The sequence below is a fragment of the Thermocrinis jamiesonii genome (assembly GCF_000702425.1).
Classification (GTDB): Bacteria; Aquificota; Aquificia; order Aquificales; family Aquificaceae; genus Thermocrinis; species Thermocrinis jamiesonii.
In genome coordinates this window covers 222,760-274,547 of sequence record NZ_JNIE01000003.1, presented here as the reverse complement: position 1 = coordinate 274,547, position 51,788 = coordinate 222,760, and the positions used below count along the sequence as shown (strand labels likewise).

Annotated in this window: 67 protein-coding genes and 2 pseudogenes (1 of these 69 running past the window's edge); 34 read left to right on the top strand and 35 right to left on the bottom strand. The window is 41.2% G+C overall.

Annotation, left to right across the window (positions count from 1 at the left end; genetic code table 11):
* Positions 1-114: 114 nt before the first annotated feature.
* A complete protein-coding gene (locus K217_RS0104180; RefSeq protein WP_029551877.1) occupies positions 115-573 on the top strand; it encodes an RsmD family RNA methyltransferase in 459 nt (152 codons plus the stop codon).
* A complete protein-coding gene (gene coaD / locus K217_RS0104175) occupies positions 566-1,048 on the top strand; it encodes a pantetheine-phosphate adenylyltransferase (protein WP_029551876.1) in 483 nt (160 codons plus the stop codon). Before K217_RS0104180 ends, coaD begins: the two co-directional genes overlap by 8 nt.
* Here the strand turns inward: coaD and gcvH are convergent.
* Complete coding sequence (gcvH, locus tag K217_RS0104170; protein ID WP_029551875.1) at positions 1,045-1,485, bottom strand: glycine cleavage system protein H; 441 nt, start codon at positions 1,483-1,485, stop codon at positions 1,045-1,047. The genes coaD and gcvH overlap by 4 nt on opposite strands.
* Before the next feature lie 38 nt (positions 1,486-1,523).
* Between gcvH and K217_RS0104165 the strand changes: the two genes are divergently transcribed.
* From K217_RS0104165 to K217_RS0104150, 4 genes are read left to right on the top strand one after another with little or no spacing between them, the layout of a single operon-like run.
* Complete coding sequence (locus K217_RS0104165; protein ID WP_029551874.1) at positions 1,524-2,153, top strand: phosphoribosyltransferase; 630 nt, start codon at positions 1,524-1,526, stop codon at positions 2,151-2,153.
* 48 nt (positions 2,154-2,201) lie between these two features.
* On the top strand, positions 2,202-3,917 hold the full coding sequence (gene rpoD / locus K217_RS0104160; protein WP_029551873.1) for an RNA polymerase sigma factor RpoD: 1,716 nt from the start codon (positions 2,202-2,204) through the stop codon (positions 3,915-3,917).
* Complete coding sequence (gene miaA / locus K217_RS0104155; RefSeq protein ID WP_029551872.1) at positions 3,904-4,839, top strand: tRNA (adenosine(37)-N6)-dimethylallyltransferase MiaA; 936 nt, start codon at positions 3,904-3,906, stop codon at positions 4,837-4,839. Before rpoD ends, miaA begins: the two co-directional genes overlap by 14 nt.
* Positions 4,840-4,867: 28 nt before the next feature.
* Positions 4,868-6,274 (top strand): hypothetical protein, encoded by a 1,407-nt coding sequence (locus K217_RS0104150; RefSeq protein WP_029551871.1) that lies wholly within the window; start codon positions 4,868-4,870, stop codon positions 6,272-6,274.
* On the opposite strand, the gene metF is transcribed toward K217_RS0104150, so the two are convergent.
* From metF to K217_RS0104135, 3 genes are read right to left on the bottom strand one after another with little or no spacing between them, the layout of a single operon-like run.
* On the bottom strand, positions 6,255-7,142 hold the full coding sequence (metF, locus tag K217_RS0104145) for a methylenetetrahydrofolate reductase [NAD(P)H] (RefSeq protein ID WP_029551870.1): 888 nt from the start codon (positions 7,140-7,142) through the stop codon (positions 6,255-6,257). The genes K217_RS0104150 and metF overlap by 20 nt on opposite strands.
* Complete coding sequence (locus tag K217_RS0104140; RefSeq protein WP_029551869.1) at positions 7,108-7,449, bottom strand: hypothetical protein; 342 nt, start codon at positions 7,447-7,449, stop codon at positions 7,108-7,110. Before K217_RS0104140 ends, metF begins: the two co-directional genes overlap by 35 nt.
* Before the next feature lie 5 nt (positions 7,450-7,454).
* Positions 7,455-7,748 (bottom strand): GYD domain-containing protein, encoded by a 294-nt coding sequence (locus K217_RS0104135; RefSeq protein ID WP_029551868.1) that lies wholly within the window; start codon positions 7,746-7,748, stop codon positions 7,455-7,457.
* A gap of 66 nt (positions 7,749-7,814) precedes the next feature.
* Here K217_RS0104135 and K217_RS0104130 point away from each other — a divergent pair, with 66 nt between their 5' ends.
* The 4 genes from K217_RS0104130 (at position 7,815) to K217_RS0104115 (ending at position 10,722) form a co-directional block, all read left to right on the top strand.
* Positions 7,815-8,537: a uroporphyrinogen-III synthase gene (locus K217_RS0104130; RefSeq protein ID WP_231476992.1), complete on the top strand. Its 723-nt coding sequence runs from the start codon at positions 7,815-7,817 to the stop codon at positions 8,535-8,537.
* Positions 8,538-8,547: 10 nt separating this feature from the next.
* Complete coding sequence (lpxC, locus tag K217_RS0104125) at positions 8,548-9,348, top strand: UDP-3-O-acyl-N-acetylglucosamine deacetylase (RefSeq protein WP_029551866.1); 801 nt, start codon at positions 8,548-8,550, stop codon at positions 9,346-9,348.
* Positions 9,349-9,482: 134 nt separating this feature from the next.
* Positions 9,483-10,415, top strand: coding sequence for a bifunctional heptose 7-phosphate kinase/heptose 1-phosphate adenyltransferase (locus K217_RS0104120; protein ID WP_029551865.1), 933 nt, complete (start codon positions 9,483-9,485; stop codon positions 10,413-10,415).
* A complete protein-coding gene (locus K217_RS0104115; RefSeq protein ID WP_029551864.1) occupies positions 10,402-10,722 on the top strand; it encodes a YraN family protein in 321 nt (106 codons plus the stop codon). Before K217_RS0104120 ends, K217_RS0104115 begins: the two co-directional genes overlap by 14 nt.
* Here the strand turns inward: K217_RS0104115 and K217_RS0104110 are convergent.
* From K217_RS0104110 to purE, 3 genes are read right to left on the bottom strand one after another with little or no spacing between them, the layout of a single operon-like run.
* Entirely contained in the window at positions 10,714-10,953 is a 240-nt protein-coding gene (locus tag K217_RS0104110) for a KH domain-containing protein (RefSeq protein ID WP_029551863.1), read from the bottom strand. The genes K217_RS0104115 and K217_RS0104110 overlap by 9 nt on opposite strands.
* A gap of 15 nt (positions 10,954-10,968) precedes the next feature.
* Positions 10,969-11,208 (bottom strand): 30S ribosomal protein S16, encoded by a 240-nt coding sequence (rpsP, locus tag K217_RS0104105; protein WP_029551862.1) that lies wholly within the window; start codon positions 11,206-11,208, stop codon positions 10,969-10,971.
* Positions 11,209-11,231: 23 nt separating this feature from the next.
* Positions 11,232-11,726: a 5-(carboxyamino)imidazole ribonucleotide mutase gene (purE, locus tag K217_RS0104100; protein ID WP_038028095.1), complete on the bottom strand. Its 495-nt coding sequence runs from the start codon at positions 11,724-11,726 to the stop codon at positions 11,232-11,234.
* 18 nt (positions 11,727-11,744) lie between these two features.
* Between purE and K217_RS0104095 the strand changes: the two genes are divergently transcribed.
* Both K217_RS0104095 and tpiA read left to right on the top strand, forming a co-directional pair.
* Entirely contained in the window at positions 11,745-14,282 is a 2,538-nt protein-coding gene (locus K217_RS0104095; protein WP_029551860.1) for a cation-translocating P-type ATPase, read from the top strand.
* Entirely contained in the window at positions 14,230-14,955 is a 726-nt protein-coding gene (gene tpiA / locus K217_RS0104090) for a triose-phosphate isomerase (RefSeq protein ID WP_029551859.1), read from the top strand. Before K217_RS0104095 ends, tpiA begins: the two co-directional genes overlap by 53 nt.
* On the opposite strand, the gene K217_RS0104085 is transcribed toward tpiA, so the two are convergent.
* The 6 genes from K217_RS0104085 to def are packed head-to-tail and all read right to left on the bottom strand — an operon-like array spanning position 14,917 to position 19,806.
* Entirely contained in the window at positions 14,917-15,966 is a 1,050-nt protein-coding gene (locus tag K217_RS0104085; RefSeq protein WP_029551858.1) for an LptF/LptG family permease, read from the bottom strand. The genes tpiA and K217_RS0104085 overlap by 39 nt on opposite strands.
* Entirely contained in the window at positions 15,967-16,950 is a 984-nt protein-coding gene (hemB, locus tag K217_RS0104080) for a porphobilinogen synthase (protein ID WP_029551857.1), read from the bottom strand. It lies immediately after the preceding gene.
* A gap of 12 nt (positions 16,951-16,962) precedes the next feature.
* Complete coding sequence (locus K217_RS0104075) at positions 16,963-17,424, bottom strand: YqhA family protein (RefSeq protein WP_029551856.1); 462 nt, start codon at positions 17,422-17,424, stop codon at positions 16,963-16,965.
* Complete coding sequence (gene resB / locus K217_RS0104070; RefSeq protein ID WP_029551855.1) at positions 17,396-19,039, bottom strand: cytochrome c biogenesis protein ResB; 1,644 nt, start codon at positions 19,037-19,039, stop codon at positions 17,396-17,398. The genes K217_RS0104075 and resB overlap by 29 nt, the downstream gene beginning before the upstream one ends.
* A complete protein-coding gene (locus K217_RS0104065; RefSeq protein WP_029551854.1) occupies positions 19,032-19,331 on the bottom strand; it encodes a septation protein SpoVG family protein in 300 nt (99 codons plus the stop codon). Before K217_RS0104065 ends, resB begins: the two co-directional genes overlap by 8 nt.
* The gene (gene def, locus K217_RS0104060; protein WP_029551853.1) at positions 19,288-19,806 is read right to left on the bottom strand and encodes a peptide deformylase; all 519 of its coding nucleotides are present in this window, start codon (positions 19,804-19,806) and stop codon (positions 19,288-19,290) included. Before def ends, K217_RS0104065 begins: the two co-directional genes overlap by 44 nt.
* Positions 19,807-19,848: 42 nt before the next feature.
* On the opposite strand from def, the gene glmS reads away from it, so the two are divergent.
* A complete protein-coding gene (glmS, locus tag K217_RS0104055; RefSeq protein WP_029551852.1) occupies positions 19,849-21,627 on the top strand; it encodes a glutamine--fructose-6-phosphate transaminase (isomerizing) in 1,779 nt (592 codons plus the stop codon).
* Here glmS and argF read toward each other — a convergent pair.
* Complete coding sequence (gene argF, locus K217_RS0104050; protein ID WP_029551851.1) at positions 21,614-22,531, bottom strand: ornithine carbamoyltransferase; 918 nt, start codon at positions 22,529-22,531, stop codon at positions 21,614-21,616. The two genes, glmS and argF, sit on opposite strands and share 14 nt — an antisense overlap.
* A 40-nt stretch (positions 22,532-22,571) precedes the next feature.
* Here argF and K217_RS0104045 point away from each other — a divergent pair, with 40 nt between their 5' ends.
* Together K217_RS0104045 and K217_RS0104040 are read left to right on the top strand one after the other, a co-directional pair.
* Positions 22,572-23,153, top strand: coding sequence for a hypothetical protein (locus K217_RS0104045; RefSeq protein ID WP_029551850.1), 582 nt, complete (start codon positions 22,572-22,574; stop codon positions 23,151-23,153).
* A gap of 30 nt (positions 23,154-23,183) precedes the next feature.
* Entirely contained in the window at positions 23,184-23,777 is a 594-nt protein-coding gene (locus K217_RS0104040; protein WP_029551849.1) for a M23 family metallopeptidase, read from the top strand.
* On the opposite strand, the gene K217_RS0104035 is transcribed toward K217_RS0104040, so the two are convergent.
* The 6 genes and pseudogenes from K217_RS0104035 to K217_RS07830 form a co-directional block, all read right to left on the bottom strand.
* Positions 23,774-24,322, bottom strand: a complete 549-nt coding sequence (locus K217_RS0104035) for a DUF507 family protein (protein ID WP_029551848.1) — start codon at positions 24,320-24,322, stop codon at positions 23,774-23,776. The two genes, K217_RS0104040 and K217_RS0104035, sit on opposite strands and share 4 nt — an antisense overlap.
* Positions 24,323-24,337: 15 nt before the next feature.
* Complete coding sequence (locus K217_RS0104030) at positions 24,338-25,048, bottom strand: tRNA1(Val) (adenine(37)-N6)-methyltransferase (protein ID WP_029551847.1); 711 nt, start codon at positions 25,046-25,048, stop codon at positions 24,338-24,340.
* On the bottom strand, positions 25,035-25,436 hold the full coding sequence (atpC, locus tag K217_RS0104025) for an ATP synthase F1 subunit epsilon (protein WP_029551846.1): 402 nt from the start codon (positions 25,434-25,436) through the stop codon (positions 25,035-25,037). Before atpC ends, K217_RS0104030 begins: the two co-directional genes overlap by 14 nt.
* Before the next feature lie 14 nt (positions 25,437-25,450).
* Positions 25,451-26,215, bottom strand: coding sequence for an oxygen-binding di-iron domain-containing protein (locus tag K217_RS0104020; RefSeq protein ID WP_029551845.1), 765 nt, complete (start codon positions 26,213-26,215; stop codon positions 25,451-25,453).
* Positions 26,216-26,295: 80 nt separating this feature from the next.
* Positions 26,296-26,654 (bottom strand): annotated as a pseudogene (locus tag K217_RS07480) (hydrogenase expression/formation protein).
* Positions 26,654-26,827, bottom strand: a complete 174-nt coding sequence (locus K217_RS07830) for a hypothetical protein (protein WP_255326813.1) — start codon at positions 26,825-26,827, stop codon at positions 26,654-26,656. The pseudogene K217_RS07480 and the gene K217_RS07830 overlap by 1 nt, the downstream one beginning before the upstream one ends.
* A 117-nt stretch (positions 26,828-26,944) precedes the next feature.
* On the opposite strand from K217_RS07830, the gene K217_RS0104005 reads away from it, so the two are divergent.
* On the top strand, positions 26,945-27,367 hold the full coding sequence (locus K217_RS0104005) for a hypothetical protein (protein ID WP_231476991.1): 423 nt from the start codon (positions 26,945-26,947) through the stop codon (positions 27,365-27,367).
* Here the strand turns inward: K217_RS0104005 and K217_RS07475 are convergent.
* Positions 27,345-27,720: pseudogene (locus K217_RS07475) on the bottom strand (TetR/AcrR family transcriptional regulator); the annotation flags it as partial. The gene K217_RS0104005 and the pseudogene K217_RS07475 overlap by 23 nt on opposite strands.
* A gap of 163 nt (positions 27,721-27,883) precedes the next feature.
* On the opposite strand from K217_RS07475, the gene K217_RS0103995 reads away from it, so the two are divergent.
* Entirely contained in the window at positions 27,884-28,333 is a 450-nt protein-coding gene (locus K217_RS0103995; RefSeq protein WP_029551843.1) for an RrF2 family transcriptional regulator, read from the top strand.
* A 386-nt stretch (positions 28,334-28,719) separates the two neighbouring features.
* Here K217_RS0103995 and K217_RS0103980 read toward each other — a convergent pair whose 3' ends face one another.
* Positions 28,720-29,202 carry a YceD family protein gene (locus K217_RS0103980; RefSeq protein WP_029551842.1) on the bottom strand — a complete coding sequence of 161 codons (483 nt, stop codon included), beginning with the start codon at positions 29,200-29,202 and terminating at the stop codon, positions 28,720-28,722.
* A gap of 46 nt (positions 29,203-29,248) precedes the next feature.
* Here K217_RS0103980 and K217_RS0103975 point away from each other — a divergent pair, with 46 nt between their 5' ends.
* The 3 genes from K217_RS0103975 to K217_RS0103965 are packed head-to-tail and all read left to right on the top strand — an operon-like array spanning position 29,249 to position 32,365.
* Positions 29,249-30,220 carry a gluconeogenesis factor YvcK family protein gene (locus K217_RS0103975; RefSeq protein WP_029551841.1) on the top strand — a complete coding sequence of 324 codons (972 nt, stop codon included), beginning with the start codon at positions 29,249-29,251 and terminating at the stop codon, positions 30,218-30,220.
* Positions 30,207-31,718, top strand: coding sequence for an L-aspartate oxidase (locus K217_RS0103970; protein WP_029551840.1), 1,512 nt, complete (start codon positions 30,207-30,209; stop codon positions 31,716-31,718). The genes K217_RS0103975 and K217_RS0103970 overlap by 14 nt, the downstream gene beginning before the upstream one ends.
* Positions 31,715-32,365, top strand: coding sequence for a hypothetical protein (locus tag K217_RS0103965; protein WP_029551839.1), 651 nt, complete (start codon positions 31,715-31,717; stop codon positions 32,363-32,365). The genes K217_RS0103970 and K217_RS0103965 overlap by 4 nt, the downstream gene beginning before the upstream one ends.
* On the opposite strand, the gene hisG is transcribed toward K217_RS0103965, so the two are convergent.
* The gene (gene hisG, locus K217_RS0103960) at positions 32,349-32,954 is read right to left on the bottom strand and encodes an ATP phosphoribosyltransferase (protein WP_029551838.1); all 606 of its coding nucleotides are present in this window, start codon (positions 32,952-32,954) and stop codon (positions 32,349-32,351) included. The two genes, K217_RS0103965 and hisG, sit on opposite strands and share 17 nt — an antisense overlap.
* 31 nt (positions 32,955-32,985) lie before the next feature.
* Here hisG and K217_RS0103955 point away from each other — a divergent pair, with 31 nt between their 5' ends.
* The 11 genes from K217_RS0103955 (at position 32,986) to K217_RS0103910 (ending at position 40,326) form a co-directional block, all read left to right on the top strand.
* A complete protein-coding gene (locus K217_RS0103955; protein ID WP_029551837.1) occupies positions 32,986-33,858 on the top strand; it encodes a class I tRNA ligase family protein in 873 nt (290 codons plus the stop codon).
* Positions 33,851-34,039, top strand: a complete 189-nt coding sequence (locus tag K217_RS0103950) for a hypothetical protein (protein ID WP_029551836.1) — start codon at positions 33,851-33,853, stop codon at positions 34,037-34,039. Before K217_RS0103955 ends, K217_RS0103950 begins: the two co-directional genes overlap by 8 nt.
* A 102-nt stretch (positions 34,040-34,141) precedes the next feature.
* Complete coding sequence (locus K217_RS0103945) at positions 34,142-34,849, top strand: carbon monoxide dehydrogenase beta subunit family protein (protein WP_029551835.1); 708 nt, start codon at positions 34,142-34,144, stop codon at positions 34,847-34,849.
* Between the two features lie 16 nt (positions 34,850-34,865).
* Positions 34,866-36,035: a transketolase C-terminal domain-containing protein gene (locus K217_RS0103940; protein WP_029551834.1), complete on the top strand. Its 1,170-nt coding sequence runs from the start codon at positions 34,866-34,868 to the stop codon at positions 36,033-36,035.
* Between the two features lie 23 nt (positions 36,036-36,058).
* A complete protein-coding gene (locus K217_RS0103935) occupies positions 36,059-36,925 on the top strand; it encodes a thiamine pyrophosphate-dependent enzyme (protein WP_029551833.1) in 867 nt (288 codons plus the stop codon).
* The gene (locus tag K217_RS0103930; protein ID WP_029551832.1) at positions 36,922-37,605 is read left to right on the top strand and encodes a 2-oxoacid:ferredoxin oxidoreductase subunit gamma family protein; all 684 of its coding nucleotides are present in this window, start codon (positions 36,922-36,924) and stop codon (positions 37,603-37,605) included. The genes K217_RS0103935 and K217_RS0103930 overlap by 4 nt, the downstream gene beginning before the upstream one ends.
* A gap of 24 nt (positions 37,606-37,629) precedes the next feature.
* Positions 37,630-37,854 carry a ferredoxin oxidoreductase gene (locus K217_RS07625; RefSeq protein ID WP_081820027.1) on the top strand — a complete coding sequence of 75 codons (225 nt, stop codon included), beginning with the start codon at positions 37,630-37,632 and terminating at the stop codon, positions 37,852-37,854.
* A 3-nt stretch (positions 37,855-37,857) separates the two neighbouring features.
* Positions 37,858-38,139 carry a hypothetical protein gene (locus tag K217_RS0103925; RefSeq protein WP_029551831.1) on the top strand — a complete coding sequence of 94 codons (282 nt, stop codon included), beginning with the start codon at positions 37,858-37,860 and terminating at the stop codon, positions 38,137-38,139.
* Positions 38,136-39,050 carry a CobW family GTP-binding protein gene (locus tag K217_RS0103920; RefSeq protein ID WP_338065578.1) on the top strand — a complete coding sequence of 305 codons (915 nt, stop codon included), beginning with the start codon at positions 38,136-38,138 and terminating at the stop codon, positions 39,048-39,050. Before K217_RS0103925 ends, K217_RS0103920 begins: the two co-directional genes overlap by 4 nt.
* Positions 39,051-39,054: 4 nt before the next feature.
* Positions 39,055-40,029, top strand: coding sequence for a sodium-dependent bicarbonate transport family permease (locus K217_RS0103915; RefSeq protein WP_029551829.1), 975 nt, complete (start codon positions 39,055-39,057; stop codon positions 40,027-40,029).
* Between the two features lie 3 nt (positions 40,030-40,032).
* On the top strand, positions 40,033-40,326 hold the full coding sequence (locus K217_RS0103910; RefSeq protein WP_029551828.1) for a P-II family nitrogen regulator: 294 nt from the start codon (positions 40,033-40,035) through the stop codon (positions 40,324-40,326).
* Here the strand turns inward: K217_RS0103910 and K217_RS0103905 are convergent.
* From K217_RS0103905 to K217_RS07470, 3 genes are read right to left on the bottom strand one after another with little or no spacing between them, the layout of a single operon-like run.
* A complete protein-coding gene (locus K217_RS0103905) occupies positions 40,323-40,694 on the bottom strand; it encodes a bactofilin family protein (protein ID WP_052178072.1) in 372 nt (123 codons plus the stop codon). The two genes, K217_RS0103910 and K217_RS0103905, sit on opposite strands and share 4 nt — an antisense overlap.
* Before the next feature lie 17 nt (positions 40,695-40,711).
* Complete coding sequence (locus K217_RS07730) at positions 40,712-40,987, bottom strand: peptidoglycan DD-metalloendopeptidase family protein (RefSeq protein ID WP_155991118.1); 276 nt, start codon at positions 40,985-40,987, stop codon at positions 40,712-40,714.
* Entirely contained in the window at positions 40,974-41,552 is a 579-nt protein-coding gene (locus tag K217_RS07470) for a M23 family metallopeptidase (RefSeq protein ID WP_155991117.1), read from the bottom strand. Before K217_RS07470 ends, K217_RS07730 begins: the two co-directional genes overlap by 14 nt.
* Positions 41,553-41,598: 46 nt before the next feature.
* On the opposite strand from K217_RS07470, the gene thiD reads away from it, so the two are divergent.
* Positions 41,599-42,399: a bifunctional hydroxymethylpyrimidine kinase/phosphomethylpyrimidine kinase gene (thiD, locus tag K217_RS0103895; RefSeq protein ID WP_029551826.1), complete on the top strand. Its 801-nt coding sequence runs from the start codon at positions 41,599-41,601 to the stop codon at positions 42,397-42,399.
* Here thiD and K217_RS0103890 read toward each other — a convergent pair.
* The 8 genes from K217_RS0103890 to K217_RS0103855 are packed head-to-tail and all read right to left on the bottom strand — an operon-like array spanning position 42,384 to position 49,160.
* Positions 42,384-42,770: a RidA family protein gene (locus tag K217_RS0103890; RefSeq protein ID WP_029551825.1), complete on the bottom strand. Its 387-nt coding sequence runs from the start codon at positions 42,768-42,770 to the stop codon at positions 42,384-42,386. The two genes, thiD and K217_RS0103890, sit on opposite strands and share 16 nt — an antisense overlap.
* Positions 42,767-43,609: a glycine--tRNA ligase subunit alpha gene (locus K217_RS0103885; protein ID WP_029551824.1), complete on the bottom strand. Its 843-nt coding sequence runs from the start codon at positions 43,607-43,609 to the stop codon at positions 42,767-42,769. Before K217_RS0103885 ends, K217_RS0103890 begins: the two co-directional genes overlap by 4 nt.
* An 8-nt stretch (positions 43,610-43,617) precedes the next feature.
* Entirely contained in the window at positions 43,618-44,466 is an 849-nt protein-coding gene (locus tag K217_RS0103880; protein ID WP_029551823.1) for a UbiA-like polyprenyltransferase, read from the bottom strand.
* On the bottom strand, positions 44,463-44,879 hold the full coding sequence (locus K217_RS0103875; protein WP_029551822.1) for an archease: 417 nt from the start codon (positions 44,877-44,879) through the stop codon (positions 44,463-44,465). Before K217_RS0103875 ends, K217_RS0103880 begins: the two co-directional genes overlap by 4 nt.
* Positions 44,880-45,680, bottom strand: a complete 801-nt coding sequence (dapB, locus tag K217_RS0103870; RefSeq protein WP_029551821.1) for a 4-hydroxy-tetrahydrodipicolinate reductase — start codon at positions 45,678-45,680, stop codon at positions 44,880-44,882.
* The gene (locus tag K217_RS0103865) at positions 45,677-45,922 is read right to left on the bottom strand and encodes a hypothetical protein (RefSeq protein WP_029551820.1); all 246 of its coding nucleotides are present in this window, start codon (positions 45,920-45,922) and stop codon (positions 45,677-45,679) included. Before K217_RS0103865 ends, dapB begins: the two co-directional genes overlap by 4 nt.
* A gap of 31 nt (positions 45,923-45,953) precedes the next feature.
* Positions 45,954-47,867 (bottom strand): threonine--tRNA ligase, encoded by a 1,914-nt coding sequence (gene thrS / locus K217_RS0103860; protein WP_029551819.1) that lies wholly within the window; start codon positions 47,865-47,867, stop codon positions 45,954-45,956.
* A gap of 9 nt (positions 47,868-47,876) precedes the next feature.
* Complete coding sequence (locus tag K217_RS0103855; protein ID WP_029551818.1) at positions 47,877-49,160, bottom strand: anaerobic glycerol-3-phosphate dehydrogenase subunit C; 1,284 nt, start codon at positions 49,158-49,160, stop codon at positions 47,877-47,879.
* A gap of 118 nt (positions 49,161-49,278) precedes the next feature.
* Between K217_RS0103855 and pdo the strand changes: the two genes are divergently transcribed.
* Together pdo and fsa are read left to right on the top strand one after the other, a co-directional pair.
* Entirely contained in the window at positions 49,279-49,947 is a 669-nt protein-coding gene (gene pdo, locus K217_RS0103850; protein WP_029551817.1) for a protein disulfide oxidoreductase, read from the top strand.
* A gap of 10 nt (positions 49,948-49,957) precedes the next feature.
* Positions 49,958-50,611, top strand: coding sequence for a fructose-6-phosphate aldolase (gene fsa, locus K217_RS0103845; RefSeq protein WP_029551816.1), 654 nt, complete (start codon positions 49,958-49,960; stop codon positions 50,609-50,611).
* On the opposite strand, the gene rseP is transcribed toward fsa, so the two are convergent.
* Positions 50,608-51,788, bottom strand: partial view of an RIP metalloprotease RseP gene (rseP, locus tag K217_RS0103840; protein ID WP_029551815.1) — the 3' portion only. It continues 109 nt past the right edge of the window; the window shows 1,181 of its 1,290 coding nt (coding positions 110-1,290); its start codon lies off the right edge, out of view — the gene reads right to left on this strand; the stop codon is at positions 50,608-50,610. The genes fsa and rseP overlap by 4 nt on opposite strands.

Here is a 51,788-nt window from a genome sequence, read left to right as displayed (position 1 = left end):
GTATAACACTTTTGGCTTACCTTTATGGATATGCTATTGGCTACAGCTTCTTCAGAAAAAGCTATGTGCTTAGTTAATTTCTCACCCGACGTATAACAAATTATAATAACTCTTATGAAAAAATCAAGTAGAAAATCCAAACTTAGACCCACCTCTTCTATGGTTAAACAGGCATTATTCAACATATTGGGAGATATAGAAGAAAAGCTGTTTATAGACCTATTTGCTGGAAGCGGTCAGATAGGTTTTACGGCAATGGAAAGAGGAGCCAAGGTAATTTTTGTGGAAAAAAGCAAAAAGTTAGCCCAATTAATAAAGGAAAAAGGCGGTGATGTAAGAGTTTCTGATGCTATAAAATTTTTAGAGTCCTTTGAAGGCGCACCGGATATAATTTTTGCAGATCCTCCATACGACTATCAAGATTACAAAAAACTGATAGAAATTTCGCTTAGAAAACTGGCTAAAGGAGGTATTTTTATACTTGAACATAGAAAAAATCAAAACTTTGGAGCAGAAAAGGTAAAAACTTATGGAGATACAGTCCTGTCTATTTGGAGGAAGGAATATGATTAGTGTGGTTTATCCGGGCACCTTTGATCCTCCCCATCTGGGACACCTTGACATAGTCAAAAGAAGCTGTGCGCTGTTTGAGAAGGTAGTGGTAGCCATAGCAAAAAATCCAAGAAAGCATATTTTGTTTGACCTTGAAGAAAGGCTGGAAATGTTCAGAGTCATGGTCAAGGAAATGGGTTCAAAGGTAGAGGTCAAGGGTTTTGATTGTCTGCTTGTGGATTTTATGAAAATGGAGGGTATAAACGTAATAGTCAGAGGTGTTAGGCTCTTTACCGATTTTGAATACGAGCTTCAAATAGCCTTAAATAACAACAAGCTTGCAGGCGTAGAAACCATATTTATGATGCCATCCCAGGAATACATACACATAAGTTCAACCATAGTAAGGGAAATAGCCAGTTATTGTGGTAAGTTGGAAGGTTTGGTCCATCCTTACGTTGCAAAAAAATTAAAAGAAAAGTTTGGCTGTCCTTAACCTTTACACTCCACCCCTTCCCTTTCTATGTATTCCTTCATCTTCTCAAAGGCTATATCCCCAGTTACTAAGTCCTTTAGATCCCTTTCAAGGTTAGTGGGTTTTATTATGGCTATCCAACCTTCTCCGTATGGATCCTCGTTTATAAGCTCTGGCTCGTCAAAAAGTCTTTCGTTTCTTTCCACTATTTCCCCTTCTATAACCGCAGGTATAGGGCCTGTCCATTTACCACTTTCCAAAGAGGCAATGGGCTTTCCCTTTGGCACGTGCTTGCCCGGAGGTTTTATCCTTACATTTACCATCTTACCTGCCCTCGTTTGTCCTATGTCCGTTGCCCCAACACGGACTAAACCATTCTCTTCTATCTTATACCACACTTGATTTTCTATATCGTAGTAAAGTTCCTCCGGTATCTTACACCCTTTGTATGTTTTCATGACGGAAATATTTTAACCGCATAAATTAATACAAACATATGATTTTTAGCAATAGGCAGGAGGCAGGTAGGATCCTTGGTGAGTGGTTAAAGAATAAATTGAAAAATGAAGAAAGATGTATGGTCCTTGGCATACCCAGAGGGGGAGTGGTTGTAGCAAAAGAAGTTGCAAGACTTTTGGGCTGTCCCTTAGGAGTTCTAATAGTCAGAAAGCTCGGTGTTCCCGAAAATCCAGAATTAGCCTTTGGTGCTATAGACCCAGACGGGGAAATACACTTGAACAAAAGTACAGTGGAGTACTTTGGGCTAACGCCAAATATTATACAGAAAGTTGCACAAGAAGAGCTGAAAAAGATAAAGGAGAGGGAGAAAAAATTTGAAAAGGGCTTGATATCCCAATTTGAAGGTATGGAGTTTATAGTGGTGGATGATGGTATAGCTACGGGTATGACCGTAGAGGCTGGGGTAAAGTATCTAAGAAGGAAAGGTGCCAAAAGGATAATAGTAGCAGTGCCTGTTTGTCCAAAGGAAACTGAAGAAAGATTGAAAAACTATGCAGATGAGGTCTACTGTTATCGCTCTACCACGCATTCCCCTTTTGCGGTAGGAATGTTTTATAGGGATTTTAGGCAGGTGGAAGATGAGGAGGTTCAAAACATATTGCAATAATGCAGGTCCAGACCTATATTATAAAGTTTTGAGTAAAGGAGGTAAGGAATGATTAACAGAAGTCTTATGAAAAAGCTTATCTCCTTGGGAGAAAAAGGATATGTTACTTACGACGAGTTGAACGAGGCCTTAGGTGATAGCCTGATTGACACAGAACTTTACGAAGAGGTAATGGATTTCCTCCAAGAGAGAGGAATCAAGCTTCTTGAAACCGAAGAAGAGACTAAAGAAATAACAAGGGACGAGGATTTCTTGGTATCTACCGATCACCTTTTGCAGACCTCAAAGGACGGCGATCCCGTAAGGCTATATCTTAGAGAAATGGGAAAAATACCGCTTTTAACAAGGGAAGAGGAGATAAAGTATGCTAAGCAAATAGAGATGGGTAGGAAGATAATGAGAAGGGGGCTTCTGAGAACTTCCTTTTTGGTGGAGAGGGTTTTGAGAGAGTGGGGCAATGTATGCAACGGCAAGCTAAGGGTTCAGGACATCATGGACACCTTTGACGAAAGCAAAACCGTGGAAGAATACGAAGAATCACACGAGCAATTAGAAAGACAGTTTATAGAAAAAGGCTTAGAATTAGCAAAAGCTTACAAAGATGCGCTTTACTGGAGGGATCTTTATCTGTCCTACAAGCTTCCTGAGTATAAGAAGGAATACCTGAAAAGGCACGCTAAAATGAACAGAATACTCAAAGAAATGAAGCTCAAATATTCAAAGTTTGAAAGGATAGCAGACGAGCTTCTAAACCTTTATCAAAAATACGCCAAAAAGATGAAAGAGTATGAACAGAGAAAAATAAAGCTTGAGAAGATCCATCCGGACATAGAGCAGTTAATAAAAGAGTGCGACTATAACGCAGACTTGCAGGCAAAGGCAGAAAGGGCAGGATATAACTTTGCAATGTTGCAGATGTTAAAAAGCGAGTTTTTGGCTATACAGAAAGAGCTTAAAGATTTAGAAAGAGAGCTTGGAATCATACCTGAAGAGATAAAAAGAGTAATACAGATAATAAAAGAAGGTAGGACAAAGGTTATTCAGGCAAAACAGGTAATGGTAAAGTGCAACCTTAGGCTCGTGGTTTCTATAGCTAAAAAGTATGTAAATAGGGGTTTGCCCTTCTTGGACCTTATACAAGAAGGTAATATAGGTCTGATGAAGGCGGTAGATAAATACGACTACAGAAAGGGATACAAGTTTTCCACCTATGCTACTTGGTGGATAAGGCAGGCGGTAACCAGGGCAATAGCAGACCAAGCGAGAACCATAAGAATACCGGTTCACATGATAGAAACAATAAACGACATAACCAAAGCCCACAAGAAGCTATTCCAAGAACTGGGAAGAGAACCGTTGGCAGAGGAAGTTGCCAAATACTTAGGAATACCCGTAGAAAAGACAAGAAAAGTTTTGAGAATATCCCAGGAACCAGTATCCTTAGAAACTCCTATAGGAGATGACGAAGATGCACATCTAAAGGACTTCATAGAGGACAGAAGTGTTCCTTCACCGGAAGAGGAAGCGACCAGAAGAATACTGAGGGAACAGCTGATAAAGGTTCTACAAACATTGAGCGAAAAGGAAAGGGAGATTTTGATGTACAGATACGGGCTTGTGGATGGTACAGAATACACCTTAGAGCAGATAGGTAAAATGTTCAACTTAACCAGAGAGAGAATAAGGCAGATAGAGAATAAAGCCATAAGAAAGCTAAGAGATCCTGCAAGGGCTAAGTATCTAAAGGACTTTGAACCCATATGACCTTTTGCTTATTGGTGGCCCTACGGGAAGCGGTAAGTCTGAGTTAGCGTGTGCCTTAGCTAAGAAGATAGACACAGAAATAGTAAGCGTAGATTCAATGGCGGTTTACAAGCATATGGACATAGGAACCGCTAAACAAAAAAACTGTGGTGTAAAACAGCATCTTGTAGACATCTTGGAGCCAGGAGAATACTTTGACGCTAAGATATTTGAAGAATTAGCCATAAAGGCTATAGAGGATATAAAAAGTAGGGGAAAAGTTCCAATTCTGTGCGGTGGCACTTACTTGTACTTTCAGGTTCTGCTATACGGTCTTGCATACACACCGGACCCAGATTGGAGTTTGAGAAAAAGGTTATACTATGTAGCTGAAAAAAAAGGTAGTGCATACCTTTACCAAAAGCTTAAAACAATTGATCCACTTTATGCAAAAAAAATCCATCCTAAGGATACAAGAAGAATTGTCAGGGCGCTGGAGGTGTTCCTTCAGACGGGCAAACCCTTTTCCTACTTTCACAGATGGCAAAGTCCAAGGTTTAGTTTTCTTGGGTTTTACATAAAGCGTTCTTGGGAAAGCTTAGCTAAAAGAATAGAGCAGAGGGTAAAAAGAATGGTGGAAGAAGGTCTTTTGGATGAAGTTAAGAGCCTTTTGGAGATGGGCTTTGAAAAATTTCTAACATCCCAGCAGGCCATAGGCTACAAAGAGCTTGTGCCATACTTTAAAGGGGAGATAACTTTGGAGAATGCGATAAAAAGGATAATAAAGAACACAAAAGAATACGCAAAGAGACAGATAAGGTGGTTTAGAAAGCAAGGATGGATAGAGGTTGATATGGATCGCATGACTCTCCAAGAAGGGGTAGATTTTATTCTAAAGGTTAGCTCAGAAACTGTTCAAAATCTCAAAGCAGGCTTAAATTAAACATCAAAAGTTTCTGGGGTGTATAGCTATGATTGAGAAACTCTTAGAAAAAACAAGTTTAAACAGAAGGGAAAAGTTGGCCTTTTTCCGCAGTATGCTTAAAAGGGAAATGGATGTGATGAACGAATACTGCAATCACGATCTTCCTGCAGAATATAGGGTAGAGTTTTGTCATCTGGAAAATGTGAAAAAAGTAAACATAGCTCGCCTTCTTCAGATTATAGAGTATTACGACCCGGATTTTATTAAGGTGTTGGCTAGCACAGACCCAAGAGTAAGGACGTTTATAGGATACTACTTTGACTTCCTGCGCAATAATCCTTACGGATACGAGGCGATAGAACACCAAAACCTATTTGGCAACTGGGATTACATAAAATACAAACTTAAGATACTCTTTCCCTCCCTTACTTTGGAGGAGATAGAAAACTTTAAGTTCAAGAGAAAGGAGTTTATAGAATACGTAATGGATAAGGTCGGGGAAAGCAGAGAATCTGTAGAGCTTAAGCTAAACAACGCCACTTGGTACGAATCGGTGCCTTACTTGGAGTTAGAAGAAGAGATGTCCAAAATGTGGCATCCAGAACCGGTTATGACCGACGAAGAGTGGAATTTCATAAAAAGGCACATAAAGGGTCGGAAAAACATATTCATAAGGGAAAACGGCACTGATAAGCTTGTGTATGTGGAAGTAGATATACCGGAGGAAGAGCTGGATAAATACAGAAGGGACAGGGAAGGGCTTAAAAAAATGCTAATGTCCAGATATAACATAGACGAAGATGGTGCAGAACAGATTCTAAGAAAGGCTGGATGGGAGTCAGAAACTTATCATATCATACCTCCTGTCCATACGGATGTGGTACTTGACTATGGAGAGGAAGCTAAGCCAACTCCAACAAAGAAAGAAGAGAAACAGAAAGTTTATTATGGGAATGTGGCAAACTTTATAAGACACATAGGTGGTCTAGAACTTGAAACTCTGAACTATTACGACCTTGTCTATGAAAAATTAGAAGAGGAGGTGCAGACAATACTTGACCGTATAATTCTAACCCACAGGAGAATCTTAGGAAAGCTATTTGGGATCTTTTACACCGCAGATCCTCTGATGGCAGAAACTATTCTAACCATAAGCCCCGAAAGGTTTGAATTTCTGAAAGAGCTAACAACAAAGGTTACCATAAGGGATAAAAAGTTTGACCTATATAGCAACAGCACCGCTTGGAAAATAGTAAAGCAGAGAATAACCTCCAGATTGCCGGAAGTTTCGGAAGAGGAGATAGAAAACTTCAAGGGCAAAAGGGCTGACTTTATAAAGTATGCTTCTCAAAAAACGGGCAAAAGGGAGGAAACCATAGAGATCATTCTTGATGAGTGTGGATGGACAAAGAGCGAAGAGATACCTCCTTTCCTCAGACAGATAGGTCCTTAATAGGTATCTTATGTTTTATGGCTTGGTATATGAGCAAGGTTGCCTTAGACTTGTTTAAAGTGTAAAAGTGCAGACCTGGCACACCGTTACTTAAAAGGTCTTCACACTGCTTTATGGCAAATTCCACTCCCCTTTTTGTAGTTTCCTCCGGATTGTCAGAATAAGGTTCCAAGAGCTCCACCAAGTTCTGTGGTATAGTTGCACCGCACATGATCGCAAACTTTTTTATCTGACTAAAATTGGTTATAGGCATAATGCCCGGTATGATAGGTATGTTTATACCTTCCCTTTGGCACCTTTCCACGAACCTATAATAGTAGGTATTATCAAAGAACATCTGAGTTATGGAAAAGTCAGCACCAGCCAAAACTTTTTCTTTGAAATGCTTAATTTCCCAGTCCATGTTAGGAGATTCTGGATGTTTTTCTGGATAGCTTGCCACACCTATGGAAAACCAATCACCGAAGTTTTCTCGTATAAACCTTACCAATTCTACCGCATATTTGCATCCTTTTGTAGAATCCTTTAAGCCATCCTTTGGAACATCTCCTCTGAGAGCCAAAATGTTTTCTATTCCTATATCTTTGTAATCTTGTAATATCTGCATTATTTCTTCCTTAGAATGCGCTATGCACGTTAGATGAGCCATTACGGTTATATTAGTTTCTGTGTGTATTCTCTTAGCTATGTTTCTTGTTCTATCCCTTGTGCTTCCGCCCGCTCCGTAGGTAACAGATACAAAGGTTGGTCTTATAGTTTCCAATTCTTTTATGGTTCTAAAAAGCTCGGCTTCACCTTCTGCAGACTTAGGAGGAAAAAACTCAAAGGATACACTAAATTCCCTCTTTAATATCTCTCCTATTTTCAAACAAAACCTCCGAAAAGTTTATCAGTCTTATTTTACACGGGATGGGAGATTTTAGGAATATCCCCAAAAGCTGTAGAAGACAGCCTAACTCTTCCGGATGTTCCTTTACAAATGCTTCTAACCTTTCCAAAAAGGGCTCAATTCCTGCGCTAACTTCCTTATTGGCCTTTACACTCTCTAAGGATTGATCTTTTAAAAGCCTTAAAGCCTTTATACACTTACTTATTAACTCGTCCTTACTTCTTCCGAAGGTAAGGTCAGTATAAGCCTGTGCTATGTTCAAAAAGAGCTCAAGGGCATGATACATAAATTTCAGATGCTCTTTAGGTCCTCTATTAGCCTATCAATTTCTATAGCTGGCATTGTCAGTGTTCTTATAGTCCCTCTGGACCCCAACTCTATGGCCATCTTTACTACTGTGTCGTTGTCCGGAGCTTCTATTATGTTTACAAAGTCGTAAGGTCCCATTACCGCATACTGAGCCAAGATCTTAACTCCAAATTTATCCATCACCTCTTTATCCACTTCTTTGATCCTTTCGGGCTTATTCTTCAAAGTTTTCATACCTTCGTCTGTTAGTGTGGTTAACATCACAAATACCGGCATGACTCACCTCCTTAACCTAAATTATAATTCGTAAAACAGGCGCAGTGCAAGAGGGGTTTGAAACCAGTGGATGACAAAAAACTGACTGTACTGCTAACACGGGCTAAGGAAGATATACAGAAGGATAGAGTGATCTTTGAAAAGGAAGGATTTAAAGTAGTTAGTTTGCCGTTAATAGATGAAGAAGCGCTTGAATTTGAGCCTCCCGAAGGTAAGTTTGACTTTGTTATCTTTCAAAGTCAGAAGGCGGTCAAGTATTTTCTCTCAAGATGTGCTTTAAGTGGGAAAGAAAAGATCTTAGCGGTGGGCGAAAAGACAAAGGAGATGGTTGAAAGGTACGGATACACTGTTTGGGCTGTGCCAGCGGAGTACTATGGAGAGGAGTTAATCAAACTTTTGGAAGGACACTCTGGAAGAGTTCTTATCCCAAGGTCTAACATTGGAAGGGAAGAGGTTATAAAAAAGCTAAGACAGATGGGTTTTGAGGTGTTTCCTTTAGATGTTTATCAAATAAAAATGGTGGATTATCCGGCGCAGGAACTGGAGGAAAAGCTCAAGGCGTCTAACTTTTTAGTCTTTGCAAGTCCTTCTGCAGTCAAGTCTTTTTTTGCAAATTTGCAAAAGCTAAACAATAAACCGAGTTTGAAGGATAAAAAAATCATATGTATTGGCAAAACTACAAAAGAGCAGTGGGAAAAACTTTTTAACGCGGAGTGTGAAGTGCCAAAGAAACCAAGCATGTATGAAGTTTTAAACACGATTAAAAGGTTGGCATCTTTTTTGCAATAATATAAGGTTGATGTATCAGGCTACGATAAGGGACGTAGTGGAGTTTGAAGGTATAGGGCTTCACACGGGAGAGTATTCCAAGATCAGGCTACACCCAGACGATAGTTACAAAGGCATTAGGTTTTTTGTCAAGGGCGAGTATATACAAGCTAACTACAAATATGTTGTTAATACGAGACACTCCACAGATCTGGGTAAAGGTGATAGGGTAATAAAGACCGTTGAGCACCTTATGGCTGTTCTTTACATGCTTGGTATTGATAACCTTGTAATTGAAGTTTTAGAAGGCTGGGAAATTCCAGCAATGGACGGCAGTGGTTATTTTTTCTATAAAAAACTGAAAAAGCTTGTTCATAAATTGGAAAAAGAAAAGGAGGTGTTGGAAATAAAAACCCCTGTAAGTGTTAGAAACTGCACTGCAAGAATTGAAGCTTTACCGTTTGATCAGTTTGTGGCTGAATACGTGGGGAGCGTGGAAGGTCTATTCAAAGACCGTAGGGTAAGGTTCAAAGGAAACATAAAAGAACTGATCTTTGCCAGAACCTTCTGTTATGATCATCAAGTGGAAGCTCTCAGAAAAGCGGGACTTGCAAAGGGCGGAAGTTTGAAAAATGCGGTAGTTTTTGGAAAAGGCGGAAAAGTGTATAACTCTGAAGGTTTAAGATCCAAAGACGAGCCCATAAGACACAAACTTTTGGACCTAATAGGGGATCTTTCTTTGTTAGGAAAATACATAAAGGGAAGGATCGTATCTTATTACGGGGGTCACTCCTTAAATTACGATTTAGTAAAATCCCTTGCTGATTTATAAGTTTGTCTAATTATTCATCCAGTATCTATGGAGTAGGGATAAGGTTTGGGGCTATGTGGAGGGCAGGACTACAAAAAATTTTGGACAAAACCAATCATTAGTTAAAATTTTAATTGAACTCAGAAGCGCTAGAAGTGAAGGAAAGATTTAAAAAGGTTGTTGAAAAATTAAAGGACCTTAGAATTTTAGTGGTGGGAGATCTGATATTGGACAGATATATATTTGGAGTTGTTGAGAGGATTTCGCCTGAGGCACCTGTGCCAGTGGTGGAAGTGGAAAGAGAAGAATTTAGACTTGGTGGTGCAGCCAATGTGGCAAATAACCTTGCTTCTTTGGGTGTGAAAACCTACTTGCTGGGAGTTACTGGTTCAGATTATGGAAAACATATAATGAAAGGTTTAATAAGGTCCGCCTCCATAGAAGACCTTACGGTAGAGGACAGTCAAAGGCCAACAACCGAAAAGGCAAGAGTAGTTTCCCTTTCCCAACAGCTTCTAAGAATAGATTGGGAAGATAAAAGACCTGTTTCTGGAAAAACACTGGACAAACTACTTGAAAGGCTTGATGTGGATGTGGACGGGGTTATTCTTTCCGATTATGCAAAAGGTGTAGTTTGTGAGCCTTTGGTAAAAAGACTTAAAGAAAAAAGAGTTTTTCTTTCGGTAGATCCAAAACCTGTGAACAAACATCTTTACTACGGTGTAGATCTGATGACTCCAAACGAAAAGGAAGCAAAGCAAATGGGTCAAGGAGGACCATTGGAAAGCTTAGGCTGGACGCTAAAAAAAGAGCTTGGACTAAAAACCTTGGTAATAACCCTTGGTTCCAAAGGTATGGCACTTTTTGACAAGGAATATGCTCATTTTCCAGCAAAGGCAAAGCAGGTTTATGATGTTTCCGGTGCTGGAGATACTGTGGTAGCGGTGTTGACTGCTTCCTATATTGCCAGTGGAGATTGGCACTTAGCATGCGAGTTGGCTAATCTGTGCGCCGGTATAGTGGTAGGTAAGCTGGGCACAGCACCCATAACTTTGCAGGAAGTTCTAAGCGCCATTGAAGAAAGGTAAGTACTTTGAAGATTTGGCTTGCCAATACCTTTTAAGCTTAGGATACGAAATTCTTATTAGAAACCTCCACTGTAGATACGGAGAAATAGACATAGTTGCACTTGACGGTGAGGTGTTGGTATTTGTGGAGGTAAAGGGAACCCATACAGACTTTAACCCCGCAGAAAGAATAGATAGCAGAAAGTTAAGAAAAATATACAGATGCATAGAAAATTTTTTAAAAGATTACCCCGCACGGGAGTGCAGGGTAGACGCAATCATAATAAGAGACAATCAAATTGAGCACCTAAAAAATATATCACTCTAATATTTCCAAGACCACCCTTTTGTTTATTTTTCTTCCCATAGCGGATACGATGGTCCTTAGGGCTCTGGCAATTCGGCCCTGTTTGCCTATAACTTTTCCTATGTCTGCCTTGTCCACCCTCAACTCAATAACTATGGTCTTTTCTCCCTCTATTTCTGCTACATTGACCCCGTTGGGGTTGTCCACCAAGGACTTGGCGGCAATTTCCACAATATCTCTGAGCTGGCTCATGTTCCTACCTCCTTCTTAAAGTATGTTAGCATTTTTTAGCACACTTTTAGCCCTATCGGTAATTTCTGCTCCTTTTTGTATCCATTCTTTGACTTTTTCCGGTTTTATATCAATCAACTCCTTTCTTTTTGGATCATAGGTGCCGAGTATGTCAATATATCTTCCCTCTCTTGGAGAGCGTGAATCCATCACAACTATTCGATAGATTGGATGGTGCGATCTGCCAAATTTAGCAAGCCTTATCCTCAGAGCCATTTTTTCCTCCTGTATATGGATTATTATAGCATACTTTTTAGCTCTTGGTTCATTTTATCTACCTTCTTTTCAAGTTCTTTTGTGTAATCTTCCAGCTTACGCTGGAGATCTGGATATTTTATGGAAAGTATTCTGATTGCCAGCAGGCCCGCATTTGTTCCGTTCCCTATACCCACGGTAGCTACCGGTACCCCTGGAGGCATCTGGACTATGGAATAAAGAGAATCAACTCCGTTTAAATGCTTGGAAGGCACAGGCACACCAATTACTGGGAGAGTGGTCATAGACGCTGTCATACCCGGCAGATGGGCTGAACCTCCTGCACCCGCAATTATTACCTCTATTCCTCTTTCTCTCGCACTTTTGGCATACTCATACATAGCCTGCGGTGTGCGATGGGCAGAAACTACCTTAACCTCGCAGGGGACTTCAAACTCCCTGAGGACCTCGTAAGCTGGCCTTAGGTATTCCCAATCGGATATGCTCCCCATTATGATACCTACAAGAGGTCTATCCATAATACAATATGATAAAAGATGCACTACAAAAGCCCAGAGGAAGTTCTCAAAGAGTTAAACACGTCCCATTTTGGCTTATCCAACGAAGAAGCTAAGAGAAGGCTTAGCATTTATGGACCCAACGAGATAGAAGAACGAAAAGAAAGTCTCCTAAGCATATTCCTCAGACAATACACAAATCCATTAATAGTGATTCTTATAATAGCTGGCATTTTTGCTTTTTTTTTGGGGGACTGGCACGATAGCGTTGTTGTGCTGGGACTTGTGCTGATAAACGGCGTTATAGGATTTTATCAAGAACTTAAGGCCAAAGCTTCCATAGAGAGTCTCAAGCGTCTAACCAAGCAAAAGGTAACGGTGATCAGGGAAGGAGTAGAACAGGAAGTGGATGCATCCCTTTTGGTGCCTGGCGATCTGATTTTGCTTTCGGAAGGGGACGTAGTGCCAGCGGATGCAAGGCTTTTGGAAGACTCCGGTCTTTTGGTAGATGAAGCTATCTTGACAGGAGAATCTGTACCCGTGGAGAAGTATTCCCATATTGTGCTTGAGGAAGATACACCGATATACGAAAGGCTAAACTGCGTATTTAAAGGAACAGTAGTGGTCAGAGGTAAAGCCAAGGCAGTGGTTTATGCAACCGGAAAGAACACCCAAATGGGACTTTTGGCATCTAAGCTTGAAGAAAAACCTCCCGAAAGCCCATTGACCACTGCTATTGGAAGCTTTTCAAAAAAGTGGCTCATTGCTCTAATAGTCATAATCTCCCTATTGGTCCTTATAGGCATCGTTCAAGGTAGGGATTGGAAATTCTTAGTCTTTTTTGGTATAGCTCAGTTGGTTTCCGCAGTCCCAGAGGGGCTTCCAATCGTCATCACCATCGCTTTGGTGGTAGGTGCTTTAAGGTTGGCAAAAAACAAAGTTTTGGTTAGACACCTTCCTGCAGTGGAAACCTTAGGGAGTGCCACTTTTATATGCTCAGATAAAACTGGGACCATAACGGAAGGAAGGCTTAAGGTGGAGAGTTATTACCCGTTGGACGAGGAAGCCCTCTTTCTCTGTTCTGCTCTATGTAACGATTCGGACGGAAAAAAGGGAGACGCGGTGGATCTTGCGCTTTTGGAATGGTTGGATGAGTTAGGTTTTAATTGGTTAGGTGTGAGGCAAGCCTTTGAAAGGGTTTGGGAGCATCCCTTTGACACCAGAAGAAGATTTATGGCAGTAGTGGTAAAAAACGGTCCATCTTACGAGCTTTACATAAAGGGAGCTTTTGAAAGTTTGTTAAGCATGGCGGAAAATCCTCCCAATGGTTTAGACAAAATACACGACAGTATGGCTGAAAAGGGGCTTAGGGTTTTAGCCTTTGGTAAAGCCATTCTTGATGGAATTCCAGAAAGCATAGATTCTGTGAAGCTTGAAATAGTAGGATTGGTGGGCTTTTTGGACCCACCAAAGGAGGGAGTAAAAGAGGCGGTGGAGAAGGCAAAGAGAGCTGGCATAAGGCTTATTATGATAACCGGGGACAACATGCTGACCGCAAAGGCAATAGCAAGCATGGTAGGTATATACAGAGAGGGGGATTTGGCTATTGAAGGGAAGAAGATGTCCCAGTATTCGGACGATGAGCTTTATGAACTTCTAAAAAGGGTTAGGGTTGTAGCAAGAGCTCTGCCGGAGGACAAATACAGGATAGTAAAGGTTTTACAATCTAAGGGAGAGATAGTAGCTGTAACGGGGGACGGTGTAAACGATGCTCCCGCTCTGAGGGTGGCAAACTTGGGAGTTGCCATGGGTTCTGGCACCCAAGTTTCAAAGGACGCATCTGCTATGATAATAACTGACAACAATCTATCCGTTATCGTCCAAGCTATAATGATTGGAAGGCGGATATCCGCCAACATAGCTAAGGTAATAAGGTATCTTCTTTCCACCAACGTGTTTGAGATCCTCTACAACAGCTTAGCCATACTTACGGGCAAGCCTTTGCCTCTTTATCCAACCCATATACTCTGGATAAACTTAGTAACCGACGGCGTTCAAGATAAAGCTTATCCCTTTACCAAGTTTGAGGGTGATCCTTTTAGAGAAAAGCCCAAAAAACCCCAAAAGATCTTCCTTGGTAAAAAGCAGTTATTTTATGTTATCTACAACGGGACCATATTGGCCCTTGGTCACTTTATACTCTTCAGTTACCTTTTGGAAAAATACCCATACGAAATTGCGCTTACCATAAGCTTTTTGTCTGCGGTAGTATCCCAATGGCCTGTGGGTATACAGGAAATAGGTTCTAAACCCTTTTTGCTAAATCCTATAAGCTACATAAAACTAAACCCTTACATATACCTGGGCATTTCCATAGGTATGTTCCTTCAGTTTTTGGCTATGTCCATCCTTAGCGAATTCTTCAGAGTTGCCCAGCTAAACGCAGAACAACTTGGGTATGCTTTAATTATGCCTTTGGTAGTTTTTGTTGCTTTGGAGCTTAGAAAGTGGTTAGAATATTTGTATGAAGCTTATAGTCGCCAATTGGAAAATGAACAAAACACCAAAAGAGACTAAGGAATACTTAGAAACATTTCTAAGGCTAATAGAAGGGGTGGATGATAACGTCGAGATTCTCATATGCCCACCCTTTACTTCTCTGTGCATAGCTTGGGATATACTAAAAGGCAGTAAGGTAAAGCTTGGTGCCCAAAACTGCCACTATGAACAGAAAGGGGCTTTCACGGGAGAAATATCCTTGGACATGCTAAAGGAACTTGGAGTTTCTTACGTAATAGTTGGACACTCGGAAAGGAGATGGATCTTTGGAGAAACAGACGAGTTGATAAACAAAAAGGTAATAGCTTGCCTTGAAAAGGGTATAAGACCTATTTTGTGTGTGGGAGAAAAGATGGAGGAAAGGGAAGCGGGGATGACGTTGAAGGTCATAGAAAGCCAGCTAAAGCTTGCCCTTTCCGGTTTGGATGAGGTGTCAGAAAGGATAGACATAGCCTACGAGCCTGTTTGGGCTATAGGTTCAGGAAACCCAGCCACACCAGAAGATGCCCAGCTCGTTCATAGTTTTATAAAGGAGCTTTTGGGTAAAGTGAGGGTGCTTTACGGAGGTAGCGTCAATCCTCAAAATGCGGGAGAATTCCTTTCTATGCCAGACGTAGACGGACTTTTGGTCGGTGGTGCAAGCTTAGATCCTTCATCCTTTGCTCAAATAGTAAAGGTTTCTCAGAGATAAAAAGCAAAGACCCAAGAAGGGAATGAGCCCTATGAATGGGTTCTTTCCAAACTCTTCTGCCACGACCTTTACAAGATTTAGACTTAAGACATAAACGGATGCGTAAAGCAGAAGGAAAACAGAAGGCTTTAGAAAAGCCCTATGCCTAATTAGGGACAGCAAAAGAGGACTTAGGATCACTATGTTGGAAAAGCTCACGATTGCTCTACGTAGGATCTCAGCAAGATAAAGCTCCTTGTTCATTCCTACCTTGCCTGCCAAAACGTAAAGGGAAATGAGACGATCCATACTCAGGTGATTTAACTTTTCTCCAAAAGCCTTGGCTTCTTCTACAGGGATAATTTCTACGCTAAGGTCAGCCCGTTTTTGGATCTCCCTCTCAAAGATGTTTATCTCCGCATTCCTTAACCTTAGGCTTTTGTCTTCCCAATAGCCTTCCTCTGCGGTTATTAGCTCTGTTATGTCGCTTTCTTTTAGTGATACCAAAAAAACGTTATGCACCCTTTTATCTTTTAGGTTTGCAAATCCTATCCTGATGTAATAGTTATTTCCCTCCGAACTTAAGCTGAGCCACAGATCGCTGATGAAAAACTCCTCCGCAGGCTTACTCTTTTTAAACTCCCTCTCCAACGAATAGGCGGTCTTAAAAATTTTTGGATAGAAGCTATAGCTAAGAACAAACTGTATGAAAGATAGTAAAAGAGAAACCAACAAGACAGGAAAAAAGAAGCTAAAGGGAGATATGCCAAAGGTGCTGGCTATCCTATCGTAAGACTTGCTGAAAACTCTCCTTAGGTAAAGCATTAAGGAAAGGCTGTTTACGATGGGAGCAGTGTAGTAAAAGCTAATTAAAATAGTGGTAAGAAGAACCTTCGGTATTAGTTCTACTTTTGCGGTTTTGTAAAGAAACAGAACGTCAAATACAGAATAAAGGCTTAGGATTGATGCAAAAACAAAGCTCAGAAGCAGGAATGCTTTTAAAAACTCCCTAAGGTTATAGAAAAAAAGCATTTAGATAAGTCCTTTGTTTATGAGCTTTGCGATGTCCTTTGCAAAGTAAGTTATTATCATGTCAGCTCCTGCCCTCTTTATAGATAGAAGGGTTTCTACCATCACCTTCTCTTCATCAATCCATCCAAGTCTTCCCCCTGCCTTTATCATGGCATACTCACCGCTTACGTTGTATGCACACACTGGAAGCAGTGTGACCTCCTTTACTTTGGCAATTATGTCAAGGTAAGCCAAAGCGGGCTTTACCATGATGATGTCTGCACCTTCCTTTACATCCAGTAGAACTTCCTTTATAGCTTCCCTTGCGTTGGCTGGATCCATCTGATAGCTCCTTCTGTCTCCAAAGGCTGGAGCGGACTCCGCAGCTTCCCTAAAGGGACCATAGAAAGATGAGGCAAACTTAGCGGAGTATGCCATTATGGGTATGTGATAGTATCCAGATTCGTCTAAAGCGGACCTAATAGCTTGAACCATCCCATCCATCATACCAGAAGGTGCCAGCATATCTGCTCCACTTTCTACGTGGGAAATGGCCTGCTTTTTTAGATTTTCCAAGGTTAAGTCGTTATCTACGGTGTTCCCTCTTATCACCCCGCAGTGTCCGTGAGTGGTGTATTCACAAAAGCACACATCGGTTATTACGTAAATATCTGGAACGTGCTTTTTTATTTCCCTAAGAGCCTTTTGGATGATTCCCTGCTCGTTCCAGGTGTCTGAGCCCACTTCGTCTTTGTGTTCGGGAATGCCAAAGAGTATGATGGCGGGAATGCCAAGGTCTCTAACTTCCTTAACCGCATCAACTACTTTATCCACACTGTATCTGAAAACTCCAGGCATAGATGGAATCTCTTCCACTATTTTTTCTCCGTATCTTACAAAGATTGGGTATATCAGATCGTCAAGGGAAAGCTTTGTTTCTCTCACAAGCCTTCTTATGTTTTCGTTAGCCCTAAGCCTTCTTGGTCTTAGCTTTGGAAATTCCATAATAGGACTATTTTAATGCTCAGATTTGATCTTGTAGTAGAATATAAGCACGCCGATTACCGCAGATACCGCTAAGCCAAAAAGCAAAGTATCCAGTGGATTTTTCCACTCTACGAGATTCTTAGTAAAGGTAATGGCAAGTATAAGAACTATAACGCTTGCTAATTTAGACTTTAGTTGGTCTATGGTTTCTATCTTTAGCCAAGGGGCAAGTTTTAACTCTCCTACAAAAAGTTCGTATAAGCCCACGGCGAATATATACAGAATTACCGAAAGAAGATGGATGTCCATCACGGAGATAAACTTTGTAGCCAGCACCGCTGTATCTCTTGCGCTTTGGTCTGTTAAGACCTTGTAGAGCGTCTCAAAAAGCACGTATATACCGTAAAGACCAAGAAACACCGCTCCCACAAACAGACTAAGGGAAGGCAATAAAGCTATTGCTTTACCGTTCTCCAGAAGCTTCTTTAACATCTCCCAGTTCCTCCAAGGACTTTAAAAAGGTTTTTCTAAACTCTTCCTTTAGCTTGTGAGACCAAAAGGATATTTTAAGCGTATTTCCTTCTAATCTTGCCCAAACTTTGCGATGAATGGTGTAGAAAGCAAGAATCAATCCCAACACCAAAAGAGTGGATCCGGTCCAGATGATAGGAGTGCCCGGGCTATAAGAGATCTGCAAACCACTAAAAAAACGTGGTCTGAACCCTTCCATAAAGAAGATGTAAGGAAAATCTATTAGCTCTGGCATTTGAGTAAAGGCAAAAACTGTAAGCTCTGGAGAGTATATGACCGGCACGTTGTAATCTTTACCATCCTTTAGAACTTTTATAATCAGAGCTGGTTTAAGATCCCCTTCAAAGCCAGCCTTTTCGTCCTCAAGATTTAAAACAGACCTGTCTATGGACAAAAGCATGTCTTTGAATTCTACCACCTGACCCGCTTTTATCTCAACCTCTCCCAAAAAAGCTCTTTTTGGATCTTCGGGAAGGATGTTTCTGTCAAAGACCGAGAGTTTTACCCATCCAGCCTCTCCAGTTAGTCCGTAGGTTGCCTGAAATATCCTATAGGGTCCGTGCTCAAAAGGTGCATTTACCGCAACCAAACCTTCTTTTACCACCTTGCCACCTTCAATAATCTGAATTTTACTTTCAAAGCTGGCTATGGCATCCTTTACCTTTGGGTCCCCTCTAAACTCCTTTCCTTTCCTTTTTGCCTCTTCCTCGTAAGAGACTATGTGAAAAGTTTCAAGCTTTATCTGAAAGGGAAGCCTGTAAGATTTTTGACCATCCAAAGACCGCATGATGTCTTCCCTTGAGCCCTCGGCAACCACAACAGTCCCCCTTTTACCAAAGACTCCATCTATCAAAGCTCCAGCCATTATAATAAGCAGGGCTATATGCACCACATAAACCCCAAGGCGCGAGTATTTTCCCTTTTCTCCGTAAAAGTAGATCCTTCCCCCCTCTTCTTCTACAAAAACCTTAAACCCTTTGGATTGCAAAAATTTAATGACCTTGTTCTTATCTGGATTTATCACCACCTCCACGGGCTTTAAGTGCTTTTCAAGATGCTCATCTAACCTTTGAAACCTTTCCTTTGAAAAGGTATGCTTCCAAACGCTTGGCAGTCTTTTGTAAGAGCAAAGGATCAGGTTTATAGCCAAAAGGACTATGAAGAGTATGTAATACCAGGAATGAAACACATCGTTTAGCCAAAGCTTCCATATCCAAGAGGCAATCTCCGGACCGTGCTGTTGCACATAAAACTCGTAAGGCCTGCCCTGCTGTATGTAAGTGGAACCAAGCATGGAAAGAACTCCTATGGCTATCATCAGGAATATAGCAAGCTTTAGACTTGCAAAAAACTCAAAGATGAAAGTAGAAAGTTTGCGATATTTTTTGTATTCTTCGTATAAGCCTTTTACAGTATCCAAAAGAAAGTTAGCAAGGGCTATTGTAAAGAAAAAGCCTGTAAGGGCAAGTAAGAGAAAGTAAATAGTGCCACGCTCCTTCAGATGAAAAAGACCAACTATTGCAACAGCAAAGAAGATTATGGAAGAGATAATAAAAAAGGCAAAACCTCTAAGCATCTTCCAAAGCCTTATAGTAATCTACCACCTCCCTTCTTATCCTGTCAAGGAGTGTTTTTGACTTCACTTCTATCACAGGGTAATCTTTACCGTCAAAATTTACAGTTGGTAGCTGTATAAACAGCCCTCCGTTCTTAGCTTGGAAGAGTTTTATGCCCCTTATGACTATTTGATCTACTCTAACATCTGCGTAAGCCAAAAGTCTTGGTTTTTTTGTGCTTACTTCAAAGGGGTAGAATTTCAGAAGTTCAACCTCGGGAGTGCTGTCTTTGGAGTTTGTAGTATTTTTCAAGGGCTAACCTCCTCTTTAGGCTGCTTACTCTGTCTATAAAGGTAACGCCGTTTAAGTGATCCAACTCGTGCTGAAAGACAATGGCTGGAAAACCTTCAAGTTCGTATTCTTTTTCTTCTCCCTGCAGGTCCAAAGCCTTAAACCTCACCTTTCTGTATCTTTCCACTTCCAAACTCAAACCTGGGAAGGAAAGGCACCCTTCCTTGTATCTTATTGTCCCTTCTGCATGAAGAAGCTCTGGGTTTATCAAAACAAGCTTCAGAGGAGGACTCTCTTTCTTTGGAGTAGTGTCTATGACCATAATACGAAGGGGCTCACCTATTTGATTGGCAGCCAAACCTACTCCCTCTTCCGCATACATAGTATCAAACATATCTTCCACAAGCTTTTTTACACTTTCGTCTATAACATCCACCTTAAGTGTAGGAGTCTTTAATATAGGGTTTGGAAACTTAACAACCTTTCTCACAGCCATAGTTTGAATTAATTTAAGTCAAAAAAGTTAAAATAAAACCTGATGTGTGGAATAGTAGGATACACGGGAAAAAAGAAAGCAATCTTTGTACTTTTGGAGGCATTAGAAAGGCTTGAATACAGAGGTTATGACTCCTCCGGTGTAGCCCTTTTGGAAGATGGTAAGATCTTTGTGGAAAAAAAGGTTGGAAAGATAAGGGAACTGATAAGAAGTCTTTGGGGCAAACAATTAGACGCTACCCTTGGCATAGGGCATACCCGATGGGCTACCCACGGAGGCGTATGCGAGCTGAATGCCCATCCTCACACAGACCAAGAAGGGCGCTTTGCTTTAGTACACAACGGCATAATAGAAAACTACAGAGAACTAAAGGAATTTATCACCTCAAAGGGCATAGAATATAAATCAGAAACAGACACAGAAGCTATAGTCCATCTTATATCCTTAAACTACGACGGAGATCTCCTAAGGGCTGTTTTAAAAACTATTCCTAAGCTAAGGGGTGCGTATGCCTTTGCTGTTTTTACTGCTTTTGAGCCGGGTCGTGTGGTGGGAGTAAGGTATGGGAGTCCTTTGGTAGTGGGCTTGGGAGAGGGTGAGAACTTCTTAGCTTCCGACATACCTGCTCTAATTCCGTTTACCAAGAACATAATACCCTTGGAAGATGGGGAAATAGCGGATCTAACACCTGAGGGGGTGAGTATCTACGACTTTGAGGGAAACCCAAAGGTAAAAGAGTCCATAAAGATCCATTGGGATATAATATCTGCAGAAAAGGGAGGGTTCAAACACTTTATGCTAAAGGAGATCTTTGAACAGCCAAGGGTGGTGGGGGATACCATAAAAGGGTATATATCAAGGGACTACGAGCTTCCCTTCTCCCTGAAAGAATTTAGAAGAATACTTATAACCGCATGTGGAACCTCTTACCACGCAGGTCTGATTGGAAAGTATTGGCTTGAGAAGTTCGTAGGAGTGCCTGTAGAGGTAGTGTATGCTTCCGAGCTTAGATACGCAGACACTCCAATAGGCCCACAGGACCTGGTAATAGCCATATCCCAGTCTGGCGAAACTGCAGACACCAGGTTCTCAGCCCTGTCAGCAAAGGAGAAAGGAGCAAAACTTTTATCTATCGTCAATGTTATGGGAAGTGCCTTAAGCAGGGAATCGGACTATACTTTATACACTCACGCTGGACCCGAGATAGGAGTGGCAGCTACAAAGACCTTTACTTGCCAGTTGGCAGTTCTCTTCTCCTTAGCCATAAGTGAGCATCCAGAAAGGGAAAAACTCATGGACGAGCTTTTAAAGATTCCCCATCTTATGGAGGAAGTTCTTTCAAAAAGTGAAAGTATAAGAGAGATAGCCCTCAAATACACTAAAAGTAAAAATACTCTTTACTTAGGAAGGCGACTTAGCTATCCTGTCGCTTTGGAAGGCGCGCTAAAGTTAAAGGAAATATCCTACGTTCATGCGGAAGGTTATCCTGCAGGGGAGATGAAACATGGACCTATAGCCCTCATTGATGAGAACATGCCGGTGGTGGTGGTTGCACCAAGGGACAGGGTTTATGAGAAAATACTCTCAAACATAGAAGAGGTCTTGGCAAGAAAGGGTATGGTTATATCTGTAGGCTTTGAGGGTGACGAAGGGCTTCAAAAGCTTTCAAGGGACTTTATGGAGGTCCCCAAATGCCATGAGGAGTTAAGCCCCTTCCTTACTGTTGTGCCTTTGCAACTTTTTGCTTACTACATAGCGGACTACTTGGGTTTGGATGTGGATCAACCAAGAAACTTGGCAAAAACTGTTACCGTTGAGTAAATAAAAACTTTAACAGTCCCATTTGGGCATATACTCTGTTTTCTGCCTGGGTAAAGATAAAATCCGCATACTCTTCAAAAACCTCCTCTGTAATTTCCTCTCCCTTTCTGGCAGGAAGGCAGTGCATTACAAGCACATTTTCCTTTGCATAGCTCAAAAGTTGGCGATTAACCTGATAGTTTTTCAGTGCGGAAATCTTTTCTTCTGTCCTATTTTGATTCATACTAACCCATACGTCCGTATAAACCACATCCGCATCTTTAACCGCTTCCACAGGATTAGGGGTTAGGTATATACTACCTCCTGTTATTTTGCATAGGTCTTCTCCAGCTTGATAATAATAAGAAGAAGGTTCATAACCTTCTGGAGTAGCAACGAACAAATTCAAACCAAAAAGTCCCGCACCCACAAGCCAAGTATTGCAAAGATTGTTTCCATCACCCACATAAGCAATTTTTTTGTTTTTTATGTCCTTTCCAAAGCGTTCGTAAAGGGTAAAGACATCACTCAAAACTTGGCAAGGATGGGACATGTCAGTGAGGGCATTTATAACTGGAATGGAAGAGTGGGATGCAAGTTCCTTTAGCTTTTCGTGTGAATCGGTGCGGACTATTAGACAATCTAAGTATCTTGAGAGAGTTCTGGCGGTATCTTTCAGATCCTCTCCCCTTACAAGTTGAAGACTTTCTTCTTGAAGAAATATAACCTCTCCACCCAAAGCCCTAATGCCCACCTCAAAGGACACTCTCGTTCTTGTGGATGGCTTGGTAAAGATCAAAGCAAAATACTTACCTTTTAGGGGCCTTTCTTCGTTTTTTTTGTTTTTAATAGCAAGCGAGCTTTCAAGTATAGTCCACCCCTCTTCCGGCGTAATGTCCCAAAGGTCTATAAAATGCCTTATCATAAGCTATATTATATCGTATGTTTTGAAAGCTTTTTAAATTATGAGTGCGAAAGCGAAGTTTATAGTCGTAAAAAAAATGCTTATAAACGAGTGGGACTTGCTTGCCTACGTGTATGGAACATTCGGAAAGGGAAAAATGCTTGTGAAAAAAGGTTTTCATCCCCAAAACACTTACTGCGCCATTTTTGAACCTTTTAATGTATTGACCGCATACTATCGTCAATCTGGAGAGCTTTTAGTATTGGAAGATCTAATAGAGGTAAAGTTCTACTCGTACTTAGCAATGAAGAGCTTTCGTAGGTTTCTATGGATGACAAAGGTTGTCCAAGCTGTAATCGGTTGGATGTCCTATTATGACAGTTGCATATTTAACCTTCTTCAAAACTACTTAAAAATGGACGTTAAAAACCATAAAGTGTTTGAAATAAAGCTAAAGCTGGAGCTTATCAAATCTCTCGGTGTATACAGGGAAGATCTCTTTGAAAATGCTGTGATTAAAATTTTGAAAAAAATTGATTCTGAAAGCCGAATTGAGAATTTGGAAAAATTATCCCTAAGCGAACCACTATACAGAAAAATATTACAGTCTTTTGATGACATAGTGAGAAATACTCTTGACTGAAAAGGTGAAGTAGGTTTATTTTATTTTTTGATGATAAAAATCTTGCTTTTATTGATTTTGATCTATTCCACAGTTGGTAATACATATTTGATGCCCCTTGGGGTAGGTGGCCCTTCCCCTAAGACCAACTATCAAGATCCGCTGGAGGAGATCAATATTGAGAATGTAGATGAGATCATCAGAAAAGAGATGTCCGTTGAAGAGGCTTTTCGGGAGCTTGTGGATGTTAGAATTCCGGATATGGTAAAGCCGGATATATGGCCTGTGGTTGGAATTGTAACTTCGGGCTATGGTTGGCGAACAATAGGTAGGCAAGTAGAATTTCACACTGGTATAGACATATCTGCTCCTTATGGTACTCCCGTTAGCGTAACCGCAGATGGCAGAGTTGTATATGCAGGTTGGATAAGAGGCTATGGTTATACCGTAATAGTTTATCACGGCTATGGATTTGCCACTCTGTATGCACACCTTTCAAGCATTTTTGTAGGCTATGGAGATAAGGTTGTAAAAGCTCAGATAATCGGTAAGGTTGGTAATACCGGTAGATCCTTTGGACCCCACTTACACTACGAAGTGTTAAAATACGGCATAAGACAAAATCCTATAGCCTACTTACCTTAAAGTAATCCTCTCCTTCTTAAAGCATCTTCATAAATTCTTTTGTATAAATGGTTCCATTCAGGTGTGCCTTCAACTATTCTCTTTGAATAGGACCTTATCCTTTCCCTAACCTCTCTATCTATCTCCTCCTCTTCCTTTAGAGCCTCCATTAGTATTTTCCTTATTCTTGCTCTTATAATGTGGGATTCTTCATACATTTCTACCGAATCGTCCTCTATTATTAGGTCCTTTATCATACCCGCTATTTGATTCATCCTTTCTCTTTTGTTGGTGTTAATATTCATTTCTTCCGCAAGTCTGTTACGAACTGCCCTATAAGCGGTTCTGTAATCTAAACTTGCCTCTTCTATAAGATCCATTCTTTCTTTTAGTATTTCTCTGGTCTTTTCGTCAAGTAGTCTTTCTTCCTCTTCAGCCTTCTTAAAAATTCCTATAATTTTCTTCTTAAAAACATAAGGATCTTCTACTTCTATTATTTTTTCTTCTGTAAGCTCTTTTATAATCCTATCTGCAATGCGCTCCATCAATTTTTCTGGTAGTCTCATAATGTGTTAATTATATCATAGAAACCCCTCTATGATGTTCAAAACCTCCTTCGTATATTTATTTTCTTTTTGATTTATTATAATTGGATTTTCTACAATTAGCTTTGGTTTTAAGTTTTTCACGCCTACAATACGAACCAATTTGGCATTTTTATCTATGAATGGATGAAAAAATTTTAAATACATCGGTTTAATGTTTAAAGTTTCCATAATATTACAGGCTTCCAATAATCTATAGGAAGGTAATAAAACATTTACAAAGCCTCCATCCTTCAAAATATAGGAAGCTGATTCTAAAAAATCTTTTAAAGTTCCATAAATTTCCGTATGATATGGATTTGCTTTTGTGGATGGAGTTTCCGGATGAAAAGGTGGATTTATAACAACACAATCCACACTTTGACGCTTTATATTTTTGTTTATTTCTCTAATGTCACACTCTAAAATTTCTACCTTACCCTCAAGGTTGTTGTTTTTTAAGTTTTGCCTGAGCAGTTGGATCATAGTTTGGTCTCTTTCTACTGCCAAAACTCTACAGCCATACCTTAGGGCTATTAGTATGGAGAGCGCTCCAAAGCCTGCACCCAAATCTGCTACCAAGCTTTTTCTCTTTATACCTTTTATACTTGAGACAAATAAAACTTCAACTACAGAGAGCCTGTGAGCCTTAGGTTGGATAAACTTTACTTTACCTCTGAAGAAGTCAAATTTTTTAAACTCTTCCAAATCTCTCCACTAATTCCAAAAGAATCCTTGCCCTTTCTGCCTGTTTTGTTGTCTCTTCTATTTCTTCCATAGTCTGTGCGGTAGCAAGTTTCTTTATTGCTTTTTCAAACTCTTCTTTTTCTTTACCAACATCTATTTCACCTATGGTGTAAGCTTCTTCTGCTAATATAATGACTTTTTCTGGTGTTACATCCACAAAGCCATAGGTTACCGCTATTCCTTCATCCACCTTTCCATCAAAATAGACAAGACCGGGCTTTAACAAAGTCATCAAATACATGTGCTTTTCTAAAACTCCTATTTCTCCTTCTACAGTGGGAATATTTACCGAATTGACTTCTTTGGAAAAAGCCAAACCTTTTGGTGTAACTATCTCTACTTTTATCATGCTTAGATATTATATCACACGGGTAAGCTGTAGTTTTCTTGAGTTAAAAGGTCAATTCCCACCTGCAAGTTTTCTACCCATTCTATGAACTTATTTACCATTTCCTTGCCCTTGAAGATAGCACCATGCTGAGGAACGATCATTTCTATGTCCAATTGGCGGACCATGTTTGCCCAAAATCTCAGTATTTTGTTGCTTGCCATATACCTCTTGTGAAAACCTTCCATGTATTTGATGTGAGAATCAAAGTCTTCTACAAAAAAGTAATCTTGTCCTAAGCTGGCACCTAAGTCTCCGGAGAAAAGTATTTTGGAACAAGGATCATAAAGCTGAAAGTTCCCTTCGGAATGAAGGAAATGAGCAGGTAAAACCAACAGCTTGCAATCTCCACCTAAAACTATGGTAGTTCCTCTATCGTCTATAGGCACCACCCTGTCCTCTAACTGGCTGTCTAACCCAAAATGGGGTAAAAACCTTATCCAAAGCTTAGATATGTAAGCTACAGCCTTTGTGGTCATCAGCCAACCGTTTATTGAAGCTACTATATCTGGATCTTGGTGGGATAGGAAGATGTATTTTATCTGAGTTGGCGGAACGTAGAGGGAGATATCGGATAAAAGCTTGGAAAACACCTTATGACCACCCGGATCCAAAAGCATTCCCTCATCCTTGTGAATTATAAGCACTTGGTTGGCTTGCACCGCACTTGCAGGAGTTAGCTCTTCAAAGAACACGACCTTGTGTTCTGGAGTATTATAGATTACTCTTTTTGTTTCCATAGAAACCTCCTTACTAAACTAATTATATTTAGGAAATAACTGTTGTAAAAGAGCGTTTGCTCAATTAGACTAATGAAATTTTACAAAAGGGAAGAAAGCCTATCCTCCAAAGTTCTTATAGCTTCTTCTATGTCTTCGCTCTGACAGGCAGCAAGCATGGGAAAGTCTGTTATTTCAATCGTTTCAAGTATGGGTTTTCGTCTCTATCAAAGAAAACTCCGATCCATACTCCACTTATACCTGTTTCCCTCCATTCAACCTTTTGGCTGTTTGATTTCAAAGTTATCCTAACCTTTCCGTCTCTTAATACATCCAGAATTAGGTGCTTGTCCTCTTCTGTTAAGGGGAGCTTGTTTATGTAAATAACATGCCTTTCTTTCTTTTGATGAAAGTCTTTGAGAGCTTGCAATATTTCATAAAGGATGGCTGGTCCGTTCATTAACATGTTATAACTCCTGTATCCCAACTTTCCAGCTGTTTTATTACTTCTTGAACGAGCTTTTGTAAGTTGTCTTTAACAGCGGGGGAAAGCTCCAAGGAAATTTCCAAGCTTTGAGGTTCCATACCGATCACCACAACTTCCTTAGGATACTTACCAGTAAGTTGGGCTATTCAAAGCCTATCAAGGTGGGGATAAATTCTTTGTGGAAGAGTTAGCTCATAGCTAAAGATTTGTTCTTTCATTCTTTAACTCCTATCCGCATACCTATCCACATAGATAAACATAACATGGACTATAAAAACATAAGCAATCTCTATAGGTCTGAGTTTTGGACATACACTCTACCTAAGAGGGTTGGGTGGGAAAAGGCAAAGGAAATAATGCAAAACAGAATGCCTATAAGCTCCAAAAAAGCTTACGAAATTGGCCTAATAGACTTAGTTTTTGGAAGAACACCAAAGGAGTTTAGGGAAAAAGTTTCTGGATTTCTTGAAAGCTTTATAAACACGAGTGATTATGATGTTTTTCTGAAAAAGAAAAGGGAGGAGAGGATTAGGGATTGGATGGAAAAACCGCTTTTTGAATACAGAAACGAAGAGCTTGAGAGAATGAAGCTTAACTTTTTTGGGTTTGACCCAAGCTATCACATAGCCCGCTACTATTTTGTCAGAAGAATACCACCTTTTAGAACACCTCCCTACCTTCCTTGAAGATTTCCCTGTTAACCAGAAAAACCCTGAGAAAGTAGTTTATTAATTCTGGCTCCTTCAGAGCCATTTGAAAAAATTCTTCCGTAAATCTATATATCTTTTCTCCTTGTAGATATATTCTCTTGGTTTATTCTTCTTAACCTCTCCGCTACATAGCTAGAAACAGTTAGCATTATCTCTTTTGCCAGCTCTTCCTTTGATTCAAAGTAGTTGTAAATATTGCCCACACTCATTCCAAGGGCGTTGGCAATATCCGGTATAACGGTGTTGTGATACCCTTTTTCAGAAAAAAGCTTACAGGCTGTTCTTATTATCTCAAGTTTTTTCTTTTCCTTAAGTAGGGACCTGTCCATGATAATTTTATTTAGTTAATTACAAAACTAAGGCAATAACTTTTTAAGTTTTATGTTTTCGCATTGAGAGCAACCAGTGGGGAGCTGAGGCTATTAAGCTACACTGTATCCTACCCTTTTTTAAATCTTGCAGATTTCGGAGTTTGAACTATATAATATATTCATGATTTACTCAGAAACTGTTAAATACGCTTTGTTGGCTTTAGCTTATTTAGCCTTACAGAAAGGGCGGCTTGTGAAGGTAGAAGAGATCGCTCAAGTGCAAAGCATCCCTAAACCCTTTCTCTCAAAGATCTTTCATAAACTGGTCAGGGAAAGGGTTTTAAAATCATACAAGGGTCCCAATGGGGGTTTTACATTTGCTATACAACCTGAAGAAATATCTATATACGATGTGATAAGATACCTTGATGAAGACTATCGCTTAGATTACTGCGCTTTGAGACCTGGAAGATGTGAAGAGTGGCAAACTTCACCCTGTGCAGTTCACGATAAGTGGATAGACCTTAGGGAACATATTATGGAATACTTGACAACAACTACTATTGCAGAACTGGCAGGTGTTGAAGAAAAGCACAAAAAGTCAATCCAAGTGGATGGAAGGAAGACTTAGGAGATTGAAAGGTTATAATTATTGAAATACGTCGGGTGAGAAATTAAGAAAAAGGCAAGTTTTCTTGTTGGAAAGCTCTTTGGAGGGTAGGGACTTATAATATCCCTAAACCTCGCCAAATAAGTTTTTCAATTACATTAGCAGGTGGATGAAAGGTATAACACTTTTGGCTTACCTTTATGGATATGCTATTGGCTATAGCTTTTTCAGAAAAAGCTATGTGCTTGGTTAATTTCTCACTTAGAGTATAAATTCTATAATGAGAGTGTCTATGAACAATCATTCGGAGGAAAGGTTATGTGCAAAGAGTGTGGATGCGGTGGAGAAAATCACAAAGAAAACAAGAAGGTAGTAGAAGTCTTAGTTTGGGACAGGTAGCCTATTCATTATTTTTGGATTAACCTTTTTAAGGCGATAAACCTTGAATCTTCCTGATACTCTTCTAATGTAGGAATCGTGCAGTCTGGGCTACAGAGAGGCTTTGTGGGTATGCTGAGGATAATTTGCTCCCTTACAAGCTGGGTTAGGTCAAAATGTTCTTCGTCTTCCAAAAAACACACGTTCAGATCTTGAGCTTTTAGGTTTATAGTCAGCTTCTCTGGAAAGTTTTCCAGTCTTACAGTTTCTTCGCTTTCAATCTCCCTTACAAATGGCGTTAGACATCTACTGCATCCAAGCTTAATTTCTCCCTTGATTTTCAAATTAACCAAATAGCCACCTGCTGCTTTTTCTATCTCCACTTCTACATCTACCGGCTTTTCCAGATCTCCAAGGTCTGCCGGCAAATTTAAGTCCTTTGGACCGATCGTGTAAAAGCCGGAGAACCGTTTTGAAGTTTTGAAAATTTCCTTTAGGTTTAATACGGGCATAAGATTTAAAATAAGTTAGTTGAGGTCTTTTTCAAGGAGGAGAAAAATGAAAGTTGTATGCATAGGAGGAGGAACGGGTTTGTCCAATCTTTTGAGGGGGCTCAAAAAAGAAGTTGGAAACCGCATAGAGGACCTCTCCGCTATAGTGACTGTAGCAGACAGTGGTGGAAGTACGGGAAGGCTAAGAAAGGCTTATCACATTCCTGCACCCGGAGACATCAGAAACTGTTTGGTAGCACTATCGGAAAGTGAAGAGATCCTTCAGAAGCTGTTCCAATACAGGTTTAAAGGCGGAGAGTTAGAGGGACACTCCTTTGGAAACCTCTTTTTGGTAGCACTAACCGACATTACAGGCAGTTTTATTTCAGCCATAAATTTGGCTTCTCAGATACTCAGAACTAAGGGGGAGATAATTCCGGCTACTACGGAAGACATTAATCTGTTGGCAGAGTTTTCAAACGGAGAAGTGGTTGAAGGGGAGGAGAGTATAACCGAGTATGGTAAGGCGAGCAAGGCTAAGATAGTTAAAGTTTGGATTGAACCACCTGATGCTAGGGCGCCCATTGACGCCATAGCAAAGGTTCAAGATGCAGATTTAATTATCTTTGGTCCAGGCAGTCTATACACCAGCATAGTCCCCAACTTGCTAATTAGCGATCTGAGGGAGGCAATAGAAAGCTCAAACGCTATAAGGATCTTTATAGTAAATGCTATGACCCAGCCGGGCGAAACGGATGGCTACAGCGCCTATGACCACATAAGAGCCTTTTTGGAAACTACCGGTCTTTCAAGGGTGGATATAGCTATTCTCAACACAAAGATGCCTTCCGATGGGGTTTTAAGAAGATACATAGAACAAGGACAAGAGCCGGTTATACCAGACATAGCAAAAATAGCCAAAGCGGGCATAACTGTATATGCGGAAGATCTGATAGGAGAAAACCAAGATTTTGTAAGACACGATCCAGACAAGCTAACGGATACGATCCTAAGAGCCTATTCTCATGCACTTTCTTGAGTTTAACACCTCTTTGATCCCAGAGGAACAAGCGGAGGTTTTAGTAATAGGCAGTGGCATAGGTGGTCTTGTTTGCGCCTTAACTCTGTGGGAATTAGGACTAAAACCTGTTATCATCACCAGAGGTGTAGGTAATACCTTTTACTCTCAAGGTGGTATAGCCTGTGCAGTAAGTCCTCAAGATAGTCCTTCCCTTCACTTTTTGGACACTCAAAGAGCAGGGAGGGGTCTTTGTAATTCCAGAAGCCTTTGGGTTATGGTGGAAGAAGGTCCTCAGAGGATAATAGACCTCCAAAGGTGGGGTGTGATCTTTGATGAGGACAAAGCCTTAGAGGGAGGTCATTCTGTGCCAAGGGTGCTAAAGGTAAAGGACCATACGGGAAAAGCCATATACACCGCCCTTTGGGAGAGGATAAAAGAAAAAGGTATAAAGGTTGTAGAGGGAGAGCTACAGGAAATATTGGGAGAACAAGCTGTAGAGGGAGCCATTGTTTTGGAAGGAGGAAGGCTAAAGTTTTTTAGGACAAACTTTTTGGTGTTGGCTACAGGTGGAGCAAGCTCTATGTTTCTACACTCTTCCGGACACGTTAAAGGCGATGGAATAGGCATAGCTTTCAGAAAAGGCGTGCCCATAAAAAATCCTGAGTTTGTCCAGTTTCATCCAACAGTCTTGGAAAATTCTTCCTTTCTCATCTCAGAGGCAGTAAGAGGCGAGGGAGCTATTTTGATAGATGACAAAGGCAATAGGTTTGTAGATGAACTTCTGCCAAGGGATCAAGTGGCAAGGGCGATATATTCTAAACTAAAAGAGGGAAGGAAGGTATTCCTTGACCTTAGACCCATAGCAGAAAAAGGGGTGGATATCAAAGAAAGGTTCCCTACCATATACTCTAAGCTTGTGGAAAGCGGTTATGACCCATACAAACAACCCATACCTATCGTTCCCGCAGCACACTATTACATAGGTGGTTTAGAGGTTTCCACTTATGGGCAGACAAGCATTTTTGGCCTTTATGCGGTGGGAGAGTGCAGTTGCACAGGAGTCCACGGCGCCAACAGGCTCGCTTCTAACTCTTTACTTGAGGGCTTAGTCTTTGGCTACAGAACTGCTTATCAGATCTATCATGACAAAAAATATGCAAAAAAGAGCAGAGCCCAATTTAAACACATCGCTTCAGGACACGAAAAGCCCAAATACAGCTTTGAAGACTTAAAAGTTTTAATGTGGGATCACTGCGGTATTGAAAGGGAAGAAGTTTCCTTAGCGGAAGGTATAAAAAAGCTTTTAAATTGGCTAAAGGATTGGAAAAGTTGGGAGAGGACTCCAGAAAGCAGAAGGCTTTTTGACATAGGTCTTGTAGCTCTTGCTACACTAATTGGTGCCCTGCAAAGAAAAGAATCAAGGGGATGCCATTACAGAAAGGACTTTCCTTACCAAAGGGACCAGTTTGAAAGGGATACTATAATAGATTTCTTTGGTTTAAACTTATTGGAATGAAGTTAAGAAAATTGCTAAGAAAAAGCGAGCTGTTGGATGAAAGGTCAGAGGTGCAGGAGCTTTTCAAAGAGTGGCAAGAGATAGACTATGAGTTTAAAACTCAAGAGATCAACAACTGCTTAGTTTTGGAAGTTAGTCTAAATCCAGAAAGCTTTGACGCCTTGATAGGTATTTTTGCAACTAAAGAAGAAGCTATGGGAGCTTTTTTAAGTCTTGCGGAGGAACTGGGATGGGAAAAGGTGCCAGAAAGCTTTGCGTTTTATCATGCCATCTTTGACGGCAATAAAGTTATCGCAGGGATAAAGGTAGATGGTCAGATATATACTTACGACCAGCTTAATTTAGAAGCAATGATCAGACAGTTAGCAAGCAAAGACAGAATAGTGGTGTATTCTATGGATGTTTTAACTTACATAAAGGATATATACCCAGAGGTGGATAGAAAAACCTATTCCATATCCAAAGCTATAGTTCAAAAGGCGATGAACCCACCTGACTTAGACATCTTAGCCAAGCTTTACGGGAAGGAACTAAGATCCATTGAAGACTACCTTAACTTTATTGAAGAGCTAACAAAAGCACCAATAAGGTTGCCAGAAGGGGAAGTTCAACTTCCACCCTTAGACGCACCTACTCAAGCTTGCTGATTAGCTGGAATATCTGCTCTTTTTTGTTGCGATAGCTTGCCCTATTACAAATAAGCCTTGCGGTTGATGGACTTATCTCTTCAAAGATTACTAAATTATTCTCCTTTAAGGTTCTTCCGGTTTGCACCAAATCAACTATGGCATCAGATAAGTTAAGAAGGGGGGCAAGCTCTACAGACCCATTTAGGTGTATTACCTTAGCCTTTATGCCCTTTTCCAAAAAGAAGTTTTTTGTTATCCTTAAATACTTTGTCGCAACTCTTAAACAGGAAGAAGTCCTGTAGTAGTCGTATTTCTCTTGCTTTCCCGCTACAACTAGCCTGCAAAAGCCTATACCAAGGTCAAACAGTTCATACACATCTGGTTCTCTTTCCAACAGCACATCGTAACCCACCACTCCCAAGTCCGCCACACCGTTTTCTACATAAACGGGTACGTCAAAGGGTTTTACCAAAAGAAACTCATAATTTCCAACCTGAATTTGGAGCTTTCTTCCTTCCTCAAAACCTTCTTGGATTATGCCTCTGTTTTTCAAAAATTCAACAGTTTCCCCAAAAAGCCTTCCCTTCGGTAGAGCAATTCTGAGCATATTAGAATTTTATAGAGCTAAAATAGATAATATGCGAATAATGGAATTTTTGAAAGAGAACAAACTCTCCTTAGGAGACAACTTTAGACTACTTCTTGAAAGGCTTGATATGTATGACGAAGGACTGATAAAAAGCGTGGAAAGTAAAATAGGAGAACCTGCCAAGATGTCTAAGTCAAAGGCTAACACTGTGGACCCAGAGTTTGCGGTGCAAAGCTTTGGCGCGGATACCATAAGGCTATACATACTTTTTGCTGGGCCTGTGGAAAAGGATTTTGAATGGACCGACGAAGGAGTTCAAGGAGCCTATAGATTTTTGAAAAGACTTTGGAATTACTTTCACGAAAGGCTTGAAGACATAAAAGGTGTAACCTATTCGAAGGAGGATTTTGCAAATCTCAACGAAAAGGCTAAGCAAATAAGAAGAAAAGTCCATCAGACCCTAAAAAAGTATCTTCAGGATATGGAGGAGCTATCCTTCAATACCGCAATAGCCAGCATTATGGAGTTAGTGAATACCATTCAAGAGTTCAAACCGGAAAAAGAGGAAGACTACAAAGTTTTAAAAGAGGGCTTAGAGATTGTCCTATTTATGCTCTATCCGATCACGCCTCACATATGTGAAGAGTTGTGGAACAGAATGGGTCATGAAAGACTACTCATCCATTATCCATTCCCCGAACCAGACCAAGAAGCTCTCAAAGTGGAGGAAGTGGAAATTCCTGTGCAGATAAACGGAAAACTTAGGGGACACATAAGACTACCCGTCGGAGCGGAAGAGCAAGTTGCAAAGTCTGTAGCAATTGCAAACGAGAAGATAAGAAAACTCATAGAAGGAAAAAGGATAGTAAAGGTTGTTTATGTTAAAGATAAGCTTATAAATTTAGTAGTAAGCGATGGATAGCCTTATCGCTTGGGTTGTGTTTATAGTTAAACTCCTGATCGTCTTGATAATAATTAGCATTCCCCTTCTTTTGATCATAGTTGCTCTCTCAAACTTTCTCTACAAGAAGATAGAGCCTAAGTATGAAGAAATGAGAAGAAAGAGGATGAGAGAGCTGGGAGAAAAGGAACAAGGGGAATAATAGCCTTTACAAAAAACTATGATAAATATCATATAATTTACGCTTGACACTTATTAAGCATATGCTAATTTTTTGATAATGCAAGAAATAAGGAGGTAAAGTATGCGAGTGCTACCTGGACCTGTCGGTTATATGCCTACCCCAGCTGCTTTTGAAGGAGTGGAACTACCTCCGCCAGGTAAAGCTTTGCTTTATGGTGAAATAGTGGACGAAGAAGTCGCTATGAGGGAAGCGGCAAAGGCTTTGCTTACACGCAGAAACCCTACCATATTCCCGGGACCTTTGGTTTTGTGGGGTTGGAACGCATCAGCTATGGAGAAGGCTAAGGCTGTGTTGGAACTTGCTATGGAAATTCCCAATTGCAGAATTATTCCTATGCCAGACTACAGACCAAAGTATCCAAAGATAGACCCAGAGGCGGAAATAAATCCAAATCATCCAAACCTTACCATACTTCACAATAAGATAGAAGTCTGTATATTCGTAGGGGTTCATTGTCATTATGCAAACCTTTCTCTTAGGATGATAAGAGCAGGAACAAATTGCTTTACTATAGCCTTGTGTGCAGAGATGGGACACGAAGACGCAATGGTCTCTCTAAGGGATGTGCATGCAGACGAAATAAGGAAGTTCAAGGATGTGCTTGTGCAAGTAAGAAAGGAGCTTGGTATAGAGTGGGAACCCAAGCTTCCTCCAGAAAATCCATCCCTTCCACCTGAAAAATACGAAACCCTTTCTGCACTAGATTACGGAGAATACTTATACCTTCTTATGCCTAAAAAAGGCGAGACTGTAGAAGAAAGCGAATAAACTTGGAGGTAAAACCATGCCAGAGCAGAGAGTTGTAGATGCAGATTATCTTCTTTTAGAAGCTCCAAGGGAGCGCAAGTTTATAACAGGTGCCCAAGCTATGGCAGAGGCAGTCAAGCGTGCCAACGTAGATATTGCCATAGCCTATCCTATCACTCCCCAATCTGAGGTTATGCACCTTGTAGGAGATCTTTGGGCTCAGGGCTATCTTAGGGATTACTACAGGGCAGAAGAGGAATATGGTGCTATGTCTGCCATAGCGGGTGCGGTAAGAGGTGGTGCAAGGGCTTTTTCTGCTACCTCAGGACCTGGTCTTTTAAGAGGTCTTGAAGCAATTGCTTCTTGGCCAGGGCACAGAATACCTGCGGTGCTTGGTGTGCTAACAAGAGTAGTAAATGCTCCCCTTTCCATACAGCCTGACAACATAGAGATCTCTTACCTTTTGAACTGTGGGATGATAGTTCTGCATGCAGAAAATCAGCAGGATGTTTTTGACTTTACTTTGGCGGGTTTTGTAATATCCGAAAAGGTGGATGTTTATATACCGGTAGCAGTTTGCACCGAAGGATTTTTCGTTACTCACGCAAAGGGTTACGTGAATATGACCCCAGAAGATATGAAGTTACCCCCAAGGGACCCATATAAGGCACCAGTTCCACCCACCGACTGCGAAATACCTCCCGCAAGGATCCAAAGGGATGCGCCAGTTCAGAAGTCTAACTTTATGAGCTATCTAATACACGCGGTGTGGCAACAGGAAGTTTGGGCTTCAAACATAAGGGCTATGAAATACATATACAAGTATCTAGGTGGTCCAATAGAGGTGGTAAATCCTGATGCGGAGGTGTTTATAGTAGCCTCTGGCTGTGCAGCGGCGCAGGGAAGGGAAGCGGTAAGGTATTCGCAGATGGAAGGCCTAAATGTTGGCCTTGTTAAAGTAAAATCCATAAGACCGTTCCCAGAAAAGGAGATAAGGGAAGTACTTAAAAAGGCAAAGGCTGTAATAGTTCCAGAGCACAACATAGTAGGATGGTTAGCCAAAGAAATTAAGGCTACCATTCCAGACAACGATAAGGTTATAGGTGGTCCAAGGGTTTACGGCGGTATGACCTTGCCAGTGGAACTTATCATGGAAAAGGTATATTCCGCCTTTGGCATAAAGAAGGAAAAGAAAGTAGTAGTCTAAAAAACTAAAAAGGAGGTATTATCATGGGTTTGGAATACGTAAGGATCTCTCCAGGCTTTGAGAGATACATGCCCAAAGACTATGTGGATTTAGTCAAATATGGGCAGTTTGGCAAGCAAATAGATGTGCAACAGCTTGGACAGTTCAAAGAGCTTTTAGAAGAGCATCCAATGTGTGCTGGATGCTTCATGGCTTACTTCATAAGGGTCTTTTATGCAGCCTTGCCCAATCCAGAGGATACCATAGTTATAGGCACAGCAGGGTGTGCAAGGCTCGCCCTTTCTCAGGCAGCAGTTCCTTTCATTTATGGAAACTACGGAGACACAAACGCAGTAGCTTCTGGTCTTAAAAGAGCGCTTACCATCAGGTTCCCAGACAAACACAAAGACGTGGTGGTTATAGCAGGAGACGGTGGTCTTATAGACATAGGTTTTGGTATGACCATGCACTCTTGGTTCAGAAAAGAAAAATTCACAACCATAATGGTGGACAATGAAGTTTATGGAAACACCGGAGGTCAAGAGAGTGGAATGTCTCCAAAGGGTGTTCAACTTAAGATGGCGCCAAAAGGTAAACAGTTTGATAAAATAAATGCGGTGGAGCTAGCAAAGGTAGCAGGTTGTGTCTATGTAGCAAAGCTTGCTCCCACAAACCCCAAAAGGATTGCAAAGACAGTAAGAAGAGCTATTCTTGCCGCAAGGCACTTTGGTCCAACCTTCATACACGCATACACTTCTTGCAACATAGAGTATTCCATACCCACAGAAAAAGTTCTTGAAGATGCAAGGAAAAGAGAAAAGCAGGACTTTGCCTTTTACGAGTGGATGACCGACGAAGTCAGAGAATTCTTTGAGGAGATAGAAAGGAAGCCTGAGGAGGTAAAGGCATGAAAAGGTATAACATACGCATAGCAGGTGTTGGTGGGCAGGGGGTCGTCACCTCCGCCCATATTATTGGAAATGCTATGTCTGCGGCAGGAAAGTATGCTACATTGGTTCCCTTCTTTGGCTCTGAAAAGAGAATGGCTCCGGTGGAAGCTTACGTAAGGGTTTCAGATCAGCCCATCTACGAAGTGGGAGAGGTGGTCTATCCAAACGTGATAATGATCTACCATCCTCAGGTTATAACACACGGAAAGTCCTACACCATGCCCTTTTACTCTGGACTTAAGGAAAACGGAACTGTTATAATAAATACAGACGTGGATATAATACCTGAAGAGGATTGGAAAATTCTTGAAGAGCTCAACACTAAGGTTTATATGTTTCCCGCAACAAAGTTAGCCCTAGACATAGCGGGCACAGAACTTGCTACTAACATGGCTATGGTAGGGCTGTTCTTTGGAATAACAAGGCTTGTAGGTTTTGAACATATAGAGCAGGCGGTTAGGGAAAGATTTTTGGGCAATACCTTTGTTGCCTCTGGAGGAACCACAGCCCTTGACAGTGCAATAGAAAAGAAGTTTAAGAAGAAAATGGAACTGCTTGAAAAGAATATGCAGGTCATAAAAGAGGCGTTTAAGATTGCGGAGGAAAAGGGATGGGTAGAGGAAGAAGCTTACACACGATAACATCCATTGGAGGTAGGTTGAGGTATGTATTACGTGGCGGAGGTAAATGAGGCTGAATGTGCAAAGTATAACTGCAAGCAGTGTGTGCTCTTTTGTCCCGAGCCAAACACTCTTATGTATGAAAGTTCTAAGCACACCGCTTGGGTAAATACTTCAAGATGTAAAGGTTGTGCCATATGCGTTTATGTGTGTTCTGACCTTCTAAAGAGAAACTGCATACGGATGGTTATGATGACTTCGGGAGACTAAAGCATGGAAGAGCAGTTGAAGAAAAAGTTTGAACAGTTGGCTGAGGAAGTGGAAAAAAACATGGCAAATCCTGATGTGGATCTGGAAGTGTGCTTTGATGAATCCTGTGGGATTCCTTACCTAATCGTTAGATACGTAGTTGAAGAGCACAGCGTGCATGAAAAGAGAATAGACATAGACAAGGAATACTGGGAAAAAGACGTAAAGGACCTTGCCAACTTCGTAACCTTTCAGATTGAGCAATTTTTGGAGGAGATAGACTCGGTAGAATACGGTGGAGAATGATGATCCCCGCCTTTGTAATAACAGGTTTTTTGGGAAGTGGAAAAACCACACTGCTTTTAAACTCCGCAAGGAAGCATTTCAAAGATAAAAAGGTAGCGGTTATAGTAAATGAGTTTGGAGAAGTTGGCGTAGATGGCAAAGTGCTTGAAAATGTATATTCAAGCGTGGTAGAACTGCCGGAAGGGTGTATATGCTGTACTTTGCATGCAGAGTTTGAAAAAGCTTTATCGGAAATAAGGGAAAAGTATAGCCCGGAGGTTATTTTGGTGGAAACTTCTGGATCCGCTGAGCCCTTTCCTGTAGCCTTCAGTCTCAAAAGCTTAGGATGCTCTTTGGAAGCCATAATCTGCGTAATAGACGCTAAAAACTTTCACAAATACAAACAGGACCATACAGCCCTTTATCAGATCGGTGGATCCAACGTGGTGGTTATAAACAAAGTGGATCTTGTTTCTCAGGAAGAGCTTCAAAATTTGGAAGAAGAAGTTAGAAGTATTTGGGAAACTTACGCACTAAGAAATACTTTTACCGGAGAGAAAGTTTACAGTAGGCTTAGCATTTATAAGACCGCTTATGGCATACTTCCGGAGGAATTTTTCGCAGGATCCTACTCTTTGAACGATCTACTTGAAATTTCACAAGGTGATCATCACCACCATTCATACTACCAAAGCGTGCAATACTACGAAGAGCCTATTGAATACGAAGAACTACAAAGGATGTTCAAAGAGCTACCTGAGGAAGTTGTAAGGGCAAAGGGAATAATTAGGATAAAGCACGCACCCTATCCTGTGCTTGTAAATTACAGCTTTGGATACTTTGACTTTGGAAATGAGCTTCCCAATTACAAAGGTAAAAGTTTTTTAGTATTCATATCAAAAACTCCCGCACCCATTCGTATGAAGTTGTAGGATCATGAGCTTAGAGCTTGTGCTTCAGAACATACTCAACCCTCCCATACTGTTTTTCTTTTTGGGTATGCTTGCGGTTTTTGTAAAGTCTGACCTTGATATTCCACAACCTTTACCTAAGTTCTTCTCTCTCTTCCTTTTAATATCCATAGGTTTGCAGGGTGGTTATAAGATAGCCCAAAGCAGTCTAAGTCTTTATGTTTTATTGGTTCTACTTTCTGCCGTGTTTATGGCAGTGGCGGTTCCAATATACGGCTTTTTCATACTTAGGTTAAAGCTTGATGTGTATAATGCCGCTGCGATAGCGGCTACCTATGGCTCTATAAGTGCGGTTACCTTTATAACAGGTGGAGCCTTTCTTAACTCTTTGGGAGAAAGTTATGGTGGATACATGGTGGCGGCAATGGCTCTTATGGAGTCACCAGCCATAATAGTGGGTTTATTGCTTGTTTCTTTGCTTGCTAAAAATCAAAATGGCGAAGAAAGGGCAAACTGGAAGGAAATATTCAAAGAAGCATTCTTTAATGGTTCAGTTTTCTTGCTTATGGGCTCCTTTTTTGTGGGCATTCTTGTAGGAGAAAAGGGTTGGAAAAGTATGGAACCCTTTTTTGGAAACCTTTTTAAACCTATGTTAGCTTTCTTTCTGCTTGACATGGGGATAGTAGCCGCAAGGCAGATGGGCACGATAAAGAAAGTAGGTAGATTTTTAGTAGCCTTTGGTATTCTTTTTCCTATTTTCAACGCAGCAGTTGCGATATTACTGGCAAAGCTTTTAGGGTTTTCTAAAGGAGATGCCTTTATGTTTTCTTTGCTATGTGCAAGTGCATCCTATATAGCGGTGCCCGCAGCAATGAGACTTTCTCTTCCAGAAGCAAACCCAAGTTTTTATGTTACCATGAGCTTAGCCTTAACTTTCCCCTTTAACATTACCATAGGTATTCCTTTATACTATCAATTGATTAGCCTTATATGGGGGTAAGGTATGATTGCACAAAAGAAAGTAGAGATTGTGGTAAACAAGCCTTACCTGAAGAGAATTTTGGAATTTTTGGAAAGTAAAGGTGTGAAAGGTTACACGGTTATAGAGGATGCCCTTGGGCTTGGTGAAAGAGGATTGATGAGGGGGGATGAGATCACAGATACTTTTAAAAACAGCTATATCTTTACTGTTTGCGAAGAGAAAATAGCGGAAGAGATAGCCAAAGACATTGTCCCTTATCTGAAAAAATACGGTGGAGTGTGCTTAATTTCAGATGTGCTTTATGTAAAACACTAAGGGTTTTCCTTAAAACCTTCTACCATTCTGCACTCGCCATTGTAGATCGCTCCCTTCTCCACATAAAGCTCGGAAACTTCAAGGTTACCCAAAACCTTAGAACCATTCTTGAGCTCTACACTTCTTGCCTTTATATTTCCCGAAATCTCTCCGTATGCGATTAAACTATCCACGCTTATATCTCCCTTCACACTTCCGCTTTCCCCTATTATGACACAGCCATTGCCGTTAATATTTCCCACAACTTTCCCGTCTATTCGTGTAATCCCCTCTGGGACTGTAATGTTGCCTTCAAAAATCGTTCCTGCACTTATCAGAGTTTTAATTTCCTGACTTACACTCGGTTCCTTTTTTTTACCGCCAAACATTTCAAACTACCTTCCAACTATTTTAAAACCAGAAAACTTGAAGGGTTCAAATGCTTTCCGTTTAGCCTAACCTTGTAATGAAGATGGGGTCCTGTGCTTCTGCCTGTAGAGCCAACCCTTCCCAAAACCTGACCAGCTTTAACCTCTTGACCTGGCTTTACCTCAATCTTTGATAAATGGGCATACAGGGTGGTATAGCCCGAAGAATGTTTTAGTATAACTGTATTTCCGTATTCCCCATACCATCCTACAAAATCCACTACACCGTCTGCGGTCGCCCTAACCTTTTGCACCCATAGGAGCTTCTATGTCAATGCCAGTGTGAAACTCGTACCCTTTTCCAAAAGGATTCTTTCTCCAGCCTAAGGTTGATGTTATTCTTCCATAAACAGGATAGCCTAAGGGTATGCTTCTGATATCTGAAAGTATCTGCTTAGCTCTACTTTCAAGAAACTCTATATGTGAAATATCCAGGTGGGATGACCCTTGATAACTTGGTCCACCCAATCCACCAGAAACTTTGATATTTGTAATACCTCTCTGGGATAGATAGGACTCTATTTCTATCAGGCGGGTTTCTAAAGATTTTAGCTTTTGGGCTAATAGGCGTTTTTCCTCACCGAGTTTTTGTTTCTTCTGGGATATTTTCCTGTTTTCTTCCTCAAGCTTCTTTACTTGAGCTTCCAGATAAAGCTTCTCGAAAAGTAAGGATAAGCCAAAGATGTAAGCCATTAAGGACGAAAAAAGAAGCATGCCAAGGAGAATAAAAAGGGCTTTCAGGTAAGCTTTGCGAATTCTAATAGTCTTGGGAGGCTCCCCCTCGTGTTGAACTAAAATTATGCTTATATATTCCCTCATTTTCTACCCCCCTAAGGTAATCTGAGACTATATAATACCATATCCCATGTGTATTCCTAAGGTTTTAACTGTGGCAGGGTCCGATAGTGGAGGTGGAGCAGGTATTCAGGCAGATTTGAAGACTTTTACCGCCCTTGGTGTTTTTGGAATGAGCGCCATTACTTCCATCACCGTTCAAAACACAGTTGGAGTTTTTGGGGTGTGGGATTTGCCACCTGAGGTTGTCTATGCGCAGATAAAGGTGGTGGTAGAGGACATAGGTGTGGATGTGGTAAAAACAGGTATGCTTTCTCATAGCGCAATAGTGGAAGCAGTAGCAAAGGCTATAAAGGACTTTAACATCCAAAAGTTGGTTGTGGATCCAGTTATGCGGGCAAAGTCTGGCGATCCGCTTTTGAAAAGTTCCGACGAATTGGCTCTCAAAGAGCTTCTCATACCTTTAGCCACCATCATTACCCCAAACATACCAGAAGCAGAAGCCCTTACGGGTATAAAGATAAAGACCGTAGAAGATATGGAGCAGGCATGTAAAGCACTCTACTCTCTTGGGACAAAGGCAGTTCTTGTTAAAGGCGGTCATATGGAAGGGGATAGACTGGTGGATGTTCTTTATGACGGTTCAGGCTTTGAGTATTTAATTTACGAAAGGATAAATACAAAAAACACACATGGCACCGGTTGCACCTTAGCTTCTGCAATCGCAAGCTATTTAGCAAAAGGTTTAGAGCTTAAAGAAGCGGTAAAGAAGGCTCGGGATTACGTGCAAGGAGCTATAAAGCACTCTCTTAGCATCGGAAAGGGCCACGGGCCTTTGAATCACATGTGGCTGTTCTATCCTTCTTTGTAGGCGGTGATTTCCACCTCAATCATCGCTCCAAGTGGTAGGTTGCTAACTTCTACAGTGCTTCTTGCTGGTTTAACTTTAACTTCTTTGAAGATCTTCTCGTAGATGTCGTTTAACTCCTTAAACTTTGAAAGGTCCTTTAGATACACCACAACCCTAACCACATCCTCCCAAGAGTATCCTGCTTGCTCAAGGATTGCACCTATGTTTTCAAAAACCTGTTTTGCTTGCTCCTGAAAGTTTTCCTTTAACCTGCCCGTGCTTGGCTCTATGCCTATCTGTCCTGAAAGAAACAGGAAATTCCCTACCCTTACCGCTTGGGAGTAAGGACCCACTGGCTTTGGTGCCCTATCCGTAAAAACCTCTGTCTTCATGCATACACCTCAAGGTAGAGTTTGGCTATCTCCTTTGCTAAGTTGTTCATCCTGCGTATATACCTTGCCCTTTCCTGCACGGATATTACACCCCTTGCATCCAGTAGGTTAAAGGTGTGGGAACATTTGAGGAGGTAGTCATATGCGGGAAGAACTAACCGCTCTTGGAGTAGCCTTTTTACCTCTCCTTCGTATAGCTCGTAGAGATTAAAAAGAAGATTGGGATCCGACTTTTCAAAGTTATACACGCTCCACTCGTATTCTGCTTTTTTAAACACATCTCCGTAGGTAAGCCACTGATTCCACTTTATGTCATAAACGCTATCCACACCCTGAAGATACATGGCGATACGCTCCAGTCCATAGGTTATCTCCACGGAGATTTCTTCAAGATCTATCCCACCAGCCTGCTGAAAGTAAGTAAATTGAGTTATTTCCATACCGTCAAGCCAAACCTCCCATCCCAAGCCCCAGGCACCTAAGGTGGGAGATTCCCAATCGTCCTCCACAAACCTTATATCGTGCTCCTTTGGGTCAATGCCCAAGGCTTGTAAGCTTTCAAGGTAAAGATCTTGCGGATTGTCTGGTGCAGGCTTTAGTATTACTTGAAACTGAAAGTAGTGCTGAAGCCTATTGGGATTTTCTCCGTATCTTCCATCCTTTGGCCTTCTGGAAGGTTCCACATAAGCCACATTCCAAGGCTTAGGTCCAAGCACTTTTAAAAAGGTAGCGGGATTCATCGTCCCAGCACCCGTTTCTATGTCATAAGGTTGCCAAACTGCGCATCCTTTTTCAGCCCAAAAGCGCTGTAAGTTTATGATGATGTCTTGGAAAAACATAAGAAAAATTATAGCAATCTATCAAAGAGAACTGTCAAAAAGTATGCTATGCTCACATAGCCATTGACAGTAAAAAAAGCCTTGTTTATCTTTGAAAGGTCATTCTCTTTTACAAGGGAATGCTCGTAGAAAAGAAAAGCTCCAAGAAGGAGCATACCAAGAACGTAAATAAAACCCAGAAAATCTACAAAAAAGATCAAACTAAAAAGGAACAGAAAAGTTATAGAGTGGAAGGCTCGCGATATTTTTATTGCCTTTCCAAGCCCGAACTTGACTGGTATGGACTTAAGACCAAAGCTTTTGTCAAACTCATAATCCTGAAGGGAGTAGAGAACGTCAAAGCCTGCAACCCAAAAACCCATTCCCACTCCGAGCACAAGAGCGGTCTTAGATATACTTTCGTTTAAGGCAATATCAACCGCCACAGGTATGAGAAAATAGACCACGCCCAACACAAGATGGGGGTAGTAGGTTATTCTCTTTGCGTAAGGATAAAGCCAAAGGAGAAACACAACCAAAGGGGCAAGGAAAAAGGTATGCAAGTTTATCATCGCAGAGGAAAGAAGGAATAAGGCTCCTGACAAAATTGCCAATCTTTTTATGCTTTCTTCCGAAATGATTCCTTTAGCGTGTATCCAATCTTTTGTGCGTGGGTTTTGCTTATCTATGGGAAGGTCTATTAGTCTGTTTAGGGACATTCCCAAGGTCCTTGCGGATACAAAAGCTAAGAGTATCCAGAAGAGTTTCCAAAGGGAGGGAAAACTATCCACCAGCAAGACCACGGAAGATAGCAAAAAAGGCAGAGCAAAAATCGTGTGCTCAAACTTTGTAAGCTCTGCGTAAGCTTTTAGGTTCATATGTCAAATATTACCTCTGCCAAAAACTCTTCACCAACTTTTTCTACCCTTAGCCTGTGGTAGGTGGCTGCCTTTATAACCAGTTTGGAGGGATGGAAACTTGGGTCGTAATCTCCACCTGAAAGTATGACTCTGACACCGTTTTCTTTTAGCTCCACCAGATCACACCCGCTGGCTACAAACTTCTCTTTTTCGTGCAAAACCAAAGCTTTGTTTATGGTGTCCGCTAAAAGATAGGGCAGTTCTCCAAAAACTTCCAACTCTACCTTTTTTGATGGTTGAACACTTTCTATGTCCGTTATCTCGTTGAAGGTAGCAAGGATTGCTTTGCAGAAAAGCTCCTCTAAGCTTTTTGCCCTAACCCTTATACCAGTATCTGCGGTTATATCTTCTATAAGCTCGTAAAAACTCATCTATATCTCCAAAACGTCAAGCATGGTGTAAAACCCTGGCGGTTTGTCCTTTATCCACAGACAAGCCTCCAAAGTTCCCCTGGCGAATATGTCCCTTGACGTAGCCCGATGGGTAAGCTCTATCCTCTCTCCAAAGCCTATGAGGTAAAGGGTATGCTCCCCTACCACATCTCCACCTCGCAAAGACATAACCCCTATTTCATCCCCTCTTGGATCTATACCTTCCCTTCCAAACTTGCCCACTTGGGATGGATCTTTATCCAGAGCTTGAGCAGACACCTCAAGTAGTTTTAAAGCTGTTCCACTCGGAGCATCCTTTTTGAATCTGTGATGGATTTCTAAGATCTCCACGTCAAAGTTTTTGTCCCTTAGGGCTTTTACTGCTATCTGTGCGAGCCTAAAAAGAAGATTTACACCTAAGCTCATGTTTGGAGATAAAAGTATGGGGGCTAAGTTGGAAAGTTCTTTTAATTCTTCCACCTGCTGTTGGGAAAAGCCCGTGGTCCCTATAACCACTGGTTTGCGTGCGTAGGCAGAAAGTTTGGCATGGGCTAAAGCAGCAGTTGGACTCCCAGTAAAATCCACCACCACATCACCCAAGGGAAGGGCTTCTTCTAACCTTGAGGTTAGCACTCTACCTTTGAACTCTTCCATTCCTACAGCTTTTCCAAGGTCTTGGTCTCTCAAACAATCTGGATGTTCTACTCCAGCAGTCACTTCCAAGTTGTTGTATTCAAGCGAGAGTCTTAAGATCGCCCTTCCCATCCTCCCAAGGGCTCCGCAAAGGATAACTTTTGTCATTCCTCCTCTCCAAAGATCAAATCTTCAAGCTCTTCCACTGCATCCTCCGCTTGGTCCGGTGGAACTACAGATGGATAAATAGCTACCTGAACTCCCTCAGTAAAGAGCATCCTTTGGATTATTTCCTGCAGTTTTTCAAGCTCCTCCGGAGTTACATCATCCCTTATGCTCTCTTCTACGGGCTTGGAGGTTAAAAAAAAGCCTACCAAAGCAAAGGGGACTGCATAAGTTCTTTCTTCCATGACACTCTCCTCTAAGTTTTAGAGAAACATATTAACACACTTTAATCTCTGTTAAGCTTGTGAAAAACTCCAAAAGTTCTTCCCAGCTTTTTTGCCCCAGATCTCCCTCCGCCTTGGACCTGACGGAGACTAACCTGTTTTCCACCTCTCTGTCTCCCACTATGAGCAAGTAAGGTATCTTTGAAAGCTCCGCATCCCTTACCTTAGCAGAAAGCCTTTCGTTCCTTTCGTCTATTTCTACCCTAAATTTGTGGGACCTTAGAAATTCTAAAAGCTCTTTTGCGTAGGTTACATGCTTAGAGGATATAGGGATTATTCTTGCCTGCACTGGGGCCAGCCAGAAGGGCAGTAGCCCGGCGTAGTGTTCTAACAGTATGCCCGTAAATCTTTCTATGGAACCAAAGATTGCCCTGTGGATCATATAAGGTCTGTGTCTTCTGTTGTCTGGACCTACATACTCCATGTCAAAGCGCTCTGGCAGGTTAAAGTCAAACTGGATGGTGGAACACTGCCAAAATCTACCTATGGCATCCTTTATCTTTATGTCTATCTTTGGACCATAAAAAGCTCCTCCACCTTCGTCTATCTCGTAACTCAGCTTCAGACTCTCCACCGCTTTCTTAAGGGCACTTTCTGCCTTTTCCCACTGCTCTTGGGAACCTATGGCTTCGGGTGGTCTGGTGGAGATATAGACTTTAAAGTCTTCAAAGCCAAATACCTTTAGCATCCAGATGGCAAAGTCCAAGGTTTCGTGTATTACATCGTCCACCTGCTCGGGCGTGCATATAATGTGGGCGTCATCTTGGGTAAAACCTCTGACTCTCATAAGTCCGTGCAAAACTCCGGATAATTCGTATCTATAGACTGTGCCAAGCTCTGCCAGCTTTAAAGGTAATTCCTTGTAGCTTCTTAGCTTACTTTTGTACACTGCAACATGAAAGGGACAGTTCATGGGTTTGACAAAATACTCCTCTTTTTCCATTTCCATGGGTGGATACATGTTCTGTCTGTAATACTCAAGGTGTCCGCTTGTTTGCCAAAGGTGTGCCTTACCTACATGTGGGGTGTATATGAGCTGATAGCCTCTTTTTAAATGTTCTTCTTTCCAAAAGTCTTCCAGAATTTTTCTGTAAATACCACCCTTCGGAAGCCATATTACCAATCCTCCTCCTATATCCTCGTCTATGAGAAACAGCTCAAGCTCTGCACCGAGTTTTCTGTGGTCCCTTCTTTTTACCTCCTCGTAAAACCTTAGCCTTTCTTCCAACTCCTCTTGGCTCCAGTAGGCTATGCCGTATATTCTTTGGAGCATGGGTTTGGATGGGTCTCCTTGCCAGTAGGCACCCGCTATGTGGGTAAGCTTAAAAGCTCCTACCATTCCCGTATGGGGCACATGAGGTCCCCTACAAAGATCCACAAAATCCCCCTGTTCATAAATGGATATTATGTCTTGCGCATCTATCCTTCGGATAATATCAAGCTTGTAGTGTTCATTTAAGCTTTCAAAAAGTTTTATTGCCTCTTCCCTTTCAAGCTCCCTCCTAACAATAGGAAGGTTTCTTTTTATTATATCTTTCATCTTCTCCTCTATCTTAGGAAGGTCCTCCTCTTTTATCCTGACGCCTTCCACCTCTACGTCATAGTAAAAGCCTTCCTCTGTGGTAGGACCTACGCCAAGATGGACTACCTTTTTACCGTATATCTCCTTAATAGCTTGCGCCATTATATGAGAAAGGCTATGCCTCATTATTTCAAGACTTTCTGGATCCTTTTGATATATGGGGGCTATGTGTCCATTCTCTCTTATAGGTGTTTGCAAATCCAGTATTTTTCCGTTTAGTTTGGCACCGAGGGCATCTCTCACTCCTACCCTTTCAAAAAATTGTCTTACCGTAGTTCCCTCTTCTACATTGTACTCAACTCCATTAAAAACCACTTTGAACATGGCTAAAAATTATAATCCGTATGCTCTATAAAGCACCTCTATAGGATGAAGTGGTTTCTTTCCAGTGCCTAACTCAATTTGATTGCTTGCCAGCGGACAATCTGATACCACAATGTCTGCCTCTGAGCTTTTTATGTCCTCAAACAGCTTAGAGCCTACCTTGTATGCCATATCAAAGGTCTGTTTCTTTACACCAAAGGTTCCGTCGTGTCCAGAGCATCTCTCAATGAGCTTTACTTTTGTGTTGGGGATAAGCCTCATCAATGCTACAGCCCTGTATCCTACATTTAGGGACTTTAGATGGCAAGGAATATGGTATGCAATGCTTCCCATGGAGACCTTGAAATCTTTGTTGAACTTACCTTTTTCGTGAAGCTTCCAAAGGTATTCGTGCACATCAAAGACCTTTTCGGAAACTCTCTTAGCCTCCGGATCATCCGGCAGAAGAAGAGGATACTCATACTTTATCTGCAGGGCGCAGGTGGGAACCGGCACGATGATGTCATACCCAGCATCTACGTATGACTTTAGCACTTGGACGTTATGTTTTGCTTTAGCAATAGAAGCGTCTATGTCCCCCACATCAAAGAAAGGTATGCCACAGCACTGAACTTCTGGAATTTCAACCCAAAGGTCGTTTTTTTCAAGCACCCTAAGGAGAGCTATGCCCTTTTCCAAGTAGTTGTAGTTAAAAAGACAGGTGGGAAAGACTACTACCTTACCGTTTTCCCCCTTCACAGGATTTCTGTTCTTTTTATACCAGTCTATCAGAGTTTGAGAGTTTATAGGTGGAAGCTTTGCTCTCCTATCTATACCCATAAAGTTTTCTAAAATTACCCTAACAGGTTTTATGTTGTTGACCGTATTAACTATTGGTGCGAAGGGAACGGATAGTTTGCCCACTAAGTCTGTGTTAACCAAAAACCTGTCTGTGAGTTTGGCGCCTTTGGTTTTGAACTTCCAAACTTTGTATCTTAAAGAAAGGTGCGGAAAGTCTATTTTCCATTCGTGTGGTGGAGTATAAGGACACTTGAAATAACATTGCTTACAATGAAAGCAAAGTTCTAAGGGAAGAGCCAATTCCTCCTTGCTAAGCTTACTTAGGTCATCATCGTGTTTATCGACCGCATCAAAAAGTGCTGGAAAAGAAGGACAGTAGGTTACGCACATCCTACAGTCTTTGCACTTGGAATAAACCCTTTTTGCCTCTTCCCAAAGGGCATTTTCGTCCAAAAACTTCGGATCCTTGATGTTAAACTCAAAGTCCTTTGTTCCACCAATAGCTAACTCCATTTGTCTAACCTCCAATCTTTATAAATGCTATTATATGCAAATGATTTTCAATAGTCAAGGGAAATTGGAATTAGAAGTAGCAAATTTAGTTATAATTATTTTTTAGGAGGATCTTTGAATGCTATTAAACTTGGAAATTAGAAGCCAACTTAGAGATCTGTTTGAAAAGGAGCTTGAAAACGAGGTAAAGGTCAAACTGTTTAGTTTAGCTATAGGTTGTGATACGTGTCAGACTGCAGAGGAACTTTTAAAAGAGGTGGAAAGTTTATCTTCTAATAAATTAAAACTTGAGATTTACTCGCCGGTTATAGACAAAAACATAGCTGAGATCTACAAGATAGAGCGGGTGCCCACATTAGTCATAGAAGGAGATAAAGACTATGGTATAAGATACATAGGACTTCCTGCAGGTCTTGAATTTTCCACGCTTATAAACGGAATTGTTCAAGTTTCCAAGAGAAAGCCAAAGCTGAGCGACAGGACCATAGAGATCCTCCAAACCATAGACTTGCCTATGGAGATCATGGTCTTTGTAACTACCACCTGTGGATTCTGTCCTTCTGCAGCTATAACCGCTATGAACTTTGCAATAGCTAGCGATTACGTAAGTGCAATCATCGTGGATGCAGGAGAAAACATGGATCTTGCAGAAAGGTATCAAGTTGTAGGTGTGCCGAAAATAGTTATAAACAAAGGGCTGGTGGAGTTTGTAGGAGCTCAGCCAGAGAATGCCTTTTTGGGATACTTGGTCTCTGCCTACGAAAAACTAAAGAAAACTAACAATTAGGAGGTTTTCCATGCAGTTTTTCTTGGACACGGGAAATGTGGAAGAGATAAAGCAAGCCTTAGAGTGGGGTATTTTGGATGGTGTTACTACCAATCCAAGCCTTATAGCAAAGACAGGCAGGCCCTTTCTGGAAGTAGCAAAGGAAATTCTGCAGTTGGTGGATGGACCGGTGAGCTTAGAGACTGTGTCAAGGGACGCAAAGGGTATGATTGAAGAAGGTAGAAAGCTTGCGGATCTTGGCGACAATGTGGTGGTAAAGATTCCCATGACTCCAGAGGGTATAATAGCTGTGCAGGAGTTGGAATCAGAAGGCATACCGGTTAATGTTACCTTAGTGTTTTCCCCATCCCAAGCTCTCATAGCTGCAAAGGCTGGAGCTACGTATGTTTCACCTTTTGTAGGTAGATTGGATGATGCGTCAAACGAGGGTATGAAAATCATAAGGGAAATAAAGACCATCTTTGACAATTACGATTACGATACGCAGATCATAGTAGCAAGCGTGAGACATCCAATGCACGTGGTAGAAGCGGCGCTCATAGGGGCGGACATATGCACTATGCCCTTTGAGGTAATGAAAAAGCTATTCCAACATCCATTGACGGATAAAGGAATAGAGCTATTCCTTAAGGATTGGGAGAAAGTGCCAGGAAAACCTTTCTAAAACTTCTTCCCAGAGAAAAGCCTGATCAAGTCGTTTAGTATTACAAAAAGGGAAAGGGCTATTATAAGAGCTAAACCCGTTTTTTGCCAAGCTTCTTTGAACTTAACAGAGAGCGGTTTTCTTCTCAACATCTCAATAAAGAATAGAACTATCAGGCCCCCATCAAGCATGGGAAGTGGAAGAAGGTTGAATATGGCTAATTGAACAGAGATAAAGGCTAACAGGTTTAAGTAAGGGATTATTCCCTGCTGGGCAGACTGTCCTGCCAACTGGGCAATGGCTATAGGTCCCCCCAAGTTTGTAGGAGACAAAGCGCCAGTTATCATACTCCACACAGCCTTTAAGGTTAGCCCAGAAAGAAGAACGATCTTTTCCACACTGGCAACTAAGGATTCATAAACTCCTTGTTTTAGTCTTACCGTTTCTATATGTGGTATAACACCTATCACGGAAAGGTTGGTTTTTGGATCCCTCATAGGAAGGATCGTTAATTCTTTTTCCCTTCCGTCCCTTTCTATTCTTAGGTTTATCTTTTCGGAGGACCTTATGAGCTTTACCGCCTCTTGCCAAGTTTTAACCTCAACTCCGTTTATGCTTAATATTCTGTCTCCCTTTCTTATACCCACCTGATGGGCAGGGCTTCCTTCTAACACACCACCAATAACAGGCTCTATGATAGGCTCCGCGCCAAAGGCTTTTGGGTTTCTAACATCCAACTCCCCCCTTAAAACCTCAACCTTTCCACCTCTTAGCACTTCCACAGTTATTGTCCTTGCAAAGATCTCTCTTAGCATTCTTTCCTCTAAGTCTTTCCAGGTTTTAACCTCCTTTCCGTTTACGGAAAGCACCAAGTCCCCTTCCCTTATACCTAATCTTTCAGCCAAGCTATTTTCTTGCACATACCCCACCACAGGTTTTTCTAAAGCATACTTTGGAACTTCTTTACCCAACACACCAAGAAACCAAAAGACAAGGATCGCCAGAATGAAGTTAAAGAATGATCCCGCAAAGGCTATTAGTATTTTCTGCCAATTGGGCTTGGAGGAGAAAGCTCTCGGATCCGCTAAGTTATCCTCTTCACCGTAAAGCTTGACAAATCCACCCAAGGGTATGACTGAGAGCCTGTACTCAGTTTCTCCATACTGCTTTTTTAAGAGCACAGGACCAAAGCCTATGG

Bases quoted from the DNA above. Each gene is read 5' to 3' on its own strand.
- K217_RS0104180 (WP_029551877.1), top strand. From the start codon at position 115: ATGAAAAAATCAAGTAGAAAATCCAAACTTAGACCCACCTCTTCTATG.
- coaD (WP_029551876.1), top strand. From the start codon at position 566: ATGATTAGTGTGGTTTATCCGGGCACCTTTGATCCTCCCCATCTGGGA.
- gcvH (WP_029551875.1), bottom strand. From the start codon at position 1,485: ATGAAAACATACAAAGGGTGTAAGATACCGGAGGAACTTTACTACGAT.
- K217_RS0104165 (WP_029551874.1), top strand. From the start codon at position 1,524: ATGATTTTTAGCAATAGGCAGGAGGCAGGTAGGATCCTTGGTGAGTGG.
- rpoD (WP_029551873.1), top strand. From the start codon at position 2,202: ATGATTAACAGAAGTCTTATGAAAAAGCTTATCTCCTTGGGAGAAAAA.
- K217_RS0104150 (WP_029551871.1), top strand. From the start codon at position 4,868: ATGATTGAGAAACTCTTAGAAAAAACAAGTTTAAACAGAAGGGAAAAG.
- K217_RS0104140 (WP_029551869.1), bottom strand. From the start codon at position 7,449: ATGTATCATGCCCTTGAGCTCTTTTTGAACATAGCACAGGCTTATACT.
- K217_RS0104135 (WP_029551868.1), bottom strand. From the start codon at position 7,748: ATGCCGGTATTTGTGATGTTAACCACACTAACAGACGAAGGTATGAAA.
- lpxC (WP_029551866.1), top strand. From the start codon at position 8,548: ATGTATCAGGCTACGATAAGGGACGTAGTGGAGTTTGAAGGTATAGGG.
- K217_RS0104110 (WP_029551863.1), bottom strand. From the start codon at position 10,953: ATGAGCCAGCTCAGAGATATTGTGGAAATTGCCGCCAAGTCCTTGGTG.
- rpsP (WP_029551862.1), bottom strand. From the start codon at position 11,208: ATGGCTCTGAGGATAAGGCTTGCTAAATTTGGCAGATCGCACCATCCA.
- purE (WP_038028095.1), bottom strand. From the start codon at position 11,726: ATGGATAGACCTCTTGTAGGTATCATAATGGGGAGCATATCCGATTGG.
- K217_RS0104095 (WP_029551860.1), top strand. From the start codon at position 11,745: ATGCACTACAAAAGCCCAGAGGAAGTTCTCAAAGAGTTAAACACGTCC.
- tpiA (WP_029551859.1), top strand. From the start codon at position 14,230: ATGAAGCTTATAGTCGCCAATTGGAAAATGAACAAAACACCAAAAGAG.
- K217_RS0104085 (WP_029551858.1), bottom strand. From the start codon at position 15,966: ATGCTTTTTTTCTATAACCTTAGGGAGTTTTTAAAAGCATTCCTGCTT.
- hemB (WP_029551857.1), bottom strand. From the start codon at position 16,950: ATGGAATTTCCAAAGCTAAGACCAAGAAGGCTTAGGGCTAACGAAAAC.
- K217_RS0104075 (WP_029551856.1), bottom strand. From the start codon at position 17,424: ATGTTAAAGAAGCTTCTGGAGAACGGTAAAGCAATAGCTTTATTGCCT.
- resB (WP_029551855.1), bottom strand. From the start codon at position 19,039: ATGCTTAGAGGTTTTGCCTTTTTTATTATCTCTTCCATAATCTTCTTT.
- def (WP_029551853.1), bottom strand. From the start codon at position 19,806: ATGGCTGTGAGAAAGGTTGTTAAGTTTCCAAACCCTATATTAAAGACT.
- glmS (WP_029551852.1), top strand. From the start codon at position 19,849: ATGTGTGGAATAGTAGGATACACGGGAAAAAAGAAAGCAATCTTTGTA.
- argF (WP_029551851.1), bottom strand. From the start codon at position 22,531: ATGATAAGGCATTTTATAGACCTTTGGGACATTACGCCGGAAGAGGGG.
- K217_RS0104045 (WP_029551850.1), top strand. From the start codon at position 22,572: ATGAGTGCGAAAGCGAAGTTTATAGTCGTAAAAAAAATGCTTATAAAC.
- K217_RS0104040 (WP_029551849.1), top strand. From the start codon at position 23,184: ATGATAAAAATCTTGCTTTTATTGATTTTGATCTATTCCACAGTTGGT.
- K217_RS0104035 (WP_029551848.1), bottom strand. From the start codon at position 24,322: ATGAGACTACCAGAAAAATTGATGGAGCGCATTGCAGATAGGATTATA.
- atpC (WP_029551846.1), bottom strand. From the start codon at position 25,436: ATGATAAAAGTAGAGATAGTTACACCAAAAGGTTTGGCTTTTTCCAAA.
- K217_RS0104020 (WP_029551845.1), bottom strand. From the start codon at position 26,215: ATGGAAACAAAAAGAGTAATCTATAATACTCCAGAACACAAGGTCGTG.
- K217_RS0104005 (WP_231476991.1), top strand. From the start codon at position 26,945: ATGGACTATAAAAACATAAGCAATCTCTATAGGTCTGAGTTTTGGACA.
- K217_RS0103995 (WP_029551843.1), top strand. From the start codon at position 27,884: ATGATTTACTCAGAAACTGTTAAATACGCTTTGTTGGCTTTAGCTTAT.
- K217_RS0103980 (WP_029551842.1), bottom strand. From the start codon at position 29,202: ATGCCCGTATTAAACCTAAAGGAAATTTTCAAAACTTCAAAACGGTTC.
- K217_RS0103975 (WP_029551841.1), top strand. From the start codon at position 29,249: ATGAAAGTTGTATGCATAGGAGGAGGAACGGGTTTGTCCAATCTTTTG.
- K217_RS0103970 (WP_029551840.1), top strand. From the start codon at position 30,207: ATGCACTTTCTTGAGTTTAACACCTCTTTGATCCCAGAGGAACAAGCG.
- K217_RS0103965 (WP_029551839.1), top strand. From the start codon at position 31,715: ATGAAGTTAAGAAAATTGCTAAGAAAAAGCGAGCTGTTGGATGAAAGG.
- hisG (WP_029551838.1), bottom strand. From the start codon at position 32,954: ATGCTCAGAATTGCTCTACCGAAGGGAAGGCTTTTTGGGGAAACTGTT.
- K217_RS0103955 (WP_029551837.1), top strand. From the start codon at position 32,986: ATGCGAATAATGGAATTTTTGAAAGAGAACAAACTCTCCTTAGGAGAC.
- K217_RS0103950 (WP_029551836.1), top strand. From the start codon at position 33,851: ATGGATAGCCTTATCGCTTGGGTTGTGTTTATAGTTAAACTCCTGATC.
- K217_RS0103945 (WP_029551835.1), top strand. From the start codon at position 34,142: ATGCGAGTGCTACCTGGACCTGTCGGTTATATGCCTACCCCAGCTGCT.
- K217_RS0103940 (WP_029551834.1), top strand. From the start codon at position 34,866: ATGCCAGAGCAGAGAGTTGTAGATGCAGATTATCTTCTTTTAGAAGCT.
- K217_RS0103935 (WP_029551833.1), top strand. From the start codon at position 36,059: ATGGGTTTGGAATACGTAAGGATCTCTCCAGGCTTTGAGAGATACATG.
- K217_RS0103930 (WP_029551832.1), top strand. From the start codon at position 36,922: ATGAAAAGGTATAACATACGCATAGCAGGTGTTGGTGGGCAGGGGGTC.
- K217_RS07625 (WP_081820027.1), top strand. From the start codon at position 37,630: ATGTATTACGTGGCGGAGGTAAATGAGGCTGAATGTGCAAAGTATAAC.
- K217_RS0103925 (WP_029551831.1), top strand. From the start codon at position 37,858: ATGGAAGAGCAGTTGAAGAAAAAGTTTGAACAGTTGGCTGAGGAAGTG.
- K217_RS0103920 (WP_338065578.1), top strand. From the start codon at position 38,136: ATGATGATCCCCGCCTTTGTAATAACAGGTTTTTTGGGAAGTGGAAAA.
- K217_RS0103915 (WP_029551829.1), top strand. From the start codon at position 39,055: ATGAGCTTAGAGCTTGTGCTTCAGAACATACTCAACCCTCCCATACTG.
- K217_RS0103910 (WP_029551828.1), top strand. From the start codon at position 40,033: ATGATTGCACAAAAGAAAGTAGAGATTGTGGTAAACAAGCCTTACCTG.
- K217_RS0103905 (WP_052178072.1), bottom strand. From the start codon at position 40,694: ATGTTTGGCGGTAAAAAAAAGGAACCGAGTGTAAGTCAGGAAATTAAA.
- K217_RS07470 (WP_155991117.1), bottom strand. From the start codon at position 41,552: ATGAGGGAATATATAAGCATAATTTTAGTTCAACACGAGGGGGAGCCT.
- thiD (WP_029551826.1), top strand. From the start codon at position 41,599: ATGTGTATTCCTAAGGTTTTAACTGTGGCAGGGTCCGATAGTGGAGGT.
- K217_RS0103890 (WP_029551825.1), bottom strand. From the start codon at position 42,770: ATGAAGACAGAGGTTTTTACGGATAGGGCACCAAAGCCAGTGGGTCCT.
- K217_RS0103885 (WP_029551824.1), bottom strand. From the start codon at position 43,609: ATGTTTTTCCAAGACATCATCATAAACTTACAGCGCTTTTGGGCTGAA.
- K217_RS0103880 (WP_029551823.1), bottom strand. From the start codon at position 44,466: ATGAACCTAAAAGCTTACGCAGAGCTTACAAAGTTTGAGCACACGATT.
- K217_RS0103875 (WP_029551822.1), bottom strand. From the start codon at position 44,879: ATGAGTTTTTACGAGCTTATAGAAGATATAACCGCAGATACTGGTATA.
- dapB (WP_029551821.1), bottom strand. From the start codon at position 45,680: ATGACAAAAGTTATCCTTTGCGGAGCCCTTGGGAGGATGGGAAGGGCG.
- K217_RS0103865 (WP_029551820.1), bottom strand. From the start codon at position 45,922: ATGGAAGAAAGAACTTATGCAGTCCCCTTTGCTTTGGTAGGCTTTTTT.
- thrS (WP_029551819.1), bottom strand. From the start codon at position 47,867: ATGTTCAAAGTGGTTTTTAATGGAGTTGAGTACAATGTAGAAGAGGGA.
- K217_RS0103855 (WP_029551818.1), bottom strand. From the start codon at position 49,160: ATGGAGTTAGCTATTGGTGGAACAAAGGACTTTGAGTTTAACATCAAG.
- pdo (WP_029551817.1), top strand. From the start codon at position 49,279: ATGCTATTAAACTTGGAAATTAGAAGCCAACTTAGAGATCTGTTTGAA.
- fsa (WP_029551816.1), top strand. From the start codon at position 49,958: ATGCAGTTTTTCTTGGACACGGGAAATGTGGAAGAGATAAAGCAAGCC.